This window comes from Cryobacterium lactosi (assembly GCF_004403945.1).
In the GTDB taxonomy this organism is placed as follows: Bacteria; Actinomycetota; Actinomycetes; order Actinomycetales; family Microbacteriaceae; genus Cryobacterium; species Cryobacterium lactosi.
Map to the genome: position 1 here is coordinate 111381 of NZ_SOHM01000034.1, position 57550 is coordinate 168930.

The 57550-nt window shown below is 68.9% G+C and carries 51 protein-coding genes (2 of these 51 only partly in view); 23 read left to right on the plus strand and 28 right to left on the minus strand.

The features are described from left to right. Both E3T61_RS16965 and E3T61_RS16970 read right to left on the minus strand, forming a co-directional pair. Positions 1-1112, minus strand: the 5' portion of a protein-coding gene (locus tag E3T61_RS16965) for an aspartate aminotransferase family protein (protein ID WP_134642031.1). It extends 316 nt beyond the left edge of the window; only the first 1112 of its 1428 coding nucleotides appear in the window; its start codon is at positions 1110-1112; the stop codon falls past the left edge of the window. A gap of 11 nt (positions 1113-1123) precedes the next feature. Continuing rightward, the gene (locus E3T61_RS16970) at positions 1124-1606 is read right to left on the minus strand and encodes an Lrp/AsnC family transcriptional regulator (RefSeq protein WP_134642032.1); all 483 of its coding nucleotides are present in this window, start codon (positions 1604-1606) and stop codon (positions 1124-1126) included. A 123-nt stretch (positions 1607-1729) separates the two neighbouring features. Here E3T61_RS16970 and E3T61_RS16975 point away from each other — a divergent pair, with 123 nt between their 5' ends. The 10 genes from E3T61_RS16975 to E3T61_RS17020 all read left to right on the plus strand — a co-directional run bounded on the left by E3T61_RS16975 (position 1730) and on the right by E3T61_RS17020 (position 20789). Further along, complete coding sequence (locus E3T61_RS16975; protein WP_134642033.1) at positions 1730-3157, plus strand: gamma-aminobutyraldehyde dehydrogenase; 1428 nt, start codon at positions 1730-1732, stop codon at positions 3155-3157. A 33-nt stretch (positions 3158-3190) separates the two neighbouring features. Continuing rightward, positions 3191-4207, plus strand: a complete 1017-nt coding sequence (locus E3T61_RS16980) for an FHA domain-containing protein (protein ID WP_134642034.1) — start codon at positions 3191-3193, stop codon at positions 4205-4207. A 46-nt stretch (positions 4208-4253) separates the two neighbouring features. Continuing rightward, entirely contained in the window at positions 4254-5069 is an 816-nt protein-coding gene (locus E3T61_RS16985; RefSeq protein WP_134642035.1) for a PP2C family protein-serine/threonine phosphatase, read from the plus strand. A 132-nt stretch (positions 5070-5201) separates the two neighbouring features. Further along, on the plus strand, positions 5202-6668 hold the full coding sequence (locus E3T61_RS16990) for a serine/threonine-protein kinase (protein WP_134642036.1): 1467 nt from the start codon (positions 5202-5204) through the stop codon (positions 6666-6668). Next, positions 6665-12586, plus strand: coding sequence for an Ig-like domain-containing protein (locus E3T61_RS16995; RefSeq protein WP_166793285.1), 5922 nt, complete (start codon positions 6665-6667; stop codon positions 12584-12586). Before E3T61_RS16990 ends, E3T61_RS16995 begins: the two co-directional genes overlap by 4 nt. Positions 12587-12645: 59 nt before the next feature. Beyond that, entirely contained in the window at positions 12646-13626 is a 981-nt protein-coding gene (locus tag E3T61_RS17000) for an AAA family ATPase (protein ID WP_134642093.1), read from the plus strand. Continuing rightward, positions 13616-14788: a DUF58 domain-containing protein gene (locus E3T61_RS17005; protein ID WP_134642037.1), complete on the plus strand. Its 1173-nt coding sequence runs from the start codon at positions 13616-13618 to the stop codon at positions 14786-14788. Before E3T61_RS17000 ends, E3T61_RS17005 begins: the two co-directional genes overlap by 11 nt. Then, positions 14785-17121: a transglutaminase-like domain-containing protein gene (locus E3T61_RS17010; protein ID WP_134642038.1), complete on the plus strand. Its 2337-nt coding sequence runs from the start codon at positions 14785-14787 to the stop codon at positions 17119-17121. Before E3T61_RS17005 ends, E3T61_RS17010 begins: the two co-directional genes overlap by 4 nt. Further along, on the plus strand, positions 17118-17741 hold the full coding sequence (locus E3T61_RS17015) for an FHA domain-containing protein (RefSeq protein WP_134642039.1): 624 nt from the start codon (positions 17118-17120) through the stop codon (positions 17739-17741). Before E3T61_RS17010 ends, E3T61_RS17015 begins: the two co-directional genes overlap by 4 nt. A gap of 96 nt (positions 17742-17837) precedes the next feature. After that, entirely contained in the window at positions 17838-20789 is a 2952-nt protein-coding gene (locus E3T61_RS17020; protein WP_134642040.1) for an FtsK/SpoIIIE domain-containing protein, read from the plus strand. A 17-nt stretch (positions 20790-20806) separates the two neighbouring features. Here E3T61_RS17020 and ald read toward each other — a convergent pair whose 3' ends face one another. Next, positions 20807-21922 carry an alanine dehydrogenase gene (gene ald, locus E3T61_RS17025; protein ID WP_134642041.1) on the minus strand — a complete coding sequence of 372 codons (1116 nt, stop codon included), beginning with the start codon at positions 21920-21922 and terminating at the stop codon, positions 20807-20809. A 257-nt stretch (positions 21923-22179) separates the two neighbouring features. On the opposite strand from ald, the gene E3T61_RS17030 reads away from it, so the two are divergent. From E3T61_RS17030 to E3T61_RS17045, 4 genes are read left to right on the plus strand one after another with little or no spacing between them, the layout of a single operon-like run. After that, a complete protein-coding gene (locus E3T61_RS17030) occupies positions 22180-23391 on the plus strand; it encodes an ABC transporter substrate-binding protein (protein WP_134642042.1) in 1212 nt (403 codons plus the stop codon). A 3-nt stretch (positions 23392-23394) separates the two neighbouring features. Next, positions 23395-24597, plus strand: coding sequence for an ABC transporter ATP-binding protein (locus tag E3T61_RS17035; protein WP_134642043.1), 1203 nt, complete (start codon positions 23395-23397; stop codon positions 24595-24597). Next, positions 24598-25515 carry an ABC transporter permease gene (locus tag E3T61_RS17040; protein WP_134642044.1) on the plus strand — a complete coding sequence of 306 codons (918 nt, stop codon included), beginning with the start codon at positions 24598-24600 and terminating at the stop codon, positions 25513-25515. It abuts the gene before it with no gap. Next, the gene (locus E3T61_RS17045) at positions 25512-26321 is read left to right on the plus strand and encodes an ABC transporter permease (protein WP_241992643.1); all 810 of its coding nucleotides are present in this window, start codon (positions 25512-25514) and stop codon (positions 26319-26321) included. Before E3T61_RS17040 ends, E3T61_RS17045 begins: the two co-directional genes overlap by 4 nt. On the opposite strand, the gene E3T61_RS17050 is transcribed toward E3T61_RS17045, so the two are convergent. After that, positions 26318-28027, minus strand: a complete 1710-nt coding sequence (locus E3T61_RS17050) for a BCCT family transporter (protein WP_134642045.1) — start codon at positions 28025-28027, stop codon at positions 26318-26320. The genes E3T61_RS17045 and E3T61_RS17050 overlap by 4 nt on opposite strands. Positions 28028-28160: 133 nt before the next feature. On the opposite strand from E3T61_RS17050, the gene E3T61_RS17055 reads away from it, so the two are divergent. Further along, complete coding sequence (locus E3T61_RS17055) at positions 28161-28808, plus strand: cob(I)yrinic acid a,c-diamide adenosyltransferase (protein WP_134642046.1); 648 nt, start codon at positions 28161-28163, stop codon at positions 28806-28808. Between the two features lie 91 nt (positions 28809-28899). On the opposite strand, the gene E3T61_RS17060 is transcribed toward E3T61_RS17055, so the two are convergent. Next, a complete protein-coding gene (locus tag E3T61_RS17060; protein ID WP_134642047.1) occupies positions 28900-29940 on the minus strand; it encodes an asparaginase in 1041 nt (346 codons plus the stop codon). Positions 29941-29942: 2 nt separating this feature from the next. After that, positions 29943-31325 carry a 4-aminobutyrate--2-oxoglutarate transaminase gene (gabT, locus tag E3T61_RS17065; RefSeq protein ID WP_134642048.1) on the minus strand — a complete coding sequence of 461 codons (1383 nt, stop codon included), beginning with the start codon at positions 31323-31325 and terminating at the stop codon, positions 29943-29945. An 89-nt stretch (positions 31326-31414) separates the two neighbouring features. Between gabT and E3T61_RS17070 the strand changes: the two genes are divergently transcribed. Beyond that, positions 31415-31903, plus strand: coding sequence for an OsmC family protein (locus E3T61_RS17070; protein WP_134642049.1), 489 nt, complete (start codon positions 31415-31417; stop codon positions 31901-31903). On the opposite strand, the gene E3T61_RS17075 is transcribed toward E3T61_RS17070, so the two are convergent. Then, entirely contained in the window at positions 31900-32436 is a 537-nt protein-coding gene (locus E3T61_RS17075) for a MarR family winged helix-turn-helix transcriptional regulator (protein ID WP_134642050.1), read from the minus strand. The two genes, E3T61_RS17070 and E3T61_RS17075, sit on opposite strands and share 4 nt — an antisense overlap. 86 nt (positions 32437-32522) lie before the next feature. Here E3T61_RS17075 and E3T61_RS17080 point away from each other — a divergent pair, with 86 nt between their 5' ends. Continuing rightward, entirely contained in the window at positions 32523-33113 is a 591-nt protein-coding gene (locus E3T61_RS17080) for an NAD(P)H-dependent oxidoreductase (RefSeq protein WP_166793286.1), read from the plus strand. 84 nt (positions 33114-33197) lie between these two features. Here E3T61_RS17080 and E3T61_RS17085 read toward each other — a convergent pair whose 3' ends face one another. Together E3T61_RS17085 and E3T61_RS17090 are read right to left on the minus strand one after the other, a co-directional pair. Continuing rightward, positions 33198-34541 carry an aminotransferase class III-fold pyridoxal phosphate-dependent enzyme gene (locus tag E3T61_RS17085; protein WP_134642052.1) on the minus strand — a complete coding sequence of 448 codons (1344 nt, stop codon included), beginning with the start codon at positions 34539-34541 and terminating at the stop codon, positions 33198-33200. Between the two features lie 47 nt (positions 34542-34588). After that, a complete protein-coding gene (locus E3T61_RS17090) occupies positions 34589-35038 on the minus strand; it encodes a GrpB family protein (RefSeq protein WP_338145540.1) in 450 nt (149 codons plus the stop codon). Here E3T61_RS17090 and E3T61_RS22600 point away from each other — a divergent pair. Beyond that, the gene (locus E3T61_RS22600; RefSeq protein ID WP_338145538.1) at positions 34979-35683 is read left to right on the plus strand and encodes an SRPBCC family protein; all 705 of its coding nucleotides are present in this window, start codon (positions 34979-34981) and stop codon (positions 35681-35683) included. The genes E3T61_RS17090 and E3T61_RS22600 overlap by 60 nt on opposite strands. A gap of 82 nt (positions 35684-35765) precedes the next feature. Here E3T61_RS22600 and E3T61_RS17100 read toward each other — a convergent pair whose 3' ends face one another. Beyond that, positions 35766-36704: a DMT family transporter gene (locus E3T61_RS17100; RefSeq protein WP_134642055.1), complete on the minus strand. Its 939-nt coding sequence runs from the start codon at positions 36702-36704 to the stop codon at positions 35766-35768. Positions 36705-36776: 72 nt separating this feature from the next. Here E3T61_RS17100 and E3T61_RS17105 point away from each other — a divergent pair, with 72 nt between their 5' ends. The 3 genes from E3T61_RS17105 to E3T61_RS17115 are packed head-to-tail and all read left to right on the plus strand — an operon-like array spanning position 36777 to position 38491. Beyond that, a complete protein-coding gene (locus E3T61_RS17105) occupies positions 36777-37679 on the plus strand; it encodes a LysR family transcriptional regulator (protein WP_134642056.1) in 903 nt (300 codons plus the stop codon). Between the two features lie 26 nt (positions 37680-37705). Then, positions 37706-38020: a GNAT family N-acetyltransferase gene (locus E3T61_RS17110; protein WP_338145541.1), complete on the plus strand. Its 315-nt coding sequence runs from the start codon at positions 37706-37708 to the stop codon at positions 38018-38020. 18 nt (positions 38021-38038) lie between these two features. Continuing rightward, positions 38039-38491: a hypothetical protein gene (locus E3T61_RS17115; RefSeq protein ID WP_134642058.1), complete on the plus strand. Its 453-nt coding sequence runs from the start codon at positions 38039-38041 to the stop codon at positions 38489-38491. A gap of 41 nt (positions 38492-38532) precedes the next feature. Here the strand turns inward: E3T61_RS17115 and E3T61_RS17120 are convergent, their stop codons facing one another. Beyond that, complete coding sequence (locus E3T61_RS17120) at positions 38533-39195, minus strand: Pr6Pr family membrane protein (RefSeq protein WP_134642059.1); 663 nt, start codon at positions 39193-39195, stop codon at positions 38533-38535. Positions 39196-39244: 49 nt separating this feature from the next. On the opposite strand from E3T61_RS17120, the gene E3T61_RS17125 reads away from it, so the two are divergent. After that, on the plus strand, positions 39245-39787 hold the full coding sequence (locus tag E3T61_RS17125) for a DUF7010 family protein (RefSeq protein WP_134642060.1): 543 nt from the start codon (positions 39245-39247) through the stop codon (positions 39785-39787). Positions 39788-39794: 7 nt separating this feature from the next. Here the strand turns inward: E3T61_RS17125 and E3T61_RS17130 are convergent, their stop codons facing one another. The 14 genes from E3T61_RS17130 to E3T61_RS17195 form a co-directional block, all read right to left on the minus strand. Next, positions 39795-40436 (minus strand): GNAT family N-acetyltransferase, encoded by a 642-nt coding sequence (locus tag E3T61_RS17130; protein WP_134642061.1) that lies wholly within the window; start codon positions 40434-40436, stop codon positions 39795-39797. Between the two features lie 3 nt (positions 40437-40439). Continuing rightward, positions 40440-41201 carry an SDR family oxidoreductase gene (locus E3T61_RS17135; RefSeq protein WP_134642062.1) on the minus strand — a complete coding sequence of 254 codons (762 nt, stop codon included), beginning with the start codon at positions 41199-41201 and terminating at the stop codon, positions 40440-40442. A gap of 56 nt (positions 41202-41257) precedes the next feature. After that, positions 41258-42385 carry a MinD/ParA family ATP-binding protein gene (locus E3T61_RS17140; RefSeq protein ID WP_134642063.1) on the minus strand — a complete coding sequence of 376 codons (1128 nt, stop codon included), beginning with the start codon at positions 42383-42385 and terminating at the stop codon, positions 41258-41260. Beyond that, positions 42378-46787, minus strand: a complete 4410-nt coding sequence (locus tag E3T61_RS17145) for an FtsK/SpoIIIE domain-containing protein (RefSeq protein ID WP_198418721.1) — start codon at positions 46785-46787, stop codon at positions 42378-42380. The genes E3T61_RS17140 and E3T61_RS17145 overlap by 8 nt, the downstream gene beginning before the upstream one ends. Positions 46788-46792: 5 nt before the next feature. Beyond that, on the minus strand, positions 46793-47629 hold the full coding sequence (locus E3T61_RS17150; RefSeq protein ID WP_134642064.1) for a hypothetical protein: 837 nt from the start codon (positions 47627-47629) through the stop codon (positions 46793-46795). A 56-nt stretch (positions 47630-47685) separates the two neighbouring features. Continuing rightward, on the minus strand, positions 47686-48384 hold the full coding sequence (locus E3T61_RS17155; protein ID WP_134642065.1) for a hypothetical protein: 699 nt from the start codon (positions 48382-48384) through the stop codon (positions 47686-47688). Beyond that, entirely contained in the window at positions 48381-48983 is a 603-nt protein-coding gene (locus tag E3T61_RS17160) for a hypothetical protein (RefSeq protein ID WP_134642066.1), read from the minus strand. Before E3T61_RS17160 ends, E3T61_RS17155 begins: the two co-directional genes overlap by 4 nt. After that, positions 48980-50410, minus strand: a complete 1431-nt coding sequence (locus tag E3T61_RS17165; RefSeq protein ID WP_134642067.1) for a hypothetical protein — start codon at positions 50408-50410, stop codon at positions 48980-48982. Before E3T61_RS17165 ends, E3T61_RS17160 begins: the two co-directional genes overlap by 4 nt. Before the next feature lie 49 nt (positions 50411-50459). After that, positions 50460-50750: a hypothetical protein gene (locus tag E3T61_RS17170; protein WP_134642068.1), complete on the minus strand. Its 291-nt coding sequence runs from the start codon at positions 50748-50750 to the stop codon at positions 50460-50462. Between the two features lie 94 nt (positions 50751-50844). Continuing rightward, positions 50845-51141: a WXG100 family type VII secretion target gene (locus tag E3T61_RS17175; RefSeq protein WP_134642069.1), complete on the minus strand. Its 297-nt coding sequence runs from the start codon at positions 51139-51141 to the stop codon at positions 50845-50847. Positions 51142-51309: 168 nt separating this feature from the next. Beyond that, positions 51310-51789, minus strand: a complete 480-nt coding sequence (locus E3T61_RS17180; protein ID WP_166793287.1) for a helix-turn-helix transcriptional regulator — start codon at positions 51787-51789, stop codon at positions 51310-51312. A 547-nt stretch (positions 51790-52336) separates the two neighbouring features. Further along, positions 52337-52816 (minus strand): SRPBCC family protein, encoded by a 480-nt coding sequence (locus tag E3T61_RS17185; RefSeq protein WP_134642071.1) that lies wholly within the window; start codon positions 52814-52816, stop codon positions 52337-52339. Next, positions 52813-53172 carry an ArsR/SmtB family transcription factor gene (locus tag E3T61_RS17190; RefSeq protein WP_134642072.1) on the minus strand — a complete coding sequence of 120 codons (360 nt, stop codon included), beginning with the start codon at positions 53170-53172 and terminating at the stop codon, positions 52813-52815. Before E3T61_RS17190 ends, E3T61_RS17185 begins: the two co-directional genes overlap by 4 nt. A gap of 66 nt (positions 53173-53238) precedes the next feature. After that, a complete protein-coding gene (locus E3T61_RS17195) occupies positions 53239-54069 on the minus strand; it encodes a lysophospholipid acyltransferase family protein (RefSeq protein WP_241992644.1) in 831 nt (276 codons plus the stop codon). 67 nt (positions 54070-54136) lie between these two features. Between E3T61_RS17195 and E3T61_RS17200 the strand changes: the two genes are divergently transcribed. Then, entirely contained in the window at positions 54137-55225 is a 1089-nt protein-coding gene (locus tag E3T61_RS17200) for a 1-deoxy-D-xylulose-5-phosphate reductoisomerase (protein ID WP_134642073.1), read from the plus strand. Positions 55226-55243: 18 nt separating this feature from the next. Here the strand turns inward: E3T61_RS17200 and E3T61_RS17205 are convergent, their stop codons facing one another. The 3 genes from E3T61_RS17205 to E3T61_RS17215 all read right to left on the minus strand — a co-directional run. Beyond that, entirely contained in the window at positions 55244-56158 is a 915-nt protein-coding gene (locus E3T61_RS17205; RefSeq protein WP_134642074.1) for an NAD-dependent epimerase/dehydratase family protein, read from the minus strand. A 62-nt stretch (positions 56159-56220) separates the two neighbouring features. Continuing rightward, positions 56221-56838, minus strand: coding sequence for a hypothetical protein (locus E3T61_RS17210; RefSeq protein WP_134642075.1), 618 nt, complete (start codon positions 56836-56838; stop codon positions 56221-56223). Next, on the minus strand, positions 56835-57550 hold the 3' portion of the coding sequence (locus E3T61_RS17215) for a serine/threonine-protein kinase (protein WP_255455702.1). 535 nt of this gene lie beyond the right edge of the window; the window shows 716 of its 1251 coding nt (coding positions 536-1251); its start codon lies beyond the right edge, outside the window; it ends in the stop codon at positions 56835-56837. The genes E3T61_RS17210 and E3T61_RS17215 overlap by 4 nt, the downstream gene beginning before the upstream one ends.

Consider the following 57550-nt stretch of genomic DNA (forward strand, 5'->3'; position numbering starts at 1 on the left):
GGCGAGTTCTCCCGCACGTTCTCGTTGAGCTTCTCCTCGTCGAAGATGTCGAGGTTGGCCAGCGCCACCGCGGCGGAGACCGGATGGCCGCCGAAGGTGTAGCCGTGGTAGAACGCCGTGTCGCCGTGTTTGAACGGCTCATAGATGCGGTCGCTGATGATGGTCGCGCCGATCGGTGAGTAGCCGCTGGTCATGCCCTTGGCGCAGGTGATCATGTCGGGCTCGATGCCGAACGTGGTCGACGCGAACATGTTGCCGATCCGGCCGAACGCGGTGATCACCTCGTCGGCCACCAACAGCACGTCGTACTGGTCGCAGATCTCGCGCACCCGCTTGAAGTAGCCGGGCGGCGGCGGGAAGCAGCCGCCGGAGTTCTGCACGGGCTCCAGGAACACCGCGGCCACGGTCTCCGGGCCCTCGAACTGGATCATCTCCTCGATGCGGTTCGCCGCCCACAGGCCGAACGCCTCGACATCGTCGCCGTGCCCGGAGCCCATCTCGTCGGCCCGGTAGAAGTTGGTGTTGGGCACCCGGAAGCCGCCGGGGGTGACCGGCTCGAACATCTCCTTGAGTGCGGGGATGCCCGTGATCGCCAGGGCGCCCTGGGTGGTGCCGTGATAGGCGACGGAGCGGGAGATCACCTTGTGCTTGGTGGGGCGGCCCTGCAGCTTCCAGTAGTACTTGGCCAGCTTGAACGCCGTCTCGACGGCCTCGCCGCCGCCGGTGGAGAAGAACACCCGGTTCAGGTCGCCCGGCGCGTGCTCGGCCAACCGGTCGGCGAGCTCGATGGCGCTGGGGTGCGCGTAGGACCAGAGCGGGAAGAACGCGAGCTCCTCCGCCTGCTTCGCGGCGGCCTGGGCGAGACGCTTGCGGCCGTGCCCGGCGTTCACCACGAACAGTCCGCTCAGGCCGTCGATGTACTTCTTGCCGGTGGAGTCCCAGATGTGGTGGCCGAGTCCCTTGGTGATCACCGGCACGCCGGTACCGGATTCCAGCACGGACTGACGGGCGAAGTGCATCCAGAGATGGTCCTTGGCCTTCTGCTGCAGGTCGGCGTTCTCGGCGTCGCTATAGACGCGCGGGCCGGTGGTGGATGCTGTTGGCTCTGTCATGGTCATCTCGGTTACCGTGTTCCCCAGTTGTACAACTGTTTGTGAAGCTTGAGATAGACGAACGTCTCGGTCGAGGCGACCCCCTCAAGCGCGCGGATCTGTGAATTGAGCAGTGCGATCAGTTCGTCGTCGTCCTCGCAGACGACTTCGGCCAGGATGTCGAAGGAACCCGCGGTGAGTACGACATAGTCGACCGCCGGGATCTCGGCGAGCTTGTCGGCCAGGATGCGGGTGTCGCCGGTGGCGCGGATGCCGATCATGGCCTGCCGGTAGAAACCCAGCTGCATCGGGTCGGTCACCGCGACGACCTGCATGACCCCGGCCTCGGTGAGCTTTTGCACCCGCTGGCGCACCGCGGCCTCGCTCAGGCCGACGGCTTTGCCGATCTCGGCATAGGACCGTCGACCGTCGACCTGCAGCTGCTCGATGATCTTCTTCGACACATCGTCCAGTTGGGCTGGTCGACCCGCGTTGCCGCGTCCGTTGCTACTCATCACCCGATTGTGACAGCGAAGGTGCCATGCGGCAAGCGAATCCGTCGTGAAACAAGAGTTTCACAACGAATTCCCATGGCTTCGCGGTGGTCTGACAGATTCCGGGCAGCTAGGCTGACGCGCATGAGCGCGCTACGCAACTTCATCAACGGCGACCACGTCGAGTCCACCTCAGAGACCACCATCGACCTCATCGACCCGGCCACGGAGCAGAGTTACGGCACCAGCCCGGTGTCGACCGCGGCCGATGTCGATTCCGCCTATCGAGCCGCCGTGGCCGCGTTCGAGGGCTGGGGCGAGTCCACCCCGTCCGAACGCCAGCTGGCCCTGTTCCGCATCGCCGACGCCGTCGAGGCGCGCGCTGAGGAATTCGCCGACGCGGAGTCCCGCGACACCGGCAAGCCGCGCAGCACGCTCGTCGACGACGAGATCCTGCTGTCGGTCGACCAGATCCGTTTCTTCGCCGGCGCCGCCAGGGTGCTCGAGGGCAGGAGCGGTGGCGAGTACCTGAAAGACCACACCTCCTTCATCCGTCGCGAACCCATCGGCGTCGTCGGACAGGTGACCCCGTGGAACTACCCCCTGAACATGGCCGTCTGGAAGTTCGCACCGGCGCTCGCGGCCGGCAACACCACTGTGCTCAAGCCCTCTGACACCACCCCGAGCGCGACCCTGCTGCTGGCGGAGGTGGCCGCGGAGTTCCTGCCGCCGGGGGTGCTCAACGTGGTGATGGGCGACCGCAGCACCGGGGCCGCGATGATCGACCACGCCACTCCGCAGCTGGTTTCGATCACAGGTTCGGTGCGCGCGGGCATGGAGGTGGCCAAGGCCGCAGCGACCGACCTCAAGCGGGTGCACCTCGAGCTCGGCGGCAAGGCGCCGGTGATCGTCTTCGACGACGCGGACATCGAGCAGGCCGTCGCGGGAATCAGCGCGGCGGGCTTCTTCAACGCCGGCCAGGACTGCACGGCCGCCACCCGGGTTCTCGTGCAGGAGGGCATCCACGATGAGTTCGTGGCGGCGCTCGCCGCATATGCTGCCCGGAACGCTCGAACCGGCCCGCCGAACGAGGAAGGCATCCTGTTCGGCCCGGTGAACAACCAGAACCAGCTCGCCCAGGTGACCGGTTTCATCGACCGGCTGCCCGACCATGCCGTACTCGAGCTCGGCGGACACCGGCAGGGCAGCACCGGCTACTTCCACGAGGCCACAGTGGTCAGCGGCCTGCGGCAGGCCGACGAGGCCGTGCAGCGGGAGATCTTCGGCCCTGTCATCACCGTGCAGCGCTTCGCCGACGAGGCCCAGGCCCTGACCTGGGCCAACGACGTGCAGTACGGGCTGGCCTCATCGGTGTGGACCACGAACCACGGGCGTGCCATGCGAATGGCCAAACGGCTTGACTTCGGCTGTGTGTGGATCAACACCCACATCCCGATCGTCGCCGAGATGCCGCACGGCGGGTTCAAGCACTCCGGTTACGGCAAAGACCTGTCGATGTACGGATTCGAGGATTACACCCGGATCAAGCACGTGATGAGCTACATCGGCTGAGCCAGGTCTAGCATCGAAGGAACAAGGAGGCAGATGCAACTGGGTCGGGTCGGCAGCGAGACCGCGCCGCTGGAGAACGCCGAATGGACGTTCGTGGTGGGCCGGGGGTTCCTGGCCGTGCTCCCGGCGACCACCGGGACCCCGGTCGTGGCGGCCCTGCACGCACTGGCCGCTGACACCGTCGTGGCGCTGGAGACTCTCGTGGCGCTGATCCCGCTTGGCGGGCCGGGCGACGCCGACTCGTTCGCGGTGATAGTGCCCGGCATCCCTCGTGACGGCGACGATGACGGCATCCCGCTGCACGCGGTCGTGCGCGGGGCCATCGCCGTCGACGTCTTCTCAATCGGGGGATCCCGCCGATTCACCGACCGCAACATCCGGCCCTGGCTGCTGGCCGAGTTCCAGGCCGTGACCGGGCTCGTCGTCGGGTCACCGCTGGCAGCCGTCGCGGGTGCCGACAGACTCGCGGACGGCCGCGTGCTCAGCACCGGGATCGACAGCGGTGACACCCTGTTCTGGTCGGTCACCGGGCAGCCGGCCGACGTCGCCGACACTGTGTTGCGCCCCAGGCGGATCGTGGACGACACCGTTGTGCTCGATCGGAGGAGGCTGCAGCGCCTGGACCCGGCCGCGCCGGCCACCGAGACTGCCGCGGAGCCTGCCGCGGAATCCGCCGCCGAGACCGTCGAGGACACCCTCGCCGCACCGATCCGGTACCGGTTCCGGCTGGCGACCGGAGAGGAGCTTCTGCTGGACAGGGTGTACCGGATCGGGCGCAGCCCCCGTCCACGGCGCGTCCAGGCCGGCGAGTTGGTGGAACTGGTCGAGGTGACGTCAGCGGCGTCGATCGTGTCTGCCAGCCACCTCGAAATCCGTCAGGACGGCGATGCCGTCGTCGTCACCGACCTCGGCTCCACGAACGGCACCATGGTCCATTTTGCGCTCGGCCGCAGCCAACGGTTGCGCTCCGACGCCTCCCTCACGGTGCTGCCCGGTACGACGGTGGACATCGGGGACGGTAACCTGATCGAGATCCTGCCAGCGGACTGACCGTCGTCTGCTGCTGCCGCACGTTCGTATTCGGAAGGCACCACCCGTGACCCAGATAGGTCAAGGCTCACCCAGCCACACGATCGCGCTCCCCTCGGTGAAGAAATCCGTCACCCTGGCCTGGGCCGCGCTCACCGATGTTGGTCACCGCCGCGAAGTCAATGAAGACAGCCTGGTAACCCAATCACCCGTGTTCGCGGTGGCGGACGGCATGGGCGGCCACTCCGCGGGTGACGTCGCCAGCAAGGCCGTGGTGACCCGGCTCGCCGAACTCGGCGACAACACACCGACAACAGCCGAGGCGATCAACGTCGCCCTCGCCCAGGCCGTGGACGACATGAAGGCCGGTGAAGGCGTCACCGATCTGGGCACCGGCACCACAGTCACCGGCGTGGCGGTGGCGATCGTCTCGGATGCGCCGCAATTCATCGCCTACAACATCGGCGACTCGCGGGTCTACCAGCTCACCTCCGGGGTGTTGGAACAGGTGACCATCGACCATTCCGTCGTACAGGAGCTTGTCGACGCCGGCCGGATCACTCGTGAGGAAGCCGATGTGCATCCGCACGGAAACGTGATCACCCGGGCCGTCGGATTCCACGAACCGCCCGTGCCCGACTACCGGGTCCTGCCGCTGACGCCGGGCCTGCGCATCCTGGTCTGCTCTGACGGGCTCACCAAAGAGCTGACGGCATACGGGATCCGGCACTTTCTGATGTCGAACCCCAAGGCTGACGACGCCGTAGCGGCGCTGGTGACCGCGGCGCTGGAGAACGGCGGCCGCGACAATGTGACCGCGATCGTGCTGGATGTGCTGAGCGTCGACGATCTTGACGTGGCCGAGGACGCTGCGGAGGACTGACGCTCAGCAGCCATAGAATTGGGCTGGATCGTCGATACCCGTGAAAGCGATCTCTACCTGCGGTTTGGCAGGCGTTCAGGCAGGCAATCCGGTGCCTTTTCCGACCGGGCGAGACGATACACGGGAGGCGCCATGGCGGTACGACTGCCGTCGACGCCGCCGGCCCTGCCGGGATTCTCCTACCTGAGGCCGTTGGGTTCCGGCGGTTTCGCCGACGTGTTCCTCTACGAACAGAACCTGCCGCGGCGTCAGGTGGCTATCAAGGTACTGCTCGCCGCGGTGGTGAGCGACCCGGTTCGGCGCCTGTTCCAGGCCGAAGCGAACCTGATGGCGCAGTTGTCCGCGCACCCGTCGGTGCTCACTGTCTTCCAGGCCGGGGTATCCGCCGACGGCCGCCCTTACCTCGTGATGGAGTACTGCTCAAACGCCCTCGACCAGCGTTACCGGTCCGGGCGCCTCCCGGTCTCCGAGTTGCTCCGGATCGGGGTGACAATCGCCAGTGCCGTGGAGACCGCCCATCGGGCCGGCGTCCTGCACCGTGATATCAAGCCGTCGAACATCCTGATCACCGCGTACGGACACCCGGTCCTGGCTGACTTCGGCATCGCCGCCACCCTCGGCGAGGCGGAGGAAACCGACCAGGTCGGACTTTCGATCCCGTGGTCGGCACCCGAGGTGCTGTTCGACGAGAGCCCCGGCTCCGTGGCCGCGGAGGTCTGGTCGCTCGGGGCGACCCTGTACACGCTGTTGGCCGGCCGGTCGCCGTTCGAACTGCCCGGCGACCGCAACAGCCCCGCCCAGCTGATGGCCCGCATCCAGAAAACGGCCCTGCCGGCCATCGGGCGGCCCGACGTACCGGAGCGGCTGGAGCTGCTGCTGGCCCGGGCCCTCTCCAAACGACCCGAGCGTCGCCAGGCCAGCGCGCTCGACCTGATCCGGGAGCTCCAGGCCGTCGAGGCCGAGCTCGGGCTCGCCCAGACCCCGGTCGAACTCGCGACGGCCGAGTGGGAGGCCCAAACGGCCGGGGATGCCGCCGACCGCACCCGGATCAACGGCGTGGTCACCGTGGCGGCCCAGCCGGCGCGCCGGCAGCGCCGGGAACCGGGCGCCGACCGTGCCCGCACGGCCCGCACGAGCACGGGCCGCACGAGCACGGGCCGCACCAGCACGGCCGGCACGAGCACGGCCCGGCCCGGCTGGGTCCTACGCCGCGGCACTCTGGCTGCTGTCGCGGCCGGCGGTCTGCTCATGGGCGGGCTCGGCGTCGCTGCCGGCGCCCTGCTGGTCGGTCTGGCGCTCTCCGGCGCTCCGGCGAGCATCGGGACCGCCGCGATCCCCAGAGTCAGCGACGTTGCCGGCCGCACCGGCGACGGCACCGTGGTGTTCAGCTGGGCCGACCCCGGCGTCGCTGTCGACGACAGCTACCTCGTCAGCCTGAGCAGCGGCGAAAGCAGCCTTCAGCGCGGCACCGAGTTCATCGTGCAGACCGGCAGCAGCACCGACACCCCGGTCTGCATCACGGTGAGCGTCAGCCGTGACGGTCGCACCGGCGCCGAGAGCACCGAGAAGTGCGTCGACCCGGCCCCGGGAATGCCGTGATCCGCCGCTGGCTGGCCACACACCGTTCGGTCGTCGCCTCCATCACCGGCGGAACCCTGGTCACCGCACTCGTGGTCACCGTCGCGGTGGTCTCCGGCGGCTACACCGCGCAGAAAGTCGATCTGGGCGACGCCGCCGTCTGGGTGGCCAGCGAAACCCGGCAGCTGGTGGGCCGGGTCAACACCGAGCTCGCCGAGCTGAACACCGTCGTCCCGGTCGAATCCGGGCGCACCTCGGTGGTACAGGACGGCAGCACGGTGCTCGTTGTCGACGGCGGCAACGGCACCCTCGACATCCTCGACCCCGCCACCGCGACGCTCACCGACAGCGTGGCGCTGCCGCCGGATGCCCCCGAGGTGAGATTGGCGGGCGGCCTCGCCGCGATCTCGGCCGACGGCGACCTCTGGACGGCGGACACCGCCGACCTGGCCGCCTTCGACAGCACCGTTGACCCCGCCCTCGCGCTGGGCGCCGGCACCCTGTTCAGCCTCGACGCCGCCGGCGTACTGTTCGCGTTCACCCCGGCCACGCAGGCCCTGACGCGCATCGACCCGGAGCGCCCCGGTACAGTGGAGGAGACGACGACGGTGCCGGCCGGAGAGCCTGCCGACGGCTACCAGCTCAGCCAGGTGAACGGCAGCTGGGCCCTGCTCAACACGACCACCGGCATCCTGCACCTGCCCGACAGGGCCGTCGACCTCTCGGCCGGCCCGATGGAGCTGCCCCGCCTGCAGGAACCGGCCGTGTCCGGCGACAGGGTCCTGATCGCCCACAGCACCGGCCTGCTCGGTGTGCCCCTGGGTGGCGGCGCACCCACCGAACTCGTCGACGCCGGCGCTGCCACCGGCGCCCCGGCCGCTCCCAGCCAGAACGGTCGCTGCGCCTACGCGGCATGGGCGGACGGCACCGCCTGGCAGGCCTGCGGCATCGGCTCGCCGGCCGGCAGCACCGCAACCCTCGTCGGGGTCGCGGGCGACGCCCGCCTGGAGTACCGGCAGAACGGCGCCCGGCTGCTGCTCAACGACGCCCACAACGGCACCGCCTGGAATGTGCAGCAGGGCAACGAACTCATCGACAACTGGGACGACCTCATCGACCCGGTCTCCGACCAGCAGGAAACGACGACCACCACCGACGACACCCCGCCGGACTACGAAGACACCCAGGTGCCTCCGGTCGCTGTCGACGACGAGTTCGGTGCCCGACCCGGTCGGACGGTCACCCTGCCGGTACTGCTGAACGACTACGACCTCAACGACGATGTCCTGGTGATCGACTCGGCCGACCCGCCGCCGGTCGGCCAGGGCCGGATCGACCTGGTCTCCGGCAACCAGCAGCTGCAGCTCACCCTCACCCCGGAGGCCGCCGGCAGCTTCAGCTTCGGCTATTCGATCAGCGACGGCCGCGGCGGCACCGCCGACGCCACTGTCACCGTGACCATCCGCAGTCCGGACGAGAACGCCGCCCCGGAACAGGTGCGCCAGACCCGCGCCACCGTCGCGGCAGGGGGCAGCGTGGCCAGTCAGGTGCTCGGCGACTGGATCGACCCGGACGGCGACCCGTTCTACCTCACCACCGCTACCGCCGCCGCACCGGACACCGCCACGTCCACCCCGGCCGGGGCCGTGCTGTTCACGGATGCCGGCGACGGCGGCGACACCGCCCAGGTGGGCCTCACCGTCTCGGACGGCAGCCTCGCCGGAACCGGCACCCTGGACATCACAGTGCGACCGGCCGGTAGCGTGCCCATCGTCGCCGACGGTTTCGCGGTGCGCACCACGGCGGGCAGCGAGGTCACCGTCGCGCCGCTGGAGCATGCCCGCGGCGGCACCGGGCCGCTCCGCCTCGGCGCTGTCCCTGACAAGCCCGGCGTGAGAATCGCGGCAGACTTCGCCGGCGGAACCTTCAGGTTCTCCAGCGACACCGTCGGTGTGCACTACCTGGACTATGCGGTGACCGACGGGGTGAGCACCGTGACCGGGCGGATCCGGGTCGACGTCGACCCGGCCCCAGACAGTCCGGGCCGCCCCATCACGGTGCCACACACGGCCTTCCTGCGTTCCCAGCAGCCCACCGTCATCGACGTGCTCGCCACCGACATCGATCCGGCCGGGGGAGTGCTTCTGGTCACCGGAAGCTCCAATGTGCCCGCCGGCAGCGGACTGACCGTCGAGATCCTCGACCAGCACCTCATCAGGGTCACCCTGACCCGGCCGTTGGAGTCGGGCACCACCAGCTTCGACTACACGGTGAGCAACGGGCTGGCCTCGGCCACCGGGACCGTCACCGTTATCGAGATCCCCGCGGCGACCACCAGGCAACCGCCCGTCGCGGCACCGGACTCGGTGTCGGTACGGGTCGGCGACACCATCGACATCCCGGTGCTCGCCAACGACGAACACCCGGACGGTGACCCGCTCACCCTGGACCCGGTGCTGTCGACCCCGCTGCCCGCCGGCGCCGGACTGCTCTTCGCCTCCGGCCGGGTGCTGCGTTACCTCGCGCCGGCCGGCACCGGCAACTTCACCGCCGTGTACAGGGTGAACGCCCCGGACGGCCAGTTCGCCAACGCCGAGGTGCGCATCTCGGTGCGGGAGACCGACGCCGCCACGAACAACCCGCCGCTGCCGCCGACGGTGACCGCCCGGGTGCTGGCGGGGGACACCGTGCGCATCCAGATCCCCCTCACCGGGATCGATCCTGACGGCGACTCCGTGCAGCTGCTCGGTCAGGAGACCAACCCCGACAAGGGCGCCGTCACCGCCGTCGACGCCGACTCGCTCAGCTACCGGGCCGGCGACTACTCAGCAGGCACCGACACCTTCACCTACGCCGTCATCGATGCCCTCGGCGCCCGCGCCACCGGCACTGTGCGAGTAGGTATCAGCCCCCGCCCCGACGGCGCCCGCAACCCCGTCGCCGTACCCGACGAAGTGACGGTGCGGCCCGACTCGAGGGTGTCGGTGCGGGTGCTCGGCAACGACTCCGACCCCGACGGCGGCACGCTGAGCCTCACCGCGGTCGAGGCGACCGGTGCCGGCGGTGCCGGCGACGGCGCATCCGGCACCGCCGTGATCGACGACAACATGATCGTCGTGCGCGCCCCGAACGCCGCCGGCCGGTACGGCTTCGTGTACGAGGTCCAGAACGACCGGGGCGGCACAGGTTCGGCCTTCCTCACCGTTGTCGTGGACGCCGACGCACCCCTGGCCCGCCCGGAGGCCGCCGACACCCGGCTGAGACTCTCGGATGTGCTCGGCCGGAAAACCGTCGACGTGGACGTCCTCGCCAGGGTGTTCTTCGCCGAAGGGTCGGCGCGGGCGTTGACCCCGGCCGTGCTGCCCGGTTACGACGGCACCGCGACCGTCACCGATTCCGCCCGCATCCGTGTCACCGTCACCAAGACCAGCCAGATCATCCCGTTCAGCGTCACCCACCCCCGCGACCCCGACATCGTCGGATACGCCTTCGTGTGGGTGCCGGGAACCGACGACGCCCTCCCGCAACTGCGGGCCGGCGCCGCCAAGCTCGTCGTGGCCAGTGAGGCCACCCTCGACATCGACATCAACGACTACGTCGTGGCTGTCGGCGACAAGACCGTGCAACTCACCGACCGCAACACCGTGCGCGCCACCCACGCCAACGGCGCCGAGCTCGTAACGGGAGCCAGAACCCTCGCCTTCACCAGCGCTGACCAATACTTCGGGCCCGCGTCGATCTCGTTCGAGGTGACCGACGGTGCGACCGCGACCGACCCAGCGGGACGCACCGCCACGATCGTGCTGCCGATCACCGTGACCCCGCGGGAGAATCAGCCGCCCGCCTTCGACGGAGCGGTGATCGACTTCGAACCCGGCCAGAGCAAGGTCATCGACCTGGCCAAGCTCACCTCGTACCCGTACCCTGAGGACCGCGACGAACTCGCCTTCACCGTGCTGGACCCGCAGCCGACCGGGTTCGGGCAGACGCTGAACGGCAGTCTGCTCACCGTGAACGCGCTCGAGGGCACACCGAAGGGCAGCACCAGCTCGCTGACCATCGGGGTGCGCGACGACCTCAGCACCGGCAAGGCCGGGCGCATCGAACTGCGCGTCGTGGCCTCCACCAGACCCCTCGCCCTGCCGGCGACGGATGCGGCCATCGCTCCCCGCGGGCGCAGCACTGTCATCGATGTGCTCGCCAACGACGGCGCCACCAACCCGTTCCCCGCCGTCGACCTGCGGGTGCTCGCGGTCCGCGGGCTCGACGCGGCAGGGCTGCCCGCCGGGGTGTCGATCACGCCCAGCGCTGACAACAGCCGGCTCACCGTGCGGGTGTCCGCCGACGCGCAGCCCACCGACACCACCCTGCAATACCAGGTGGCCGATGCCACCAACGACCCCGACCGGTACACCTGGGGCACCGTGCGGGTGTCGGTGCAGGACATTCCCGACGCCGTCACCGGGCTGCGCGCCACAGGCTTCGCCGACGGCCGCATCACCGTGGCCTTCAATCCCGGCGCCGCCAACAACTCGCCGATCACCGGCTACCAGCTGACCCTCACCGACGCCGCCTCCGGCCGCCAGCTCGGCAGCACGGTGTGCGAGGCCACCTCCTGCGCCCTCGCCACCGCGGGGAACGGCCAGGCCAACGCCGTGCGGGTGAGCGTCGCCGCGCAGAACGGCATCGGAGCGGCGACGGCCGCAACCCTCGCCGCGCCGGTCTGGTCCGACGTGATCCCCACGGCGCCGACCGGACTGACCGCCGTACCCGAAGACGGCGCCCTGCTGCTCGGCTGGAACGTCGTCCAACCGACGGGCGGCGGCACCGGCATCCGTGGATACCAGGTCAACGTGGGCGGGGTCGCCCAACGCGAAGTGAGCGCGACCGGTGCGGCCTGCGACGCCACCCGGTGCACCCTGCGGGTGGACGGCCTGGCCAACGGGTCCAGCGTGGGCTACACGGTCAGCGCCCGCAACGACGCCTACCCCGCCCTGTCGACCTGGAACTCCGCCGCCGCCGCCGGAACACCGTACGGCGCGGCGCAGGCCGGCGGGATCACGGCCACGGCGACCAACGCCAGCGGCGCCGTCACCGTGAGCTGGGACGGCTTCGCCGACCGCGGTGACACCATCGGGGGCTACTTCGTGCAGCGGATCAGCGGCGGCTCCGTACCCACCGGCGCGCAGGCCTGTTCGGTGTCGACGCCCGCACCCGGCACCCTCACCGCACCGGCCACCGGCGGGGTGGTCCTCGACCAGAAGACCGTTCCGGCCGGCGGTCGCAGCGCCGTCTTCGACGGTCTGCTCGCCGACGACGGCAGCTACTCCTTCGTGGTCTGGGGCTACAACCGGGCCGGCTGCGCGGCGACCGCCGTGACCACGGTCCTGGTGCGCCCGGCGCCCGGCGCGATCAGCCAGGTTCAGGGCGCGATGGAGCAGCAGGGTGAGACCTGGGACTACCACCTGACCGGTGTGAGCCCATCTGCCGGCGTCGACCACTACAACATCCGCGCCGCCGACGGCTCCGGTTCGGTGCAACGCTTCGGCAGCAGCGCCTGGCCGCGGGAGCTGCTCGGACTGCCGTTCGGTTCCGCCGTCGCGTTCCAATTGCAGGCGTGCACGGTCTGGGGTTCCTGCGGCCCCTGGTCGGGCACCACCACCGCGCCGGAGCCATCCGTCATTTTCACCGTGACCGGTCTGGCCTACGACGGTGCTGCCGGGCGGTTCTCCTGGACCGACGCACCCCGCAACGGGTCGCTCCCGGCGACCTTCGCGTGCTCGGTCGCCGGCCAGGCCGAGACCCCCGCCGACAGCGCGACCACCTGCACCCTGCCCGGCCCGCTGCCCGACTCCGGCACCGTGCTGCTCACCGTCACGGTGAACGAGCGCACCTTCGACTTCTCCCGCCCGATCCCGACGAAAGCGATCACCCCATGACACTGACCCCCGATCGCGTGAGCCCCGGTCAGCCCGGCGCGCGACGCGACGCCGACCTGATGAGCATCGAAGAGGCCGGCCAGTTCGCGACCCTGTTCGACCGGCTGGTGCGCGGCGTCGAGGAGGTCGTCCTCGGCAAACAGCACGTGATCAGGTTGGCGTTCACCGCCCTGTTCAGCCAGGGCCACCTGCTCCTGGAGGATGTGCCCGGCACCGGGAAGACCTCGCTGGCCCGCGCGATCGCACAGAGCGTGCGCGGCACCAACAACCGGGTGCAATTCACCCCGGACCTGCTGCCCGGCGACATCACCGGTGTGAGCATCTTCGACCAGCGCACCGCGACCTTCGAATTCCACCGCGGGCCGGTGTTCGCCAACATCGTGCTGGCCGATGAGATCAACCGCGCCAGCCCCAAGACTCAGGCGGCGCTGCTGGAGGTCATGGAGGAGGGCCAGGTCACCGCCGACGGCGTCACCCACAAGGTCGCCGGCCCGTTCATGGTGATCGCCACCCAGAACCCGATCGAGCAGGCCGGCACCTACAGGCTGCCGGAGGCCCAACTGGACAGGTTCCTGATGAAGACGTCGATCGGGTACCCGGACCAGGCCGCCACCGTGCGGATACTGGAGGGCGCCGGCCGGCGGGCCCACGACAGCACGGTGGCGGCGGTGCTCTCGGCCGAGTCCGTCGTCGAGGTAGCGGCGCTGGCCCGCACCGTGTTCGTCGACGCGACCATCAACGACTACGTCGCAAGGCTCGTGGATGCCACCCGCAACAGCCCCGAGGTGCGCCTGGGCGCCAGCGTGCGCGGCGCCCTCGCGCTCATCCGCACGGCCAAGACCTATGCGGCATCCCAGGGCCGTCACTACGTCACCCCCGACGACGTGAAGGCCCTCGCCGAGCCCGTGCTCGCGCACCGGCTGCTGCTGGACGCCGAAGCCGAATTCGACGGGGTCAGCGCCTCGAGCGTGATCGGCCGAATCCTGGTCGAGACGCCGCCGCCGCGGAGCGGACAGGACCAGCGGGCGGATGTCCTCTAGACGACCCCGGCTGCTCCAAGCGGTGACACCGCTGGGCTGGAGCGTGGCCGGATGCGCAGCGGCGTTGCTCGGCGCCGGCTACGGCCTGGGCTGGGCCGAACTCACGGCGATCGGCTGGGCCGCCGCCGTCCTGGTGCTCGGCGCGCTCGCGCACCTGTTCGGCCGGAGTGCCCATGACATCACGTTGAGCCTGCCCGTCGACAGGGTCGTCGCGGGGGAGCGGGTGCCCGGCCAGGTCGACGTAAGGAACCCGACCGGCCGACGCCTGGCCGCCGTGACCGTCCAGGTGCCGGTGGGCGCCGGGCTGGCCGAGTTCCCGATGCCGTCGCTCGCCGCGCACAGTGGAATCGACGAGGTGTTCGTGGTGCCCACCGAACGCCGAGGCATCATTCCGATCGGGCCGGTGCATACGGTACGGGCCGATCCGGTGGGGCTGGTGCGCCTGGAGACCGTGCTCACCCAGCAGGTCGAACTGTACGTGCACCCGCGCACCATCGCCATCCCGAGCATGAGCCAGGGCTTCGTGCGCGACCTCGAGGGGCAACCCACCCGCGACCTCACCGCCAGCGACGTGGCGTTCCACGCGCTGCGCGAGTATCAGAGCGGTGACGAGAGGCGCAGCATCCATTGGAAGAGCACCGCCAAAACCGGCCGGCTGATGGTGCGCCAGTTCGAGCAGACCCGGCGCAGCCACCTGCTTGTGGCCCTGAGCCTGGCCACCGGCGATTTCGCTGACGAGGAGGAATTCGAGCTCGCCGTCAGCGCGGCCGGCTCCCTGGGTGTCCGAGCGATCCGTGATGCGCGCACGGTGTCGGTGCTGACGAGCTCCGGGCCGCTCAGCACCCTCACCGGCACGCGGCTGTTGGATGGACTGAGCGGCGTGGACCTGGCAGCCGGCATGACGGACCTGCGCGGACTATCCAGGCAAGCCGCCGCCGGGGTCGCCGGGCTGTCCGTGGCATTCCTGCTCTGCGGGTCGTCAACACCGTTGGCCGCACTGCGCGCTTCGGCGGCGGGATTCCCGCTCGGGGTCGAGGTCGTCGCCGTCATCTGCGACCCGGGCGCCCGGCCGGGCCTGCGCCGGGCGGGCGGCCTGAGCCTGGTCACCATAGGCTTCCTCGACGATCTGCAGCAGAGCCTGGCGAGGGGGGCCGCGGCATGAGAATGCGCTTCGTCTTCGGCAACACCGTCGCGGTGCTGGCAGCCACCGGCGTGGCCGCCGCTGCCCTGTGGCCCGTCTACCAGACCGGCGCCTTCGTGCTGCTCGTCATCGTCGCCGCGGTGGTCGGCTGCGGGATCGCCATCCTCGGCGCCTGGCGCCGCTGGCCGGCCTGGCTGGTGGGCGTCTGCACGATCGTCGGTTACCTCCTCATCGGTGTACCGCTGGCCGTGCCCGGGCGGGCCCTGTACGGCGTTCTGCCGAGCCTGACCGGCTTGGCCGAGCTGGTCCCGGCCACCGCGCTCGGCTGGAAACAACTCGTGACCATCGTGTTGCCGGTCGGCTCCTACCAGGCCCTGTTGGTGCCCGCGCTGATCCTGGTGCTGCTCAGCACGGTCATCGGGCTGTCGGTGGCCCTCCGCTGCAAGGCGACGGAGCTGGCCCTGCTGGGGCCGGTGCTGCTCTTCGTGGCCGGCATCGCGCTCGGCCCCAGCCAGGCCAGGACGCCCACCCTGCTCGGCCTGGCGCTGTTCACCCTGCTGGTGATCTGGCTGCTGTGGCTGAACCTGGAGCGCCGCCGCGGCCGGCTGCTCGTGGCACCGACGTCGGCGCGGATGCCGGCAGCGGACCGTCGGATGGGCGCGGCCAGGTCGGTCGTCGTGGCAGCCCTGGCGCTCACGGTGGCGGTCCTGGCCGGCACCGTCGCTGCCGTCGCCCTGCCGCCGACCGCAAGCCGCGACGTGCTGCGCACCAGGGTGCAGGCACCGTTCGACGCCCGGGCCTATCCGAGCCCGCTCGCAGCGTTCCGCAACTATCTGCAGCCGGACCGTGCCGACGACGTTCTCTTCGAGGTCGAGGGCCTGCCGGCCGGCGGACGCATCCGGCTGGCGACCCTGGATGACTACAACGGGGTGGTCTACGCGGTCGGCAGCGCGGATGCCGCGGCGGCCGGACCGGACTCAGGCACCTTCACCCGGCTGCCCTACCGGCTCGATCAGAGCGCGGTGCGCGGCGACGAGGTCACCCTGACCGTCTCGATCCGGGAATACGACGACGTCTGGGTGCCCGGCATCGGCGCCCTGGAGCAGATCGAGTTCACCGGCGACAGCGCGGCCGCCCGCCAGGAGTCGTTCGTGTACAACGACCTCGGCGGCACCGCCGCGGTGCTGACCGGCCTCGAGAACGGCGACAGCTACACCAGCACCGCCGTCGTGCCGGCACTGGCCGGCGACCTGGCCGACGCCCTTCCCGGCCCTGCTCTGCTGCCCGCCGTCGCCGTTCTGCCGGACGGCCTCGCCGACGCCCTGGCCGGCATGGTCGTCCCCGGCGATTCGGCGGGACAGAACCTGCAGAACATGCTCGACTTCCTCACCGCGTCGGGGTACATCAGCCACGGCACCGCCGGGGAACCGGTCAGCCGGTCCGGGCACGGCGCCGACCGCCTCGACGAACTCCTCCACGATCTGCCGATGCTCGGCGATGCCGAACAGTACGCGGTCACGGCGGCCCTGATGGCCCGGCAGATCGGCTTTCCCGCCCGGGTGGTGATGGGTTTCCTGCCCGACGCCGAGAACGGTGCGGCCCGGGTGACCGGCGCGGACGTTTCGGCGTGGATCGAGGTGCAGACCCAGGCCGACGGCTGGGTGGCGCTGGATCCCAACCCGCCGGTCCGGGACATCCCGGTCAGCCAACCCGACGACCCAGCCCCTATCGCCCGCCCGCAGACCGTGCTGCCCCCTCCGGCGCCGGACGCCGCCGAACAGCCCGAGCCCAGCCAACCGGAGAGCCAGACCGTCGACCCGCCGGCCGCCGCCGACCCGTTCTGGGCGACCGTGCGCCTGGTGGTGACCATCACGGCCTGGTCGTTGCTCGGCCTCGGCCTCCTGGCGGCACCGCTTTTAGGCATCGTTGCCGCCAAGTGGCGGCGCCGGCGCCGGCGCCGGCTGGCAGCACGGCCGATTGACCGCATCGTCGGCGGCTGGCGGGAATTCGCCGACAGCGTGACCGACCACGGCCTACCCGTGCCACCCCTGGCGACCCGCACCGAGCTGGCGCGGTCCGTCGGCGGGGTGCGCGCCCTGTGGCTGGCCGGGGAGGTGGACCGGGCCGACTTCGCCCCCACCGGGGAGGCCGGAATCGACCCCGACGGTATCTGGGTGTCGGTGCGGGAGCTGCAGAACAGCCTGCGCTCCGGGCTCAGCCGTCGCGACCGCCTGCGCGCGCTCATCTCGGTGCGGTCGTTCGGTCGCTACGCTAAGAGAACGGCCTGGCGGGATGGCCGCAGGAGGCGCACGCTCTGGAGAGCTGGCGAGAGGACGAAGGGACCGGGTCAGTGAACTGCCAGATTTGCGGAGCACACCTTCCGGCGGGCGCGATGTTCTGCGGTGGCTGCGGAAGCTCGACCACCGCGACCCCGCTGACCCGCAAGCGCGCGGATCCCCGCCCCAGCGACACCACCATCATTCAGCCGCTCGCGCCCCGCTCAACGGTGATCTCGGTGCCGTTGTGGCCGGATGGCGGCAGTCACTCCGACGGGCCGGCTAGCGCCGCTCAGCCGGTCACCGGTCTCCCGGCCGAGGCGTCGGCCCCTTCCGGGGGCGCCCACGCTTCGGCGCCCGCCACGGTGGAGCCGACCCGGTACACCCTGCAGTTCAGCACCGGAGAGACGGTCTCGGTGCGCGGCACCGGCCTCATCGGCCGACGCCCGCTGCCCCAGCCGTCCGAACGGTTCGACCACCTGATCCAGATCACCGATCTGGGCATGTCGGTCTCCAAGAGCCACCTCGAATTCGGCCAACACGACGGCGAATTCTGGGTCAACGACCGCTTCTCGGGCAACGGCACGGTCGTGCGGCGCCCGCCGGCCCCGGCGTTGCGCTGCGAACCCGGCCGCCGGTATCTCGTCGCCCGCGGCGCCAGGGTCGAAATCGGCGACCAGTTCTTCGTGGTGCTCTAGCCGCAGGGCCTCCTCCACAGCCCGGTCGCGGCCGCGTTTGTGCACCGGCGAATCCGACCGGCCGTGCCGGGCGACGTTGTGCGGTCTGCTGGAGGCATGACCGTCGCCCCTGACCCGATCCGGCTGCCGAGCCGGCCCACGGCACCGGCACGTCCCGGTTTCCCGCTCATCGCCTGCGTGGCACCGCTGGTCGCCGCCGCGCTCATCTGGGGGATCACCGGATCGGCGCTGGTCCTCGTGTTCGCTGTGCTCAGCCCGGTCATCGCTGTGGCCGGGCTCGTAGACGGGCGTCGGTCCAACTCCCGGCAGCGTCGCAGGGACGCCGCCGGGTACGCGGCCCAGATGATCGAGGCCGAAGCCGCCGTCGATCAGGCCCTCGGACGGTTGCGGCGGGAAGCCTGGAACGCCGCACCATCAGTGCACCGGATGCTCGGGGATGCCCATGATCCGACCCACTGGGCCGACCCGGCGACGGTCTCGGTCGTGCTGGGTGCCGGAGACCTCCCCAGCGGCCTGCGCTTGGAGGGAGGTGACACCGAGCAGCGCGAGTTGCGGGCCAGGGCCGCGGTGCTCACCGGTGCCCCCATCACGGTGGACCCGGCCGGCGGGATCGGCATCGTCGGTCCCGGACTGGTCATCCGTGCCCTCGCCCGCAGCGTGGTGGTGCAATTGGTGGGACAGCTCAGTCCCCGGGCCTTGGGCATCCGGACTCCGGCCGGCGACGACTGGGCCTGGATGGCCGGACTCCCGCACCTGACCGCGGTGTCCCCGGTCGGCTGGCTGACCGTCACTCGCCCCGGGCGGCCCAATCTGCCCAGCCCGCCTGCGCAGCCGGGCGACCCGGGCAGTGACGTGCGGATCACCCTCGTCGAAGCGGAGGCATCGCTCCCGCCCGGCTGCGCGACGATCGTGCGGGTGCACGGGGCGAGCGACGCTGAACTCGTTCGTGTGGGTGGGCATCCGGCCGGTCTGCGCTTCGTGCCGCAGCTGCTGGCAGAACAGCAGACCGCCGGTTTCGGTGCGATGCTCCACCGTGAGGCCGAGGTGGCCGGTCTGGCCGGAGCGGACGCCGCCCTGCCGGAAACGGTCAGTTTCACTTCGCTGGGCTCGGGCCGGGCGCAAGACCCCGACGGGCCGCCTGGCCGGCTGTCCTGCGTGATGGGGGTGGGGGAGCACGGACCGCTGACCGTGGACCTGGTGAGCGATGGCCCACACGCCCTCGTCGGCGGCACCACGGGCAGCGGCAAGAGCGAACTCCTGGTGACCTGGGTGAGCGCCCTGGCCGCGCGATACCCGCCGAGCCAGGTCACCTTTCTGCTCGTCGACTTCAAGGGCGGGGCGGCCTTCGACGTCGTGCGCGCACTCCCGCACTGCGTGGGGCTGATCACCGACCTCGACGAACGCGAGGCACTCCGGGCCCTCGCCAGCCTTGCCGCCGAGCTGCGCCACCGGGAGCGGGTGCTCCGCGACACCGGTGGCCGCGACATCACCGACCCGCGAAGCGCCGGACGGCTGCCGCGGCTGGTCATCGTCGTCGACGAGTTCGCCACCATGCTCGGCGCGTTTCCCACCCTGCACGCGCTCTTCGTGGACATCGCCGCCCGCGGCCGGTCCCTGGGGGTGCACCTGGTGCTGTGCACGCAACGGCCCGCCGGGGTGATGCGGGACGCCCTGCTGGCGAACTGCAGCCTGCGGCTGTCGTTGCGGGTGAACAACGCCGCCGACAGCCAGGCCGTGATCGGCACCGATGCAGCCGCCCGGATAGATGCCGGCCGGCCGGGCCGGTGTGTGCTGCGCCGGGGCTCGTCTCCGCTCGAGTCCTGGCAGGTGGCGACCACGAACGACGACGACATCCGGGCCATCCTGGCCGATCAGCCGGAGTCAGCGACCCCGGTGCGGCGGCCATGGCTCGACCCGCTCCCGCGGTTGGTGACCGCCGAGCGGGTGACCGCGCTCGCCGGGGGCCTGGCCCCGCCGACGACCGTGCTGGGCCTGATCGATGAGCCCGACCTGCAGCGCTACAGCGTGGCCCGGTATGACCCCCGGGCCGACGGGCACCTGCTGGTGGTGGGCGGCGCCGGCACGGGCAAATCGACGCTTCTCGCGGCGATCGCCGCCCAGCCCACCGCCCAGTCCACCGCGCAGTCCACCGCGCCGGCCGCGTACCGGGCCGAGCTCATCCCGGCCGATGTCGAGTCCAGCTGGGATGCCCTGGTGCGGGCCAGGGCGGCCTTGGATGCCCCGGCCGGCCGGGCACCTGTCGGCGCACGGCGGCACGACGCCGGCGAGGAATGCCGGGCGCTGCTCTTCGACGACATCGACGCCGTGCTCGCCCGCTGGGGCGAGGAACACCGAGCCGCCGCTCTGGACCTGTTGACCGGTCTGCTGCGCGACAGCGGCCGGAGCGGGTTGCGGCTGGTGCTGACGGTGCAACGGCTCACCGGTGCCCTGGCGGCCCTGCCCGCCCTCTGCCAGAGTCGCCTCGTGCTGCGGCTGCCCAGTGTCTACGAACATCAGGCGGCGGGAGAGCCCGCGGCCAGCTACGACGACACCCTGCCGCCAGGAGGCGGCCACTGGCGCGGCGCCCGCATCCAGCTTCTGGCAGCCCCGGCGGTGCAGCAGAGCGGCGAGGCAGCAGCCGTGCCGTCCGTGCTGCTCGCGGCACCCACCGACGCGCGGGTGTTGCTCGTGATCGCCGCATCCACCGCCCGCTCCGCGGCGGCCATCCGGGCGGCCGGCTCGCCGGACTTCCCGCATGTCGTCGAGCTCGGCGCGCACTCGGTGGCCGGCGGCCGGGCCGACCGCCTGCAGGTCTCGGACGTCGGCGCGGGCACGGTGTTGGTGGGCGACGTCGATACCTGGCAGGCGCACTGGTCACTGCTGACCGGGCTGCGCGCCGTGGCGCCGCTGGTCTTCGACGGGTGCAGCCTGGCCGACTACCGCCTGGTGACTCGCCGGCGGGATCTGCCGCCACCGCTGGCCCCGGCCGCCTCGCGAGGCTGGCTGGTGCGGCCGGACGGCACAGTGCAGCGGGTGAGGGTGCCGTGACCGATGCCTGCCAGCGGCTAGGCGAGTACCTCGGCGAGCGGCCGGAATGGCAACGTGTTGGCGGTGGCCACCGGCAGGTTGGTCAGGGAGCCGGCGTAGGTGTTCAGCCCCAGGGCCAGCGCGGCGTCGGCGCGCAGAGCCGCCGTCCAGCCGAGGTTCGCGATGGCGCGCACGTAGGGGAGGGTGGCGTTGGTGAGGGCATAGGTCGAGGTGCTGGGCACGGCGCCGGGCATATTGGCCACGCAGTAGAACAAGGACCCGTGCACGGTGAAGGTGGGGTCGGTGTGCGTCGTTGCGTGGGTGTCGGCGAAGCAGCCGCCCTGGTCGACCGCGATGTCCACGAGAACGCTGCCCGGCTTCATCCGCGACACCAGGTCGTTGCTCACCAGCTTGGGTGCCTTGGCGCCCGGGATCAGCACGGAGCCGATCACCAGGTCGGACTGCACGAGCGCCGCGTCGATTTCGAAGGCGTTGGACGCGATGGTTTTCACCCGGCCGTAGTACTGGGCATCCAGTTCGCGCAGCCGGAAGAGATTGGTGTCCAGCACGGTCACCTCGGCGCCCAGCCCGACAGCCACCTGCATCGCGGCGGTGCCCGCGACGCCGCCGCCGAGGATCGTGACCCTGGCGGGATGGGTGCCGGGTACACCCGGCACCAGCAGGCCGGGCCCGCCGTTGGGCTTGAGCATGGCGTTCGCGCCGACGATCGGCGCCAGACGCCCGGCGACTTCGCTCATCGGCGCGAGCAGGGGCAACGCCCGGTTGGGCAGCTGAACGGTCTCATACGCGATGCCGGTCACGCCGGCCGCCAGCAGCGCCTTGGTGAGACCCGCCTCCGCGGCGAGGTGCAGGTAGGTGAACAGCACCAGGTCGTCCCGGAAGTAGCCGTACTCGCTTGGCACAGGCTCTTTCACCTTGAGCAACAGCTCGGCCGCCGCCCAGGTGGCCGCGGCATCCGGCAGGATCGTGGCGCCGGCCGCACGATACTGCTCGTCCGAGATGGACGAGCCGACCCCCGCGCCGGTTTCGACGAGCACGTCGTGGCCGTGCAACACCAGGTCGTGCACGCCGGCCGGGGTGATCGCCACCCGGAACTCGTTGTTCTTGATCTCTCGCGGGACTGCAACTCGCATGACGCTCCTGAGCCTGGTGGGGACAGCCTGGTGGGGGCCAGCCTGGGTGCACAGCCTACTGCGCGTGCCTCGCCGATCGCCGGAACAGCGGTCGAGAGCCCACGACGAAATCGGTTGAAAATTGCAGGAATGTTAACGTTTTGATCATTTTGTGGCGGGTTTGGTTCCGACTGTGCCAGTATCGGTCCACTCGTCACGCAGCGGGCCGGGTCGTCATAACGCTTCCGAAGCCGCTGAAGAAATGCAAGGAGACCGACATGTCGTCCAGGCCCATGCCCGCAGACCCGATGATCCAGCAGCTCATCCGCCAGGCCAGGCAGGCACAGTTCGGTCGTCGTGCCCTGCTTACCGGCGGGGCCGGAGCAGCGGCGCTTGCGCTCGCCGCCTGTGCGACGGGGAGCGCGGCCAAGCCGACCGCGGCGGCGGACGTGTCCGGCAACGACAAGACCCTGCGTTGGGACAACTGGGCCCTCTACATCGACGTGGACGACGCCGGGAACTACCCGACCCTTGAGGCGTTCACTGCCGAGACCGGCATCACCGTGAACTACACCGAGGCCGTCGACGACAACAACACCTACTACGGCAAGGTGAAGGACCAGCTCGCGCTGGGCAAGGACATCGGCGCCGACACCGTGTGCCTCACCGACTGGATGGTGGGCCGGCTCGCCCGGTTCGGCTACCTGCAGGAACTCGACCACGCCAACATCCCCAACTTGACCAACCTGCTACCCAGCCTGAAGGATGTCGACTTCGACCCTGGCCGGGAGCTGTCGGTGCCGTGGCAGGGCGGCTTCGCCGGCATCTGCTGGAACAAGGAGAAGTTCCCCGACGGCATCACGTCAGTCGAACAGCTGTGGAACACCCCCGAGCTCAAGGGCCGCGTCGGTGTGCTCTCCGAGATGCGCGACACCATGGGCCTGATCATGCTCGACGCGGGCATCGACATTTCCGGTGACTGGGGCGACGAGGAGTTCACCGCCGCGATCGATGTACTCAAGAAACAGGTCAGCGACGGCCAGGTGCGCAACATCAAGGGCAACTCCTACAAGGAGGACCTGGTCAACGGCGACAGCCTCGCCGCCATCGTCTGGTCGGGCGACATCGTGCAGCTCAACGCCGAGAACGGCGACAAGTGGGGCTTCGTGGTCCCGGACAAGGGCGGCACCATCTGGAACGACAACTTCGTCGTGCCGATCGGCTCCGCACACAAGGCCAACGCCGAAGCGCTGATCAACTACTACTACGACCCGGCCGTCGCAGCGGAGGTCGCCGCCTACGTGAACTTCATCACCCCGGTCGCCGGCGCCAAGGAGGCGGCCATGGAGATCGACCCTGAGCTGGCCGAGAACCCGCTGATCTTCCCCGACGATGCCACCCTCGCCAAGGCCAAGGTGTTCCGCACCCTGAGCGGCGCCGAAGAACAGACCTACGGTGCCCAGTTCCAGAGCATTCTGCTGGGAGCCTGAGCCGTGTCCAGCGGAGCCTTCGCCGACCGGGGTGCCGACCTGGAGCTGGTCGGCATCCAGAAACGGTTCCCCGGCTTCACCGCCATCGAACACCTGGACCTGGTCATTCCCGCCGGCTCGTTCTTCGCTCTGCTCGGCCCGTCCGGCTGCGGGAAGACCACCACCCTGCGCCTGGTGGCCGGGCTGGAGGACCCCACCGATGGCCGCATCCTGATCGGCGGCCAGGACGTCACTACCCAGAAGGCCTATCAACGGCCAGTGAACACGGTGTTTCAGAGTTACGCGCTCTTCCCGCACATGACGGTGCTCGAGAACGTGGCCTTCGGGCTGCGCCGCCGCAAAATCGCGGATGCGCTCGGCAAAGCCCACGAGGCGCTCCGGCTGGTCGAACTCGACCACCTGGCCGCCCGCAAGCCCGTGCAGCTTTCCGGTGGACAGCAGCAACGGGTTGCGCTGGCCAGGGCGATCGTGAACCGGCCGGCCCTGCTGCTGCTCGACGAGCCACTCGGCGCGCTCGACCTCAAGCTGCGCCGGCAGATGCAACTCGAGCTCAAGACCATCCAGGAGGAGGTCGGCCTCACCTTCCTGCACGTCACCCACGACCAGGAGGAGGCCATGACCATGGCCGACACCATCGCGGTGATGAACAAGGGCCGGATCGAGCAGATGGGCGCGCCGGAGCAGCTCTATGAATTGCCCAAGACCACTTTCGTGGCCAACTTTCTCGGCCAGTCCAACCTGTTCACCGGACCGGTGGTGGGGGAGACCAGCGCGGCCATCGCCGTCGACATCGCCGGGCGCAGCATCGTGGTGCCCAAAACCCGCTCCCACCGGCACGCCGGTGGCGTCACCATCGGCGTGCGCCCGGAAAAGCTCACCCTGCACCGTGACAAACCGACACTCGACGCCGGAAGCAACGTGATGGGCCCCGGCCGGGTGACGGATGTCTCGTTCACCGGGGTCAGCACCCAGTACCTGGTGACCGTACCCGGCGTCGGCGTACTCATCGTGTTCGAACAGAACCGCTCGTTCGGGCCGGTCGAGGGCGAAGGGGACGAGGTCTGGGTGACCTGGAACGTGGAACACGGCTTCGGCCTCGACGACGACCCGGTCGCGCCTGACCCCAAGTTCGTGGCCGACACCACCACCAAGAGCATCGCGGCGCAGCGTCGCGCCGCACTCGTCACGGAGCTCGAGGAGGCCTAGATGGCGTTCGCCGCGTTCGCCAGCACGGCCGCACCGCCCACCGATGCGCCGCCGCGCCGCCGCAGCAAGGTGGCGTTGCTCCTGCTGCTGCCCGGCATCCTCTACCTGGTGCTGTTCTTCCTCGCCCCGCTGGTATCGCTGATCCTCACCTCGCTGCAGGCGCCGAGCGAGTTCGGCGACATCGGAATGTACAGCTACGCGTTCCGCTGGGAGAACTACGTGGCGGTAATCGAGCAGTACTGGCCGCACATCCTGCGCTCCTTCGGCTACGCCCTCATCGCGACGGTGCTGGCGCTGGCGTTCAGCTACCCGTTGGCCTACTTCATCGGGGTCACCGCCCGGCGCTGGCCGCTGCTGCAGAGCCTGATGCTGGTGCTCGTGATCGCGCCCTTCTTCATCAGCTTCCTGCTGCGCACCCTGGCCTGGAAGCAGATCCTCTCCGACGAGTCGTTCCTGGTGACCTCGCTCAAGGCGGTGTCGCTGCTGGCTCCGGATGCGCACCTCACCGGAACCGCGTTCTCGGTGATCTTCGGCCTCACCTACAACTTCATCCCGTTCATGACGCTGCCGCTGTACACGACGCTTGAGCGTCTTGACCTGCGCTACCTCGAGGCCGGCAACGACCTCTATGCCAGCGGGTTCCACACCTTCCGCACCGTCACCATCCCGCTGTCGATGCCGGGCATCGTGGCGGGCACCCTGCTCACGTTCATCCCCGCCGCCGGCGACTACATCAACGCGAGCCGCGACTTTCTCGGCGGAGCAGACACCCAGATGATCGGCAACGTGATCGAGGCGAACTTCCTGGTACTGCTGAACTACCCGGCGGCGGCCGCGCTGTCGATCATCCTGATGACGGTGATTCTCGTGATGGTGGGCGTCTACGTGAAGAGAAGCGGAACCGAGGAGCTGCTGTGACCCGTCTATCCCTGGGCAAATGGTTGCTGCCGCTGTACACGGCGCTGGCCCTGATCTTCCTGATGGTGCCGATCGTGTACACCTTTGTGTTCTCGTTCAACGATTCGCTGAAGTCGAACATCACCTGGCGCGGCTTCACCCTGGACAAGTGGCTCAACGTCTGCGCGGTGCAGAACGGGGCCGTCTGTGAGGCCTTCGGCAACAGCCTGATCATCGGACTGGCCGCGACCGTGATCGCTACGACCCTGGGGACCATGATCGCGATCGCCCTGGTGCGCTACCGGTTCAAGTTCCGGGCCGGCACCAGCCTGCTCCTGTTCCTGCCGATGGCCACTCCGGAGGTCGTGCTCGGCGCCGGGCTGGCCGCGCAGTTCCTCTCGCTCGGTGTGCCCAAGGACATGCTCACGATCATCCTGGCGCACACGATGTTCTGCATCAGCTTTGTGGTGGTGACGGTGAAGGCCCGCGTCGCCGGTCTGGATCCGGCGCTCGAGGAAGCCGGACGGGACCTCTACGGTTCGCCCGGCCAGGTGTTCGCGCGGATCACCTTCCCGCTGCTGCTGCCCGGCATCCTGGCGGCCGCGTTGCTGTCGTTCGCGCTGAGCTTCGATGACTTCATCATCACCAACTTCAACTCCGGCGCGGTGACGACGTTCCCGAAGTACATCTACATCTCGGCGTCGCGCGGCATCCCCGCCGAGGCCAACGTGATCGCCTCGGCCGTGTTCATCCTCGCCCTGGTGATCGTGGTCACCGCGCAGGTCTCCGCGGCCGCCCGCGCCAAACGCCAGGCCCGCCTCGCCTAGTGCCCGTTGTCATCGGTGGCCGGGGATGCGGCATCCGCGGGCCCCCCGTCGTCGTCACCGTCGGTGGCCGGCCTGGTGAACGGCACAGTGCCGAGAACCTCGGAAGAGGTGCGTACCGGCCCGACCGTGCGTTTGCGCAACGGGTCGCGGCGCAGGTCGACGTACAGGGACACGCACAGGCCGATAATGATCACCACGAACGGGGTCGCCGCCAGGATCGTAAAGGTCTGCAGGGCCCCCAAGCCGCCCACGAACAGGAGCACCGCGGCGACAGCGCCGGTGAGCACTGCCCAGAAGATCACCAGCGGCTTCCACGGTTCCTTGCGGCCGCGGCTCGAGAGTGTGCCGAGGACGAGGGCGCCGGCATCAGCGCCACTGACAAAGAACACCGCCGTGAGCACCATCACCACCAGGGCAGAGCCGATGAAGAACGGGTACTGCTGCAAGGCGGCGAAGAACCCGGCTGCCTCGCTACCGGTGCCGGCGATGTCGATGCCGCCCAGCTGCAGGTGCAGGCCGGCGCCGCCGAATACGACGAACCAGAGGATGCTGACCGCTGTCGGCACCAGCAGCACGCCGAGGACGAATTCGCGGATAGTGCGGCCGCGGGAGATCCTGGCGATGAAAGTGCCGACGAACGGGGTCCAGGAGATCCACCACGCCCAGTAGAAGATCGTCCAGCTGGCCAGCCAGTCGCTGCCGCCGAACACGGCGGAGTGGAAACTCATCGGGACGAGATCGGCCAGGTACGCGCCGATGGCCGACGGCAGCAGGTTCAGGATGAACACGGTCGGGCCGACCACGAAGACGAACACCACGAGCACGGCGGACAACACCATGTTCGTGTTGCTGAGCCACTTGATCCCCTTGGCGAGGCCGCTTGCGGCGGAGAAGACCACGCCGACCGTGAGCACGCAGATGATGATGATGGGCAGGGCGGTGCCCGGGTCGTCGGCGAACTCGCCGGTGGTCAGCAGCGAGAAGCCGGCCGCGATCTGCAGCGCACCCAGCCCGAGGGACGTCGCCGAGCCGAACTTGGTGCAGATGATCGCCAGGATGTCGATCGGCTTGCCCCAGCCCTTGTTGACGATGCGGTCCCTGCCGAAGATGGCCTGGAACGGGGAGCTCATCAGGTTGCCGCGTCCCATCCGATAGGTCGAGTACGCCAGCGCCAGGCCGACCACCGCGTAGATCGCCCACGGATGCAGACCCCAGTGGAAGAAGGTGTACGCCATGGCCGCGTTGGCGGCTTCGGGGCTGTTCGGCTCAGCATCGACGAACGGCGGGGGCGAGGCCAGGTGGGTGACGGGTTCGAAGACGCCGTAGAACATCAAGCCGATACCCATGCCTGCGCTGAACATCATCGATACCCAGGACAGCGTTGAGAACTCGGTTTTCTGCCCTTCGCGCGAGAGCGGGATGCTGCCGTACCGGCCGAACGCCAGCACCAGAGCGAAGACCACGAAGCCGGAGGCCCCCAGGATGAACAGCCAGCCCAGGTTGCTGGTGACCCAGCCCAGGGCTGCCGACGCCCCGGCGCCCACGGCATCGGTGAAGAACACACCGAGCAGGCAGACCACCAGGATGATGCCGGCGGAGACGCCGAAGACCGTTTTGTCTACAGTGGCCCAGCCTGTGCGGGCGGGTTCGTCAACCGCGTCCCCGAGCGCGGATTCGATGTCGTCGTCGGAAATGCCTCTGGACATGGTGCTCCTTGCCGACCGAACAGGCTCCGACTAATTCGCATTGTGCACAATCAGCGATGGTGTGGCGTCAGTGGTGGCCCGTGGTCTGCATCAACGGTACGTGGATTCAGGGGACATTACTATAGTGGCCGCTATGGCTGAACTTGATGAATCCGGAACCGCTGGGCCCTCTTTGTATACCGGACGAGGCGATTCCGGTCGCACCACCTTCGGTCGGCACGGCGACGTGGCCAAGACCGATGTGCGTGTCGCCGCCTACGAGGAATGTGACGAGGCCAACGCGCAGGTGAGTGTGGTGATGGCCGTCGGCAACCTGCCGATCGGGATCACGTCCACCCTGGCGAGCGTGCAGAACGACCTGTTCGATCTGGTCGCCGACCTGGCCGTGCCGCTGGACGCTGCCGAGCCCGCGACCGCGCGCATCCAAGAATCCCACCTGACCCGCCTGGAGCGGGCGGTCGACCATTTCGAGCCGGATGCCGCCGACCTCAGCGGCCGCGTGCTCCCCGGCGGCACCGTCGCCGCCTCACTGCTCTACCAGGCGCGTGCCGTGGTGCGGCGAGCTGAGCGGGCGGTCTGGGTCGCCGTTGAGGCGCATCCTGCCGTGGTCAATCCGTTGTGTGCACGCTATCTGAACCGGCTGTCGACGCTGCTGTTCGTGCTCGCCCGGGGCGCGAATGCAGAGCACGGCGACGTGCAGTGGGTGCCGGAGGCGTCGGCGCTAGCCATGGCGCAGGAAGACGGCGCAGCCGCACAGCCTGCCGACACGGACCCCGCCTAGTCAGCGCCAGTAGCGCGAGAGGGGTTGTGTAGCCGGCTCAGCGTAGCTGGCTCAGCGCGCTGAGGCGGCCGCACCGCTCTCGTGAACGGGATCAGACGTAGCTGGCGCGGATCTGGCCGATCGGCTGGCCACCGCCGTGCACGGCGAGCTTGAGCTCGGGCACGATCGCGTCGATGTCGGCACGGCGTACCGCGCCGGCATCCGCCAACAGGCTCAGGGCCACGATGGTGGCCGCGCGCAGGTTGCCGTCGAGGATCTTCAACGCCACCGTGGTGCCATTGTCGGCGGAGGCCACCATGATGCCCTCCGCACCGCCCTTGACGAACAGGCCCAGCCGTTCGATCGCGATCGAGTCCGGCAGGCCGGGCCCGGCGATGACCCAGCCGTTCTCCCGCACCGCCTCGGCCAGGAACCCGGCCTCGCGGTAGATGGCGAACGGTGAGCTCGACTTGGACGTGGCGATGCGGGCGATGCCTCGGGCCAGGGCGGTCAGGGACAGCGCGTGCACCGGGGCGCCGCAACCGTCGACGCCGCTCGCCCCCGGTCGCTCGCCCGTGAAACGCTCGACGACGTCGAGAATGCGCTTCTGCAGCGGATGCTCCGGGTCGAGGTATCCGGCGACCGGCCAGTGATTCTGCACACACGCCACGAGCATCGCCGCGTGTTTGCCCGAGCAGTCCGAGTAGATCGGGGCCGGGCCGGCGCCCTGGCGCACCAGGGAATCGCGGGTGCCGGAGTCGCCCGGCCACGTGGGCGTGCAGCCCAGGTCGGCCTCGGAGAGCCCGGCGCGGGCCAGTAGCCCCCGCACCAGGTCGGTGTGCTTCTGGGTGCCGGAGTGGCTGGATGTCGCGATCGCGGCGTCCTCCCCGCGCAGCACCACACCGCTGGCCATGACCGCGATGGCCTGGAAGGGCTTCATCGACGAGCGGGGGAACACCGGCGCGGTGACGTCGCCGAGGGCGCGGAGCACTGCGCCGTCACTGCCGAGCACCACGGCCGCGCCGGCATGGCGGGACTCGATGAAACCGGAGCGTTCCACGACGGCCAACTCGACGGCGTCGATCACTTCGATGGTTCCGGCGGTGGCGGGCGTTGCCGCGCCGAACGCGGCAGGCGTCGTCGACGTCGTCACGGTTAGAGCGTCGCCATCGCGTCGTCGATAACCGAGAGAGCGTCGGCAAGCAGGGCATCCGTCACGGCCAGGCTGGGCAGGAACCGCAGCACATTGCCGTAGGTGCCCGCGGTGAGCAGCAGCACGCCGTGCTGGGCAGCGTAGGCGGCGATCGCGGTGACCGCGGCCGCGTTGGGCGCCTTGGTCGTCGTCTGGGTGCCCGGCTGCACGAGCTCGATGGCGATCATGGCGCCGCGGCCGCGGATGTCGCCGATGATGTTGTGCTTGTCGGCCAGTGCGGTCAGGCCGGCGCGGAGGGTCTTCTCGATGCGCTGGCCCTCGGCGAGGAGGTTGTTACGCTCGATCGCGTCGAACACGGCGATCGCAGCAGCGCAGGCGACCGGGTTGCCGCCGAAGGTGCCGCCGAGCCCACCGGGCTGCGACGCGTCAAGGATCTCGGCGCGGCCGGTCACGGCGGCCAGCGGCATCCCGCCGGCGATGCCCTTGGCCACGAGCACGAGGTCGGGCTCCCAGCCGAAGTGCTCGCTGGCGAAGTAGGCGCCGGTGCGGGCCATTCCGCTCTGGATCTCGTCGGCGATCATCACGACGCCGTTCGCGGTGCACCACTCCTGCAGCAGCACCAAGTAGCCCTCGGCGGGCACCATGAAGCCGCCCTCGCCCTGGATGGGTTCGACCACGAGGCACGCCAGGTCGCTGGCGCCGATGACCTTCTCCAGGTATGCGATGGTGCGGGCCGCGGCCTCCGGGCCGGTGAGGCCGTCGTGATACGGGTACGAGTTCGGGGCGTGGTAGACGTCGCTGGCCAGCGGGCCGTAGCCGGTGGCGTACGGGGCGGCCTTGTAGTTCATCGCCATGGTCAGCACGGTGCGGCCGTGGTACGCGTGGTCGAGAACGGCCACCGCGCGGCGACCGGTGTACTTGCGGGCGATCTTCACGCCGTTCTCCACAGCCTCGGCGCCGGAGTTGATCAGCACGGTCTTCTTCGCGAAGCTGCCGGGCGTGTGGGCGGCGAGCAGCTCGGCGACGCGCACGTACTCCTCGTAGGGGGTGATCGTGAAGAGGGTGTGCACGAAGTCGTTCAGCTGGTCGGTCGCGGCCGCGACGACGCTGGTCTCCGAGTGCCCGACCGTGGTCACGCCGATGCCGGCGCCGAGGTCGATGAACTGGTTGTCGTCGAGGTCGACGACGATCGCGCCGCTGGCCTTCTTGATGTACACCGGCAGGGCGGAGCTGACGCCGGTGGACACCGCGGCCAGGCGTCGCTGATGCATCTCCGTCGATCGCGGGCCGGGGATGGCCGTCACGATCTTGCGTTCCTGGGTCACCGTGTAAACCGGGGACGAGGGAGTGGAAGCGGCAGCGGAATCAGTCAACGTGTCAGTCATGATCGGGCCAGTTTACCGCCAGGGCGGCCAGGCGTCCGGGCTATTCCCTGCGAGAATTATCAGTAAGCCTGAAACCCGAAGGAGACGCCATGATCGGTGCACATCACTATGCAGTGCAGATCCATTGGACGGGCAACCGGGGCACCGGCACGAGCAGCTATCGGGCCTATGGTCGTGACCACGTTCTGACCTCCTCGGGCAAGGAGCAGATCGCCGGATCGGCCGATCGCACCTTCCACGGCGACGCCGATCGGTGGAACCCCGAGGAGCTGCTGCTGGGGGCGCTGAGTCAGTGCCATCTGCTCTCCTACTTGCACGTCGCCGCCAAACACGGGGTCGTCGTCGTCGGGTATTCCGACGACGCGATCGGCACGATGGCGCAGACCGCGGATGGCGGTGGCCACTTCACGGCCGCCACCCTGCGTCCCCGAGTCACCATCGCCGATCCCGACCAGGCCGAGCTGGCCCAGTCCCTGCACGCTGAAGCGTCCAAGGCCTGCTTCATCGCCGCGTCGGTCAACTTCCCGGTCGGTCACGAACCGGTGACCATCATCGCCGAGCCGGCCTCACTGCTCTAGGCGGAGGTCTTCGGGGCAAGTGTCGCGCCGGTGGTGGCGAGCACCTCAGCCAGCTTCCTCGTCGCCGTCACCGTCCGGTCCAGCTCGGTGCGCGTGAACTGGGCGGCCGCCTGCAGCTGCACGGCGCAGATCGCATCGTCGGCCGCACGAACGCTCGAGCGGCCCGCATCGGTCAGCCGGATGCGTCGCTCCCGCCGGGAATGCGGTGCAGGGTCCGGCTCCACCAACCGCTCCGCCAGGGCGGCATCGACCAGTCGGCTGATGGTGGACTTCGTCAGGCTGAGCAACGTGGCGATGTCCTGCTGCTTCAGGCAGTCGTTCTCGGTGTCGAGGGTGCGCAGCACGGCGAACAGGCTGAGATTCAGCCCGGTGGCCTGCCTGACGGCTTCTTCGGCCTGGCGGTCCAACAGGGCGGCGGTGTGCCTCATGGCCAACCACCACTCCACGAACGGTTCGCTGTTCGTCGACGCGGCAGGCTCTGTCGACGGGGCGATGGGCCCTGGGTCCGAAGGTTCGGCTGCGCTGTTCGTCACCAGGCCAGTCTATGCCGCCATCGGCTCAAAACGGTTGCACATCGAATGGTTGCGTGTCGAACGGTTGCGAGTGTAACGTTTGCCGTATGCGAACACTCTTCATCATCGACCATCCCTATCAGGGCAGTTTCTCCCGGGCGCTGTTGGCGGCCGCAATGGCCGGCGCGGAGCAAGCCGGGCACGACGTCGAGCTCATCGACCTTGCCGCCGATGCGTTCAACCCGGCGATGTCGGCGCAGGAATTGAATGCCTGGCGATCGGGACGGTCGCTGGATCCGCTCGTTCTCGACTATCAGGCCAAGCTCGGTCGGGCCGACCATGTGGCCTTCGTCTTCCCGATCTGGTGGATGAACATGCCGGCGCGCACCAAGGGGTTCCTCGACAAGGTGCTGCTGCCGGGCATCTCGTACGACGAGCCCAAGCCGGGCGGCAGGCTGATGGGACGCTACGGATCGCTCACGTCGGTGACCCTGCTGACCACCAGCACCACGCCCACGCTCTGGTATCAGCTGTTGTTCGGTCGACCCGCGGTGCGCGCACTCTTCACCGGCACCTTCGGCCTGATCGGCGTGCGGAGGCACCGGTGGCTCAGCCACGGCAACATCTCCCGCTCCGACGCCGGCACGCGCACGGCCTGGCTGCGCCGCGCGTCTCGTCGCTTCGCCCGGCTGGCCTGAGCGCCCGAACCTCCACGCTCGAAAAAAACGCGCCCACCCCGCTGGTCGAGACCGAACGGGATGGGCGCGCTGTTGGGCTGACGTCTACTTCTGGCTGGCCTGGAACAGCGTGAAGGCCTCTTCGAGCACCGAGGCGGCGTCGTCGATGAGGGCTTCGGAGATGACCACAGACGGCATGATCCGCAGCACGGAGTCCCAGCTGCCGGCATCCAGAGCGATGACGCCATTGGTGGTGGCGTGCTTGAGCACGAACGCGAGCGCCTCGGGGAACGGCTTCTTGGTGCCGGGGTGCACAAGCTCCACGCCGAACATGGCACCCTTGCCGCGCACGTCGCCGACGATGCCGAAGGTGTCGGCCCAGTCGCCGATGCGAGCCCAGAGGGCCTTCTCCACGCGCTTGGCTTCGTCCAGCAGGTTGTCGCGCTCGATGATGTCGAACACCGCCAGGGCCGCCGCGGTCGAAACCGGGTTACCGCCGAAGGTGCCGCCGATGCCACCGGGCTGCACGGCATCCATGATCTCGGCCCGGCCGGTGACGGCGGCAAGCGGGAACCCGCCGGCGATGCCCTTGGCCGTGGTGACCAGGTCGGGAACCACGCCGTGGTGCTCGATGGCGTACCAGGCGCCGGTGCGGGCGATGCCGGCCTGGATCTCGTCGGAGACGAAGACGATGCCGTTTTCGGTGCAGAACTCGCTCAGGCGCTTGAAGTATCCCGGGGCTGGGATGACGATGCCGCCGTCGCCCTGGATCGGCTCCACGAAGAAGGCCGCGATCTCGGACGCGCCGATGTGCGTCTGGATGTAGTCGATGGTCTTCTCGGCCGCTTCCTCGCCGGTCAGGCCGTCCTGGTAGGGATAGCTGGTGGGCACGCTGTAGATCTCACCGGGGAACGGGCCCATGCCCACTCGCTCCGGCCACGGGCGGTAGGTCATCGCCATGGTGAGGTTGGTGCGGCCGTGGAACGCGTGGTCCAGGCTGACGATGGCGCGGCGGCCGGTGTACTTGCGGGCGATCTTGACCGCGTTCTCCACGGCCTCTGCTCCGGTGTTCACCAGGATCGAGTGCTTCTCGAAGTCACCAGGGGTGATCTCGGCGAGCTTCTCTGCGACGCGCACGTAGTTCTCGTATGGGGTCACGGTGAACAGGGTGTGGGTGAGCTTGCCGGCCTGCATGGCGGCAGCGGCGGCGACCTCGGGGTGGGCGTGGCCGATGGTGGTCACGCCGATGCCGCAGCCCAGGTCGATGATCTGGTTGCCGTCCACGTCCACCAGGATCGCTCCCGCGCCGTGGTCCATGTAGATGTTGGCAAGGGTGCCGGCACCGGCAGACACGGCGCGAACGCGTCGTTCCTGCAGCGCGATTGACCGTGGGCCCGGGAGGGCGGTGACGAGCTTGCGCTCCTGGCTGACCGAGAAGGAAGAAGACATGCCCCCAGCTTACGGACGTCGGCTGGGTCGCAGCCCCGCACGCCCGGTCACTGCACGCGATATGCTCTCGCTCGCGCTTTGATCGCGAGAATGACGTCGGTCTTGGCGTCCGCGTAGGCGTTCATGTCGTCCCATCGGCTTCGGAGCAACGATCGCTTGGTGCTCTCGTAGAGAGCGCGATCGGCCGCGTTGGAGCGCAGCCAATCTCGGAGCAGCAGGTACTCGATGACGGCGGGATCGCCCTGTTCATAGATGTGCACATGAACGTCGCGGGCCGGTGTCCGCACGAGACGGTGCCCTGGCTCGCGGGTGCGTAATTCGTATCCGGCGACCAGCAGCGGGTCGAGGTAGTCCTCTTCTGCCGTGATGTCATCGACGGTGACCACGATGTCGATAATCGGTTTTGCTGCCAGCCCGGGGACGGACGTGGAACCAATGTGCTCGACGCCGACGTTGGCGGCGACGAGAGCGTTCAGGATCTGGCGCCTGTGATCCAGGTAGAGGCCGACCCACCGCTCCTCATAGTTGTGGAGCGTGAGCTCGAGTGGTTCGGTGCCGCCCACCAGCTCTACCGTCGTGACGTCTGGCCGGCGTGCGCCGTTCTTTTCCTTCACTCGAACATCCTCGCATCGGCCGCCACGCTAGTCAGATCACGGGATGGAGGCCCAACCGCTGCTGGTAGATTGTTCGCCATGTCGGTCTCGTTCGAATGCGCCACCGAGTCGGTGCTTCCTCCGGAGCGACTCTTCGATCTCGCACGGGACATCAGCGCTCATACGGATTCCATGTCGGGGTTCCGCGAGACGGCGGTCAGCGGTGTCCGAAGTGGGTTGATCGGCCTCAACGAGGAGGTCACCTGGCGCGCGTGGCACTTTGGGCTCCCTCTGCGAATGACGAGTCGAATCACCACGATGAGTCCGCCGGAGCGTTTCTCAGATGAGCAGACCCGCGGGCCGTTCCGCTTTTTCACCCACGAGCACGAGTTCCGACCGCACGGTGACGGCACTCTCATGATTGACCGGGTGTCGTTTGCGGCACCGCTCGGGTTCCTCGGCAGGCTCGTTGAGCGACTGGTGCTCGCCAGCTACATGCGCAGACTGATCGAGCAGCGAAACTCGTATCTTCAGGGCATCGTCCGCTAGGAGTCTCGACCGGTGTCGTCGAGAGCGGCCGGAATGCGGTTGAGTTGACGTTCGACAAAGGTGCGGCAGGGAATCGTCGAGCTCATTCAGGGCGCCTGAGAAGCGCGAGTGTCCTGTGCTCTGTCGGGGTGAGACGGTGCCGCTGCTCGATGGACCGGCCCCACGCGGTTCCGGCGAGGATCAGGGCGATACCGACGTAGCCGGCGAGGGCCGCACTGTCGCGAGCGATCGTCACTCCGACGACGGCTGCCCAGATCGGCTCGGTTCCAAGCAGCAGGCTCACCCTCGATGGCGAGGTGCGCCGCACCGCCCAGGTCTGCACCAGGAACGCGAAGACCGTGCACGCGAGAACGAGGTAGAGGAACAGGACCGTGCGGCCCGGGTCGAGGTGGACAAGGAAATGCGGGATCGAGTCACCGTAGAACAGCGAGACCGTGGAGAAGAATATCGCGCAGGTGGCCAGCTGCACCGTGGTGAGGTGAAGCGAATTCATCGGCTTGTTGCCGGTGAGCGCGAACATCGAGGTGACGTGGATGGCGCGGATGATCGCGGCCACGAGGATGAGCAGGTCGCCGAGGCTCGGTGGGCGGAACACGCCGTTGCTGGCGAGCAAGGCGACGCCACCGATCGCGATCACGGCGGCAAGGAAGAACCTGCCGGGCAGCCGGCGGCCGGACACCGCGGAATCGAGAATCGGGGTGAACACGATCGTCAGGCTGATGATCAGTCCGGCATTCGTGGCCGACGTATTGGCGATCCCGAAGGTCTCGAACGCGAACACGGCGGCCAGAACCATGCCGAGCAGCACGCCCGCGCGCCATTCCGCTGGGGTGATCCGGTTCCGTCGAGCGGCCACGATCGCCGCCATGACGGCCGCGGCGAGCAGCATCCGCAGCGCAAGGAGCGCCACCACGGACTCCGGCCTCACGAGTTCCTTGGCCACGAGGTAGGTCGATCCCCACGAGGCCGCGACCAGGAGGAGGAGCAGGTCGACGTGGAATCGGCGGAGGAGAGCAGGCATGCCACCATCGTCCGGTTCCACTTCACGTAAGACAAGAGACGCGTTTGGTGTCGAATGCTTTAGTTTGAACTTATGGAACTGGGTCAGCTTCGCGCATTGAGAGAGTTGGGCGACCGGGGCAGCATCGCCGCCGTCGCAGCGGCGCTGTATGTCACGCCATCGTCGATCTCGCAACAGATCAGCGCCTTGCAACGCCACTCCACCGCCCCGTTGACGTTCAGAGACGGGCGGCGGACCGCGCTTACCGAGGCAGGGTGCGCCCTGGCGCTGGCGGCAATCGACGTGGAAGTTGCGCTTGAGCGCGCCCGGCAGGCGGTGGAGGCTTTCCAAGGTGATCCATTGGGAACCGTCTCGGTGGTGGCCTTCCACAGTGCAGGCCTGGCCATCTTCGGTCCGCTGTTAGCCGCCTGCGCGAGTCCCGACCGGCCCGATGTCCGGCTGAGCGATTTTGACGTGGCTCAAGAAGCTTTCCCCGTCCTCACGGCCGATCATGATCTGGTCCTTGCGCACCGATTGGTGGGCAGTCCGCCGTGGCAGGGGTCGGTGCGTGTGGAACCCCTGTTGTTCGAGCCCCTGGATATCGCTGTCCGACGCGATCACCCACTCGCGGCCAAGGCTGCGATCGAACCGGCGGATCTGCTCGACGAGGCATGGGTCGCAGTACATGAAGGCTTCCCGCTCGGGCAGGCCCTCTCCGTGATCGCGGGAATCGGGGGAAGTGAGGCGCGCATCCGGCATCGGATCAACGAGTTCTCAGTTGCGGCCGCCGTCGTCGAAGCGAGCGGTTGCATCGCCCTGATGCCCCGGTACACCACCGACTTGCGGGACCACCCGGAGCTGGAGCTCCGTCCGCTCGCCCACCCGGGCCTTGGGCGCCATATCGACTGCCTGGCTCGACCGGAGACTCTGGAGCGCTCCAACGTGCAGGTGGTCCTGTCGCAGATCCGGACCATAACCCGAACCCTCGTTCGGTGACCGCCTATCGGTAGGGGAACGCTCCTATCGGTATGGCCACGGGTATCCCGGCCACGGACCAATCCGATCGCGCCGAGCTCATTTCACTGTGGGTCGACCCCGCCGTCCGCAGCCGTGGTGTGGCTACTGCGCTCATCACCGCGATCGCGCGCTGGGCGGCGGGGACCGGTGCGGCGACGCTTGGCCTGTCGGTGATGGCGGGCAACGTCCCGGCGCGACGAACGTACGAACGAAACGGCTTCACGGTGTCCGATGAACCGGGCGGTCTGCTGTCGGGCCGCCAACGCGAGCTCGTCATGCTCCACGACCTCGGGATCGGATACTGTGACGGCTACGTGTGATTCCTGAGGGGGGACCGAATGATTCGTCGGCAAATGAGTCTTGTTTCATTGGCGTTGGCTGGAGTGCTGGCGCTGTCCGGGTGCGTGGCGGGCGCCGAACCGGCTCCAGCCGAGACGCCGGCAGATGCGGAGTCTGCGACCGACACGGCTACGTGCACCGGCTTCAATGACGTTGCGACGATCACCGCGAACGCCGATGCCGGCCTTCGCGACGGGCGGATGGCGACGCAGGAGCAGCAGGGCTGGTACCGACTGGCTACGCGTGTATTGGATGGTGTGCCGACCCGTGGCGAGGGTGAGGTCAGCGACGCAACTGCCGCGCTGAAGCGCGTTGCGCCGGCGGTCGACCTCGGTGCCATGGGAACGACCGCCATCGGTTCCGCCGAATGGGACAGTGCCGTGCAGGAGCTGTCCGATGTCTGCGCTGCGGCGGGCGTCGAGATGGCCATTGAGATGTACACCGGCGGATGATCTGACTCCGGCGATCGTCGCCGTTGGCGAAAAGTAGCGCCTTACGCCCGGTGGGGTGGTCGTTCCGCGGCCCGGACGTAGAAAACGCCACGTGATCGGCTGGCAGTCCAGACGAGTGCGCCGGCGGCGATGATCGCCGCGAGCAGCCCGACGATGTGGACGATGAGCGAGGCGATCCCGCGTTCGGGGAGCAGGAACCCGTACGGGACCCAGCCGTCGGTCACGGCGCGGATCAGCACCGTGGTCAGCCACAGGACCGGGTAGGGGAGCAGCATCCAGAGCCGTCGCCAGGGTAAGCGCGGACGGTCGCCGACGAGCAGCCAGTCGAGTGCGACGAGGAGCGGGAAGATGATGTGCAGGATCGCACTGACCCAGGGCGGTGCGGTCCCGGTTCCCGGGACCAGGAGGTTGTAGATCACTGCGACGACGAGAAGATAGGCCGTGGCGATTCCCCGCACAAAGGTGAGCGAGGCCGGGACGGGTCGGTCGAGAACGGCCAGTGTCCCGGTCGCGATCAGTATCAGGCTCGTCAGCAGACTCGTCTGATTGGTGAAGTATCCGAAGTAGTCGAATGGATTGCCGTCTCCGACGGCGATGCGCACGGCGTAGACGTAGACAAGTACCGCCGTGATCACCAGGCCGCTGCCTGCCCGGCCGATCCCCACCAGAATCGCCCTCGGGTGAAGCGCTGCGTCGGAGATCACAAGCGACAGCTTAACGAGGCCGTCCGCGCAATGGTGCTACCACTAGGGTATGACCATTGCCGAGGCTCAAGCAGACGTGCGCCGGATCTATCGAGGCGGGTACAGCGGCCCTCTCGTCTCTGCAATCGTTTGGGCGGTGGCGAACACTGCCTACTTTCTGGTGTCGCCCGGTGCGGCGATGGTCGCTCTGTTCTTCGGAGGCATGCTGATCTTCCCGCTTTCCACCCTGATCTTGAGGGTCACGACAGGTGGAGGAGCCTTGCCGAAGGGGCATCCGTCAACGGCCCTGGCGATGCAATCAGCATTCACGGTTCCCCTCGGGCTCCTCGTCGCGATTGCACTCGGGTCCTTCGCGCCGGAGCTCTTCTTCCCGGCCTCCCTGATCATTGTCGGAGCCCACTACCTGGTCTTCATGAGCCTGTACGGGATGAAGGTGTTCGCGGTGTTGGGTGGTGCTTTGGTCGTCCTGGGAACAGCCACCATTTTCTGGATGCCCGGGATCGGTGCGGTGAGCGGCTGGCTCGGCGCGATCATCTTTGCGGTGTTCGTCCCTGTTCTCTACCGCACCGGGGCGGCCCGACAGGCTCCGTGACAACCGGTCAGAGCCCGAACGAGGGCAGGCATGGTGCCAAGCCGGTGATGTCCACCCGCATGCGGTCCGTGGCGAACCAGTCGTCCCGGTTGAGGCGGAGACGATCTGAGATGAGGAACTGACCGTCTCTGACATCGCGAGAGATGCCGTCGTGACGGTAGCCGAGCCGCCGGGAGACGCCCTGCATTCCCGCGTTGTCCTGGAACACCTCGGTGAGGGCGCTGTGGGCGCCCAGCCCTGCAAATGCCAGATGCAGGAGCGCGCTCCGGGCCTCGGTGCCCAGCCCCTGCCGGTGGTGGGCCAGGCCCAGCCAGGATTCAGTCTTGACCTCGCGCCGGATGGGAAACTCGCGCCCGCGAAGGGCGACCATGCCCACCGGCCGGTCGTCGCAGAAGAGACCCAGATCCAGCGCCCACGAGTCTGGGGACCAGTCGCCCCGCCGGCTCCTGTGCTGTTGCACCACATGCACAGCCGTTTGTTGCGGGGTCCCCTCTGTCCACGGTGTGAGGTAGGGCCGCTCGCCCGGGTTGTGCACACCGGCCGCGGCCAGGTCGGCGAGGGCAGCGAGCTCGTCGTCGGTGGGACAGCGAAGAACGAGTCGGCTTGTGGTCAGGCGCAGATCCAGAAGCGGCCAGAGGTCAGCGGGCATGATCTAGCGGCCTCCCGCTATGTCCAGGATGCTTCCCGTGCAGTAGCCGGCCTCGTCGCCGAGCAGCCAGATGATCGCGGCGGCGACTTCAGCGGGGTGGCCGGCTCGCTGCATCGGGATGGTGTGGGCCAGGTCCTTCGCGCGGTCCGGGCGACCGTTTCGGCCGTGCAATTCCGTGTCGATGATCCCGGGCCGCACGACATTGACCCGAATGCCCTCGTTGGCCACCTCACGCGACAAGCCGAGGCCGAGTGTGTCGATGGCTCCTTTGGATGCGGCGTAGTCCACGTACTCAGCCGGGGCCCCGAGCCGGCTTGCTGCTGAGGAGACCAGGACGATACCTCCGCCGGCACCGCCGTGGAGTGTCGACATCCGCCGTACCGCCTGGCCACAGGCCAGTAATGGGCCTGCCACGTTGACGGCGAGTACCTCCGCTATGCGCGTGGCGGTGAGCTCATCGACTCTCGATTGTGCTGCTGCGATTCCTGCGTTGGCGACGAACGCTGTGACCGTGCCGAGATTGTCTGCGGAGTCGAACATCGCCGCGATGTCGGTCTCCTCGGCCATGTCTGCGCGGACGAAGGACGCAAGACCGCCTGCGTCGTGAATCGTCTGGACCACGTCGATGGCTGCTTGTTCGTCGTGTTGATAGGTGAGGAGCACCGACCAGCCGGCGTGGGCGGCGGCAATCGCGGTGGCGGCTCCGATTCCTCGGCTTCCGCCGGTGATGACCGCTACGCCGCGTGCTCCTGGTTCTGTGTTCATCCCGCCAGTGTTCATCCCGCCAGTATGCGCGCTCGCCGGATGCTCACAGCGCGGAGTCATCTCTCGGGCGGACCCGGTGACCCGGCCGGGACCTTGACCGAGCACACGATAGCCGCGGCTGTCGCCGCAAACACCCGGTATGTCGCCGGATCGAGCTTGCCCAGGGTCAGTTGCCCGCGTTCGGCGATGTGGGAGTCGTACGGCACCTCGAACACGTGGGAGGAGCCCGCCCCGGCGATGATGCGGTTGATCCGCTCCATGACCTGCGGATGCTGCGGCCGGCCGTCGTTGAGGCGCAGGATGACAGCGCGGTCGGCGAGCTCGGCCTGCCGCCCGCCCTGGCGCCGGAGCCGGTCCAGCAGCGCCAGCGCCTCGAGGACCGCGTCGCCGGAGTTCAGCACGGGAATGACGAGGGCATCGGCCGACTCGATCGCGCCGTCGAATGCCGAGGAACTGGACTGGTTGCCGCTGTCCATGACCCGGATGCTGTAGTACTCGTCGATCACGGCTGCGACCGCTGCGACGTGGTCACGAGTGAGAGGTGGTCGGTCGCCGACCGAACCGATGACGGAGGCGAACGAGGTCTGCGGGGCGGTGTACCCGGCGAGCTGGCCGGCGCTCGAAATGCTCCCGACGTCGGCCATGAGCTCGCCGAGACCGAGGTGGGGGCTGCCTTCGGCGCGGAAGGTGAGAGAACCCGGATCGTCCGAGACCTCGACGACGCAGACCGATCCTCCGCGGATCGAGGCGAGGGTGCCTGCGAGCAGAAGCGACACGGGCGTCTTGCCCACGCCGCCCTTCCGGTTGGCGACCAGCACGCCCACGGCGCGCGTCCAGGTGGCCTGACGGATGAGCTCCTCGTCGCGGCGCAGGCGGGCGTCGGAATCCCGGTTGGCCTGCTCGACAGGTCCAGGCGCCACACGGATGCCGATCCCGCTGAGCAGGCCGCGCAGGCCCGTGCGTGCGGGCGCCGGACGGTCCGATGTGGTCATGAAATGGGGTTCCTCCGCGGGGTCGGCCGACGGAACCGGGAATGCGGTGATCCTGGCGTCTGCCGGGTGCGCCGAGACCGGCGGAGAGATCGGGACCGCGTGCATCGGTGTCTCGCCGGGCGGCCGGGGCGGCACTATGCGGCCCAGCCTGGAATCGATCGAGTAGCCGTCGGGTTCGGGGGACTCAGGCATTGTTGTTCTCCATCTTGTTGGTGGTGCCGAGGCCGGCCAGTGGCCGTGCCGTCGACGCGGTTCGAGTGGGCACTTGCAGGGTGAGCAACTCGCCGGATCCGAAGTGCACGAGTGCGCGCCCCGGGGTGATCGTCGTCGACACCAGCGATCGCGCGACTCGGGCTCCGAGCAGGTCGCCGTCGATGGTGTTCTGCGGCGACAGCAGTGCGCCCCGACGGTTCTTCTTCACGTCGACCTGCCAGCCCGAGAACCCGGCGCACAGCTCGGCTGAGTTTCCGCCGAGGATGAGTCCGCGCCGGTTCTCCCTGGCCACACGAAGATAGCCGCGCAGCCAGAGCTTGGCGGGCACATCCGTGAGCATCTCGCCGTCGTCGACGATGAGCACCACGGGAGTGCCGTCCGGATCGAGGTGAGGGGCTAGGTCCGCTTCGGTCAGTTCGGAGTGGGTGAGGACGGCCCGGACGCCGGGCAGGTCGGCGTAGTCGCGCAGTGGGCTGGAGCGTGGGCAGGCGAGCACGAGCTGGGTGCCGGATCGGAGAAGCGAATCGGCCATCACCGCCAGCAGGGTGCTGCGGCCCGAACGGGCGGGGCCGGCGACGACGAACGTGGGTGCATCGTGTTCCAGGTCCATCCCGTGCGCCAGGAGCTGGTTGCCGCCCACCCCCAGCAGAGCCCACATCGGGCCGGTCGATTCGCCGTCGGCGAGGGCCAGCGCGTCGGCGAGCCTGAGCGTGGAGGGCAGGTCGTCGACCCGGAACGGGCGGGCAGCTGCCGGGGTCGCCGCGTGCCGCTGGGTGAGCTCCCGGCCGAGCGCCCGCACGGCCTCACTCTGCGCCTGCCCTGACGGGTCGTCGCCGAGGAGAGCGATTTGGAGCTCGCGTCCGTTGTCCCCGCGGAACCCACGACCCGGAGCGATGTCGGTGGGAATGATCCGGTGATTGAGGCCCGCCAGGCTGTAGTCGACGCGGTCTGTGAGCCGGAGGAGCAGCTTGTCGTCGCTCAGGGTGCTCATCCGGCTGGTGAGAAGGCTACGATCGCCGGCGATCACCAGGTGGATGCCGGCGCTCGCACCCTCCCGCAGCAACGAGTAGACGATGTCCAGGAGTGCTCCGCTGTCGGCCTCACCGAGAGTGGTCACGAAGTTCTCCCACCGGTCGATGAACACGAGCACATGCGGCAGTCGACTCGATACGTCTGCGGCGCCGCGCTGCTCGGCGATGTTCGCGTGGTTGCCGGCAGCGAGGACCTCGTGCCGCCTGAGAAGGTCGGCTTCCAGCCGGTGCACGAGTCGGGTCGCCCGCTCCGTCTGGTTGCGTTGCACGACGGCCCCGCAATGCGGCACCTCGCTGAGCGAGGACAGCGCGCCGTTGCCGCAGTCGATGGCGTAGAGGTGAAGGTCTGTCGGGGGCAGCGTCGCCGCCGAGCTCGCGGCGATGGTGCGCAAAGCCTGGGACCGACCGGATCCGGGGGCGCCGACGATATAGAGGTGGCCGAAATCGGCCAGGTCGAGTACGGCATCCTGCTGGGTCTGGCGGGCCGGGAGGTCTTCGAGGGCCCATCGCACGCGGCCGTCTCCGGCCGGGTCCCGGCCTGCCGGCGCCGTCGGTTCGACTCCCAGGGTGTCCAGCCGCACCAGGGCGGGCAGGGCGGGGAGCCACGGACTGTGCTGCTCGGGGATGCCCAGCGACTCGGTCGCCGCCCGGATCGCGCTCACGAGCACAGACAGTTCGGTCACGTCGCCTTCCCTGGACGACACGATCTGGGGTCGGGGGGCCGCTCGGGAGAATCGCTCCGGAGGCAGTCGCGTCACGCTGGGCGCCCGACGTGTGGTGTCGCCGCCGACCTTCACCTGGCCGCCGACGCGTGCAGTCTGGAACGGGATGACCGAGGCGTGGCCGAGCCGGGCGAACGCACGACCAGGGGTCACCTTCTGGATGCGCGCGGCATCCGGAACATCGATGACATCGGAGCTCTCGCCGGCGTCGGTCATCCTCAGGGCGACGCGAAGGTTGGTGTTCGCCCGGATCTCCGGTGAGATCACGCCGGACGGCCTCTGGGTGGCCATGACGAGGTGCACACCGAGCGAGCGTCCCCGCTGGGCGACGTCGATGAGGCCGGACACGAAGTCGGGGAGTTCCTTCGCCATCGCCGCGAACTCGTCGATCACGATGGCCAGGCGCGGCAGGTTCTCACCCCCGGCGGCGGCATGAAGCCTGTAGTACGCCTCGAGGTCCTTCGCGCCGGCGTCTCCCAGCAGCCCCTCCCGCCGGATGAGTTCGGCCCGCAACGAGTTCAGGGCACGCGAGACGAGGTGGGTGTCGAGGTCGGTCACCATGCCGACGGTGTGCGGCAGATGCGCACACTCGCTGAAGGCGGCGCCGCCCTTGTAATCGATCAACACGAAGGTCATCGCATCGGGCCGGTTGGCCACGGCGAGGGACGCGACCAGGGTCTGCAGGAATTCCGATTTGCCCGACCCGGTCGTTCCGGCGACGAGGCCGTGCGGGCCGTCGCGCACGAGGTCGATCGAGAACGGGCCATCGAGCGAGAGCCCGATCACGGCCTCTGTCGAGCGGGCTCGCGCCGACCAGCGCGCCGCCACTGCCGTCCCCGTGGGCGACTCGAGTCCCAGCACCGAGAGCAGGTTCGCCGACGCCGGGAGCAGGCTGTCGCTGTCGGAGAAGCTCACGTCCCTGACGGCTGCCAGGCTTCGCGCCATCCGCTCGTACCACCCCTCGACGATGGTGTCCAGCGAAACACCGTCGATGGGATCGGCGTTCTGCCGCGTGACCAGAAGGGTGCCGGCCGGGCGTTCGAGGACTACCGCCGTGCATTCCTCGGGCAGCCTGGACTCTTCGGCGTCGAGGCAGAGCACGTAGACCCCAACCGCGGGACCGTCTCGCAGGAGGCTGACGATCCCCGGTAGGGCTCGCAGCCGGCGTGCCCCGTCGAGTACGACGAGGATGTCGGGGGTGAACCGCGTGGAGCGTGAGCCGGCGGCGCTCGCCACCCGTTCAGCCACCAACTGCCCGAGCTCGGCCACCCGCCGGCCGACCGATTCGGAGTCGAAACCCGTGAGGGTCAGAGTGTCTTGGCCGAGTGCCGGCCGAAGGTGCGGCAGCCACCGGGCCCAGTGCCACTGACGCGCATCGTCGGGGGAGCCCAGGACGTACAGCTGGAGATCGCGGGGGCTCTGGAGAACAGCGATCTGCCCGATCATCCAGCTCCCCAGGTGGCGGGCCCAGTCGCCTCCGCCGGCTACTCCGACAACCCCCGCCTCCGTCAGCGAGAGAGTCACCGGCACGCTGTGGCTGATCTCGGTCGATAGGCGGCGGTGCTCGAGTTCCGCCAGGTCCTCGAGGACGACCTCGCTTGCCAGGTCGGTGGTACCGACCCTGACGAGCAGGTGATCGGGATCGGTGCTGCGGCGCTCCCAGAGTCGTCGGGTCGGGGCCGTCGCGGCGAGCAGCAGCGCGGCTGCATCCGGGGTTGTGGCGCGGCGGGACCGCTGTTCGGCAAGCACGGCCCGCGAGATCTCCGCGGTGATGCTGGCCATGGTGGTCCGATGCTCGGCCATCAGCCTGCGGTGGCTCTTCTTGCCGTTGGAGCGGGCGGTGAAGTACGTTCCGAGCATCATCAGGGGCGACATCAGCGCGAAAAGCAGGTAGAACGGTTGCTTCATCATCACAGCCATCGTCACCCCGAGAATCGCAGGGATACACGCGGTGATCCAGGGGAGCGAGTTGCGCTCGGGCACTTTCGGCGGTGGCGGTAGGCGGAACGTGTTCACCGCCACCGGGGGAAGCAGTCTGGGCGGTCGGTTGTAGTCGAGCCAGCCATGCTCGGGCGCCGGAATCAATTCGGCGTCACCGCTTGTGAGCGGATGCACGGTGAGCACGCTCAGGCCCACCCTGAGTTGACCGCCCACGGGCCAGGCAACCCGGTCGCCGGGTACCTCCGCCTGCTCGAGCAGAGGGGTGGGTCCGTCTGTAGCCACCGAGCGCACCCAGACGTCACCATCGATGTCGAGGAGTACCGACACCAGCCCGCCGCCTGGCGCCACAGCGCCACCGGAGACGGTCCGGTCGTTCTCGTCGACCCCCCACAGGGTCTCACCGACGGCGAGCGGCTGAATCCGCCCGCTGTCGGGGCCGGCCACGAAGTGGACCTCGGCGAGACCTGGTCGCCCAGCCGTCGGCGTCGGCGCCGAGCCCAGGGTGAGGATGGCGCCGTCAATCAGGCCGCTGTCGCCGAAAGTCAGGTCGTCGTCACGCACCGCGATAGGTTCGGCGCCGACGGCGGACCGGATGACAGCCATGACCTCGGCTACCGGGGTCTCCGGCTCGGCGTCGATGAAGACATCGGTGCTTTCCTCGGTGCCCGCGCCCTGTACCGTGACCACGGCTCTCATAGCGCTCGCGCCGAGCCGTCATGCAGCGCGGTCGGTTGGTCGGCCGGGAATACCTCGCTGGTCATCGACCCATCCGCCTGCACGGTGAATCGCCAGCGCGCACCCTCGGCTCCGGCAATGGAGACGACCGCCCACCGACAGTCCGGGGACTCGAGAGCACGGCGGAGTCCGACGCTCACCTGGCCCGTCAGGGGTTCGTCGACGACGGCCAGGCCGGCGCCACCGCGGGTCACGGTCTCCAGGAGTTCGGCCGCAGTGGTGGCCGAAACCGGTCCACCTGACGGGCCCTCGTCTCGGCCGACGAGGAGGACCGGCAGGCCGTATGACCAGGGATTCCGGATGAAGTCGTCCACCCAGCCCTCGGCGAGGCGGACGAGGTCAGGGCGGTCACCCTCGAGGAAGACCAGGCCGCGGGCTTCCGAGAGGTCCAGCAGGGTCACCACGCCGTTGGCGTTGCTCACGGTCACCATCCCGGTGATGCCGTGGCTGCCCGGCGTTGCCGGTGGAGACGGCCGGATGCCGGCGGCAGGTCGGCTCCAGATCGTGTCGTTCGCCGTCGCGCACCACGGTGCCGGCGGATTCGGGCAGGGCGTCGAGAGGCGCAGCCGAATCGACTCTGTATCGATCGTCACCAGGACGATCCCCGGACGTGTTCGTCCCGACCTGCCCAGTAGGAGGGTGAGGCCATCGAGTGCGCCGTCCAGGGTGCGACTTGCCAGTGGGTCACGCGCCACACCAACGCCCGACCGGGGAATCCGCAGGCGCGTCCGGTGCTTTGCGAACGCGACGATTCCGGTGACCACGGCGGCGAGGGCGACGGCGAGGCCCAACATCCTGAGGAGAGTTTCGATGGCGGTGCCCTTTCGATTCGGAGTGCGACACCGTGCCGTCACCGGGATTGGATCTCGTGCAATCGGGTGGCAAGGGCGCTGGGGTCCTCCCCGGGAACGTCACTCCACCGAAACGTCGTCATCAGCGCGTCGAAGAGGTACACGAGCGCATCGCAGAGCGCGCCATCAGCGGCGTCGTGAGCGACAACCGAGAACGACAGCACCAACCACCGGCCCTCGCGGTGAGGGACACCGATCGTGTAGACGATCTGCCGGGTCGTCACCTCCGGCCAGTCGCCGTCGATCTGAACCCGGCGTTCGCTGCGATCGGTGCGCGCCGCCACCGCCCCGTCGACGGTTCGCCGGCTGGCCGCCCACCCGGCGTCTCCGACGATGGCGGCGATGACCGACTCCGGTGAGTCCTCACCGTCGAGGTCGATTTCGGACTCGATGAATGAGGCCGGCACAACCACGCCGTTGACGGCGCGTACAGGCAGATAGACGGCGCTCGCGCCGGCATCTCCGGCGTCGACGACCGCGTGGGTGAGTCGCTTGCGGAGTTCACCCCGCCACGGTTCGGCGCTGCCACGGGGCAGTGAGGCCGGGATCGTTTCGGCGACGATCTCCTCGATCGCCGACCGGAGCTGCCGCTCGGCGGCGGGCCTGGCCGGGAGCCTGACCCAGCCGGGTGGGAGAGCGATGACGAACGACGCCTGGGGTTCGTCCTGCTCAGGCCGGTTCGGTTCGGGCACGCTCATTCGCTCTCACCGATCCTTACCGCAGCCAGGAGGCGTTCCAGCCAGGGGGTGAACTGAGTGACCACGTCGAGGTCCGACGTGCGCCACGTCACGACGGTGTCGGCGCCGCTGTCACGGCGGATGCAGCTGACGGTGGCGATGATGTCGCCGGCGTCGTCCAGGTCGAATCGGGTGCTCCGAATGCTGTCACCGAGGTCCTCGTCGACGTCGGCCGGCCGGCCGGCCGCGGCGATCACCCCTTTACCGCCGGTGAGTTCGAGAAGGCTCAGGGGAGGGTCATGGACCGGGGTGACGGTGATGATCACCGGGAGGGGCCACCGCCAGGGGACCGAGAGGCCGGCGACCAATCGCGCCCCAGGGGGCAGGGCCGCGCCGAAGTCGAGAAGGGTATCGAGGGCTCCGTCGATGTCGAGCGGTACAGCCGGGCGAAGATGCTCCGAATCCGAACTCAGCCGCTCGTCGACGTCGACCATGGCCGAGAAGACCCGGGTGACGTCTTCTCGCCACAACGGCGGGCTGACAGGTCCGACGGGGATCAGGAGCCAATCGGGTAGGCCCACATCCAGCGACCACGGGGTCGTCGTCGTCGTCGCCGTCATGGCTTGGGCGTCGTGAGCGTGGCCTGGCCGGCCGTGTAGGCGCTCCACCGGCTGGTATCGCCGCCCTGAGCCGTGGGGGTGACCCCGATTTTCAGGACGTTGGCGCCCCAGCTGTAGGCCACCCGACCGCCGTTGGCGAAGTGCCACGCAGGGGGCACCTTGCTCTGGATCCCGAATGACGTGCTGGCAACCTCTCTCAGGTCTCGGTACTTCAGCGCCCTGTCCACCGAGACCAGCCTGTCCACCCTGTAGTTGCCCGTGAGCACGTCCTTGATCTTGTTGACCTCGGTACCGCGATAAGCGGGGTCGCGGGGCCTCCACCATTGCGGCTGCACCTTGAAGTCGTCGAGGATTTTGGTGTTCGTGGCCGCCTTCGCGTTCACGTTGACGACCTGGCGGTCCAACCTGGCGATGCGGTCCATGGCTTTTTGCAAGGGGATGTCCCCCTTCAACGCCGCGTTGTACTGGGCGGCACGCTTCACGGCGATCCTCGGTCCGAGCTTGGCCGCGTATTCTGCCTGCTTGGTGGTCCTCGTGGTGACCTGAGCGAGCAGTTTGATATGCGAGGCCTGCACCAATTTTGCGACGATGGCGCCGGCCCCGATCAGGAGTACGGTGACCGCGGCAAGGATCACGTCGAGCCAGGAACCTTCCCCCATTGCCGCGAGAGCCGTCGAAGCGGCCAGCGCCACGACGGCGACGGCCGCTCCGGCGATGGCGAGGGCGCCGAGCCCGGGGATGAAGAAGGCGAGCACCGCCAGCGCGACTCCGATCCACATGAACACTTTCACCAGCATCTTGAGGAACTTGATGAAGTCCTGCTTGATCTTGTATGCACGAGTGTCGGTGAGTCCATCATCCCAGGCGGCTGTGATGACTTTCGAGGCGGTCTCTCCGGCATGCTGCAGTGCAGTGAGGGCCTTGCTCAGGCGCACGCGGGCGTCGGCCGCCGCGTTCTGCGCATCACCGATGGCCACTGTGCGTTGATCGGTGGCGAGGGTCTCCTTCTCGGTCAGAGGCGGTGCCGACTCGGAGCGGTTGGCGCTCGGATCGACGAGGGCTTGGGAGCTGATCCTCGAGGCTTCAGCAGCGTCGGCGTCCGCCAGGGCGAGTCCGGAATCTCGGATGGCCAGGTCCAGTTCGGGCGCATAGGCCGTCAAGGCGACTCTGACGGCCTCGTAGCGTCCCGATGCGACGCTGAGTGATTCGGCGACTTTACGACTGCTCGAGCGCAGCGCGTCGGCTGCTTCCCCTTTCAACTCGGTGGAGTCCCCGTCGCCGATCCTCGTGAGCATAGCGGCTTCGCTGGTGATGGTCTCTGCCATCTCGCGGTAATACTTGATCGTCGCGGTGAGCCGGATGGGGTCGCCTCCGACGGGGTCGACCGAGTGGTCGAGAAGGTGCCAGTTGCCATGGCGAGCGGACATTGTGTGGCCTTTCAGGTGGTGAGGGGAAGCGGCCCGGACAATCGACCGGTCAGACGCTTTCGGTGGTCAGGCTGTCGGACAGGCCCTGTTCGGTGTTGTTCCACGCGGTGCTCATGTCCTCCAGCTTCTTGTGGAGGTCGCCGATCGCCGTTGAGATGTGGCCGCGGTGGATGCTCCAGTCCGTGCCGAACTTCTCCATGGCAGCCTCGACGGGGGAGGCGCCCCACACATCCGCGTCGGTTGTTGCTCGACGGTCGGCCCCGTCGAATTCGGTTTTGATCGAGCTCAGCTTCTCGGCCGAATCGTCGAGCGCGGCGCTGGTCACGATGAGGTTTGCCATGGCGTTCACTTTCGTCGGGTGCGGGACTGGAGGACGCAGCAGGCGCCGGGGCTCGTACAGGAGCCTCCGGCGCCTCAGCTGCGGTGGGGCTGGATTACCGGGCGAGCGCCTTGGCGAGTTCGGTGTCGGTGTTCTCCAGAGCGTCGGCGGCGGCGGTGAGGTACTGGCTCATCCCTTCGAGACCGTGGATGGTCTTGGTGGCACCGTCGGTGAACTCCTGGTACGAGGCGCCGAAGGCGACCGAGGACTTGTCAGTGACGTAGCCGCCGCCGATCAGGCCGTCGACGAGGGTTTTCAGCTCGCGCAGCTTGGACTCGATCTCCTGCTCGCCGTTGATGAGCCGGGTGCCGGCGTCACGCATATCACCGTAAGTGACGTTCAAGTTGGCCATGATTGACTCCAATTCATTGAGGGGGTTCTTCCGATTGCGTCGGAAGGCACTCGCAACCCTACGAAGGGACCAGCCTCCGAGCGTGGGGATGGCGGGCACGTTAGCCGATCGGTCCACACCACCCGCAACGGTCCACCTGGCGTGGTAGAGGTGTCGTCGAAGGTCGGGTCAGGAGAGCGAAGCGGGCCGGTCAGGGCGGACGACGAGCACCCCGCGCACGAGGGCAACGGCCACGAGTGTCGCGCGGTTGTCCACCTTCCACTGACGCATCATCCGGGCCAGATGCCACTTCACGGCTTGCGGACTGTAGTCGGTGGCCAGGGCGATCTGATCGTTCGAACGGCCGGACGCCACGAGCGCGAGCATTTCGAGGCCCGGACTCTGCGCGGTGCCCGGCACCCCCACCAGATCGAGGGAGTCGCCGTCCGCGAGGTGATCGCCGGGGTCGCCCGAGGTGCGGGCCTGGGCCCACGCCTCCGCCCAACACGCACCGAGTTCACCGGCGATGAGCGCAGCGCGACCCATGAGGATCGTGACATCCCGCGGTGCGAGACCGGTCTCCCGTGCGTGGATGAAGGAACTGAACACCCGCAGGGCGGGGATACTGCCGCGCAGCACCACCGACAGGGGCACCTGAGTGTCGCTCATGGCGATCGCGGACCCCCGGATGACCTCGACGCTGGTCGCATTGATCCTGTGGCCCGTCTCCAACGCGTCCAAGGCGTCGGGAAGTACGACCGGAAGGATCTCCCGATAGCGCTCGCGAAGCCAGGGGCCGTGAGGGCCACTGGCCTCGAAAAGTCTCGGCGCGAGCATCGCCGGTGCGAGTTCACCGATCCGACCCCTGAGCCCGAGACTGAGGACTTTTCGTACGGGGGTCTGACGACGGGTCTCGGGCATGCGGAGGTCATCCGTTCGCAGTCGATGAGCAGTGATTGCCGCGGCTCTTCACCCGGCAGGGAAGACTCCCGCCGCCGCTCGCAGCCTGGGCGCACGATCGTTCACTGCCCACTATGACCCCAGGATGGGTGGGTGGGTCACCTCGCGACCATCAACCCGCGTGGTTGTGCGGCTCGGCCGCGCAGTGTTCGTACGCCGTTCATATGTAAGACCGATGCCAGGGTGTCAGGTGTTTGCCGCCGGTTGACCTGTGCCGCGTCCCGGAATCGGTCCGATTCTGCCCACTAGGACCTTCTCAACGTGCGTCGTGCTCGACGAGTTCGGCGAGTTGGCGGATGACGGTGCCCCAGCCGTCGTGGAAGCCGAGCTCCTCGTGCTGGTTGCGGTCGGCTCGGTTGCGGTGCATCGCCGTTGCGGTGTATTCGGTGCCGTCGGGGTGGTCGGTCATGGTCATCACGGCGGTCACGAATGCGGCCTCGGCGGGGCGCCAACCCGCGACCAGCGCATCCGTGAACACGATGCGCTCGAGCTCGTCGACGGCGAGGAAGCACCCGGTGATGTGCGGACCGAATTCGATTCCGTCGTCGCTGATCTCGGTGCGGAAGGAGCCGCCGGGGCGCAGGTCCATCTCGCGCACCCGGCAGATCGTCGGCGCCGGAACCCACCAGCGTTCGAAGCTGGCCGGGTCGGCCCACGCGTTCCAGACGGTGGCGCGCGGCGCGCGGATGATGCGGGACACGGTGAGGTCGAGTTCGGGGTGGGCGGATGCGCTCATGCGGGGGTCTCCTTGTCACGGCGTGGATCGGGGTCGGGGGAGGTGGCGAACTGCTCGAGCCGATCGGTACGGCCCTCCCAAATGGTGCGCTGCTCGCTGAGCCAGCCGTCGATCAGGCTGAACGTGCCGCGCTCGATCGTGCAGATACGCACCCGCCCAGACTTGCGGGTGCGGATCAGCCCCGTCTTTTCGAGGTAGCCGATGTGCTTCATGAACGACGGCAGCGCCATGTCGAACGGCGCCGCCAGCTCGCCGATGCTGGCGGGTCCGGAGCCCAGCCGGCTCAGGACGGCACGGCGGGTGGGGTCGGCGACGGCCTGGAAGAGACCGTCGAGGGTCGAGGAATACTGAGCCATGGGGCTAAGTTAGCCGATGCGCATCACTAAGCGCAAGGGCTAAGTGTTGGGTCGGCCCGACTGCGGTTAGCGCAGCTCGCGCCACCAGATGGCACGTTTGACCCGCTGAACCACGGTGGTGGGCGGTGATTCGTTGTAGCTGTGCGCCAGGTCCTGACCGGTGAGCTCGTGAATCGCGGCCATGATCTCGTCGGTGGCCTTGCGCCGGGCGCGGCCCGAGTCGGCGGTGCCGTGCACGCTCACGTCGATCGGTTCACCGAATTTCACGCTGATGCGGCGGATGCGCGGCATCTTCGACCCCACCGGCATGATCTCCTGGGTGCCGATCAGGCCCACCGGCACCACCACGGCACCGGTGGTGAGGGCGAGCCAGGCCACGCCGGTGCGGCCGCGGTAGAGCCGGCCGTCGAGCGAGCGGGTGCCCTCGGGGTAGATCGCGAAGGCGCCGTCCACGTCGAGAACCTCTTTGCCGGCGTCAAGGGCCACCTGAGCGGCCTGGCCTGCGCCGCGTTCCACGCCGATGGCGCCGATCGAGGTGAAGAACTGGCGGGATACCCAACCTTTGAAGCCGGTGCCGGTGAAATAGGTGGACTTGGCCAGGAACTGCACCCTCCGCGGCGCGGTGAGCGGGATGACGATGCTGTCGATGAACGACAGGTGGTTGCTGGCCAGGATCACCCGGCCCTCTCGCGGGATGTTCTCCTTGCCGGTGATGCGAGGCCGGAAGACCAGGCGTGCGATGGGCGCCATGATGCCGTAACCGAGGAAGTAGACGAACCCGGGCCGCTTGGGCTTCGCGGAGATCTCGACGATCTCGTCGGCAGCCGGCACCTGTTCGACGGGGGATTCCGGCGCGGTTTCGGGCTCGCCTGCTGGGTCGTGCTTTGCTCCGGTCACTCAACGACCCTACAGCGCGGGTCAGTCGCAGCCCGGCATATATCCGCGGTGCGCCTAGCATGGGCTCGTGCAGCGAATCATCATTCTCGGGTCCACGGGCTCGATCGGTACCCAGGCGCTCGACGTCATCAAAGCCAACCCCACCCGGTTCGAGGTGGTCGGCCTCTCCGCCGGCAGCAACCGCGAACTCCTGGCCGAACAGGCCGCCGCTTTCAACGTCGACGACACCGCCGTCGGCGCCGTGGAGGCGGAGCAGCTGGTGCGGGATGTCGATGCCGACGTCGTGCTCAACGGCATCACCGGTTCCGTGGGGCTGGGCCCGACCCTGGCCGCGCTCAAGGCCGGCCGCACCCTGGCGCTGGCCAACAAGGAATCCCTGATCGTCGGCGGCGACCTGGTCAAGGCGCTCGCCGCGCCCGGCCAGATCGTGCCGGTCGATTCCGAGCACTCCGCCATCGCGCAGGCGTTGCGCTCCGGTACCGCCGACGAGGTGCGCCGACTGGTGCTCACCGCATCCGGCGGCCCGTTCCGCGGCCGTAGCCGCGCCGAGATGGCCGATGTGACTCCCCGGGAGGCGCTCGCGCACCCCACCTGGGACATGGGCCTTGTCATCACCACCAACTCCGCAACCCTGGTGAACAAGGGGCTCGAGATCATCGAGGCGCACCTGCTCTTCGACGTGCCCTACGAGAGCATCGACGTTGTCGTGCACCCGCAGTCGCTCATCCACTCGATGGTCGAGTTCATCGACGGGTCCACCATCGCCCAGGCATCGCCGCCGAACATGCGCCTGCCCATCTCGCTGGGCCTGGACTGGCCGAACCGGGTCGCCGCCGTCGGCGTGCCGATCGACTGGACCACCCCGCACACCTGGACCTTCGAACCGCTCGACGACGAGGCGTTCCCGGCCGTGGAGCTGGCCAAGCAGGTCGGCAGGGCCGGTGCCACCTACCCGGCGGTGTTCAACGCCTCCAACGAACAGGCGGTCCTGGCCTTCCACGCCGGCCGGATCGGGTACCTCGACATCGTCGACACCGTGCAGCGGGTGGTGGACGCCCACGAGACGCAGGGCGAGCTGACCCTCGAGTCGCTCGCCGAGGCCGAGCGCTGGGCTCGCGCCGCCGCCGACACCATCATCGACTCGATCGCACGCTGAACGGCGCCGCCCGGTCCGCTACGGGCGGTAGCTGTCGGCCGTGGTGATCAGCGCCTGGTCCCACGGGGTCGCAGCCACGCCCAATTCCCGCTCGGTTTCGGTGGAGTCGATCACATACGGCACCTGGAACTGGTAGCTGGACTTGTAGACCTCGCGCATCAGCGGGCTGACCGCGCCGAGGGAGCGCAGCATCCACTCGGGGTAGCCGGCCACCGTGCCGTGACTGCCGTAGTGGGCGTTCAACTGGCCGGCGATGTCGGTACGGCTGTGAGCGCCGCTCGGCACGTGCCAGAGGCGCCCCCAGGGGCCGGTGTGCCCGGCGGCGGCGATCATCGTCGCGGCGATGTCCGGGATGTAACTCCAGCTGTGCACCAGCTCAGGCCGGCCGACGGCCCTGGCGGTCTTGGAGGCCAGCACCGCGCCGAAGAACGCCTTGCCCAGGTGCGCGGTGCCGCTGACACCGGGCCCGAAGTAGTCGCTCGCCCGCACTTCGACGGCACGGATCTCGCCCCGCTCGTGCGCCTGGAGCACCCGGTGCCAACCGTCGCGGCGAATCACGCCCTTCGATTCGGTCGTGGTCTCGGGGGAGTGCTCTGTCATCGGCCCGGTCGGCGAGCCGTACGGGTAGAGGTTGCCCATCACGACCAGGTTGGCGCCCGAGACGGATGCCGCGGCGATCGCCGCGGCGAACACCGGCGGCCACCGGCGGGCCCAGTCGGGGTATGGCGGATTGGTGCACAGGAAGATGGTCTGCATGCGCTCCGCCGCGAGGCAGAAGGCGACAGGGTCCGACGCGTCGAGCACCCGGGCGATGGTGCCGGCCACCGGGGTGCCGGAGCGGGTGGCGACCGTGACGTCGTCGCCGCGGGCGACCAGCTGACGGGCCAGTTCTCCGCCGATCCAGCCGGCGCCGACGATGAGGTGCTGGGGCATGAGATCCTCCGGGAGAGTGGGCCGACGGGGACAGGCTACCGGGTCGGGCGCTGCAGGGCGCCTCAGCCTGCAGCCGGCGCGTCGACGCCGGAACCGCCGGTGTTCTGGTCGGGCGTGATGGGCTCTTCCGTCGGTGGGGGGTCGGGCGTCGTCTCGGGGGCGGGTGTTTCCGGGGGCGGCGTGGGCTCGGTGGTCGGCTGGGGCTCAGGCGGCACCGGGGTGGGGCTGCTCGATGGTGTCGGGGTGGGCACCTGGGTGACCGGGGCCTCCGGCTCGGTGGTGCGCTCCGGCGGGCTGTCCGGTGTGTTGGTGGGAGCCGGGGTGCTGGGCTTGGTCGGCGTGGCGGGCGTCGCCGCTGTGAGCGCCGCGGCCAGGTCGGCGTCGACCAGGGCGATGGCGGCCAGGATCTGGGCCGCCTGGGCCTCGGTGAGGTTGCCGTCCTCGACGGCGGCCGCCAGCGCGGCCTTGAGCCCGGCGACCGCGGACTGCGCGCCCGCATAGTCGCCCGCGGCGGCGGCGGCGGTCACCGAGAGCACGGCGGCCTGCAGCTGGGCCGTAGTTTGGGTTGGCACTCCGGGCGTGCTGCTGGTGCAACCGGCCAATGAGCCCGCCACCAGGAGTGCGGCCACTGCGCCGGTGCGGATGCGGTGACCCAGGCCGGTCGGCGAACGGCGGGTCATGGGTCGACGCTTTCTTGCAGCTGCTTGAGGTGTTCCCCGAGCTGGCCGCCGACCGCGGGATACGCGGGCGGCTCCGGCGGCGGCTCCGCGCCGGGAACCACGAACAGCACGGCGCCGACGGTGAACACCGCCACCAGGAGCCCGCTGAGCAGCAGCGGCCACCGGCGCGAGCGGTTCGCCGCCCTCGATTTGCGCGGTCGCTTCACCTCGGGGCGGCCGGCCGTGCGGCGGGAAGGAGCCGTGTGGTGCTCCGTCGGCTCCACGGGTAGCACGGGTGGCACTTCGCGGTGCAGAGTCGTCGGCACCTCGAGCGCCCGGGTGACGGTGAGGTCCGGCAGCAGGTCCTCCTGCACGGTGCTCAGCTGAACCGTCTCCTGGGGCACCAGGTCTTCGTGTGCCGGGTCGGCTGCGGGCATCCGGCCGGCCGAGGGCGTCAGGGCGAGCAGCCGGCCGGCGGCCTCAGCGGGCCGCAGCCGGTCTTCGGGCCGCCTCGCCGTCATCCCGGTCAGCAGTCGGCGCCAGTCCGGCCCGAGCCACTCGGGGATCTCCGGCTGCCGCTGCAACCGGGCCAGCGCCGACTCCACGGCCGTGCCCGGGTAACTGTGTTCACCGGTGAGGCACTCCAGGAGCACCAAACCCAGGGAATACACGTCGGTGGTCGGGCCCACCGGCAGTCCGCTGGCCTGCTCGGGGCTGAGATAGCCGGCCGTGC

Bases quoted from the DNA above. Each gene is read 5' to 3' on its own strand.
- E3T61_RS17005 (WP_134642037.1), top strand. From the start codon at position 13,616: ATGTCCTCTAGACGACCCCGGCTGCTCCAAGCGGTGACACCGCTGGGC.
- E3T61_RS17155 (WP_134642065.1), bottom strand. From the start codon at position 48,384: ATGAGCGTGCCCGAACCGAACCGGCCTGAGCAGGACGAACCCCAGGCG.
- E3T61_RS17135 (WP_134642062.1), bottom strand. From the start codon at position 41,201: ATGAACACAGAACCAGGAGCACGCGGCGTAGCGGTCATCACCGGCGGA.
- E3T61_RS17140 (WP_134642063.1), bottom strand. From the start codon at position 42,385: ATGCCTGAGTCCCCCGAACCCGACGGCTACTCGATCGATTCCAGGCTG.
- E3T61_RS17010 (WP_134642038.1), top strand. From the start codon at position 14,785: ATGAGAATGCGCTTCGTCTTCGGCAACACCGTCGCGGTGCTGGCAGCC.
- E3T61_RS17050 (WP_134642045.1), bottom strand. From the start codon at position 28,027: ATGTCCAGAGGCATTTCCGACGACGACATCGAATCCGCGCTCGGGGAC.
- E3T61_RS17160 (WP_134642066.1), bottom strand. From the start codon at position 48,983: ATGACGGCGACGACGACGACGACCCCGTGGTCGCTGGATGTGGGCCTA.
- E3T61_RS17040 (WP_134642044.1), top strand. From the start codon at position 24,598: ATGGCGTTCGCCGCGTTCGCCAGCACGGCCGCACCGCCCACCGATGCG.
- E3T61_RS17125 (WP_134642060.1), top strand. From the start codon at position 39,245: ATGACCATTGCCGAGGCTCAAGCAGACGTGCGCCGGATCTATCGAGGC.
- ald (WP_134642041.1), bottom strand. From the start codon at position 21,922: ATGCGAGTTGCAGTCCCGCGAGAGATCAAGAACAACGAGTTCCGGGTG.
- E3T61_RS17105 (WP_134642056.1), top strand. From the start codon at position 36,777: ATGGAACTGGGTCAGCTTCGCGCATTGAGAGAGTTGGGCGACCGGGGC.
- E3T61_RS17165 (WP_134642067.1), bottom strand. From the start codon at position 50,410: ATGTCCGCTCGCCATGGCAACTGGCACCTTCTCGACCACTCGGTCGAC.
- E3T61_RS17210 (WP_134642075.1), bottom strand. From the start codon at position 56,838: ATGACCCGCCGTTCGCCGACCGGCCTGGGTCACCGCATCCGCACCGGC.
- E3T61_RS16975 (WP_134642033.1), top strand. From the start codon at position 1,730: ATGAGCGCGCTACGCAACTTCATCAACGGCGACCACGTCGAGTCCACC.
- E3T61_RS17180 (WP_166793287.1), bottom strand. From the start codon at position 51,789: ATGAGCGACACTCAGGTGCCCCTGTCGGTGGTGCTGCGCGGCAGTATC.
- E3T61_RS17170 (WP_134642068.1), bottom strand. From the start codon at position 50,750: ATGGCAAACCTCATCGTGACCAGCGCCGCGCTCGACGATTCGGCCGAG.
- E3T61_RS17080 (WP_166793286.1), top strand. From the start codon at position 32,523: ATGCGAACACTCTTCATCATCGACCATCCCTATCAGGGCAGTTTCTCC.
- E3T61_RS16970 (WP_134642032.1), bottom strand. From the start codon at position 1,606: ATGAGTAGCAACGGACGCGGCAACGCGGGTCGACCAGCCCAACTGGAC.
- E3T61_RS16980 (WP_134642034.1), top strand. From the start codon at position 3,191: ATGCAACTGGGTCGGGTCGGCAGCGAGACCGCGCCGCTGGAGAACGCC.
- E3T61_RS17070 (WP_134642049.1), top strand. From the start codon at position 31,415: ATGATCGGTGCACATCACTATGCAGTGCAGATCCATTGGACGGGCAAC.
- gabT (WP_134642048.1), bottom strand. From the start codon at position 31,325: ATGACTGACACGTTGACTGATTCCGCTGCCGCTTCCACTCCCTCGTCC.
- E3T61_RS17185 (WP_134642071.1), bottom strand. From the start codon at position 52,816: ATGAGCGCATCCGCCCACCCCGAACTCGACCTCACCGTGTCCCGCATC.
- E3T61_RS17205 (WP_134642074.1), bottom strand. From the start codon at position 56,158: ATGCCCCAGCACCTCATCGTCGGCGCCGGCTGGATCGGCGGAGAACTG.
- E3T61_RS17055 (WP_134642046.1), top strand. From the start codon at position 28,161: ATGGCTGAACTTGATGAATCCGGAACCGCTGGGCCCTCTTTGTATACC.
- E3T61_RS17030 (WP_134642042.1), top strand. From the start codon at position 22,180: ATGTCGTCCAGGCCCATGCCCGCAGACCCGATGATCCAGCAGCTCATC.
- E3T61_RS17150 (WP_134642064.1), bottom strand. From the start codon at position 47,629: ATGTTGGGCCTCGCCGTCGCCCTCGCCGCCGTGGTCACCGGAATCGTC.
- E3T61_RS17085 (WP_134642052.1), bottom strand. From the start codon at position 34,541: ATGTCTTCTTCCTTCTCGGTCAGCCAGGAGCGCAAGCTCGTCACCGCC.
- E3T61_RS17190 (WP_134642072.1), bottom strand. From the start codon at position 53,172: ATGGCTCAGTATTCCTCGACCCTCGACGGTCTCTTCCAGGCCGTCGCC.
- E3T61_RS17000 (WP_134642093.1), top strand. From the start codon at position 12,646: ATGAGCATCGAAGAGGCCGGCCAGTTCGCGACCCTGTTCGACCGGCTG.
- E3T61_RS17175 (WP_134642069.1), bottom strand. From the start codon at position 51,141: ATGGCCAACTTGAACGTCACTTACGGTGATATGCGTGACGCCGGCACC.
- E3T61_RS16990 (WP_134642036.1), top strand. From the start codon at position 5,202: ATGGCGGTACGACTGCCGTCGACGCCGCCGGCCCTGCCGGGATTCTCC.
- E3T61_RS17115 (WP_134642058.1), top strand. From the start codon at position 38,039: ATGATTCGTCGGCAAATGAGTCTTGTTTCATTGGCGTTGGCTGGAGTG.
- E3T61_RS17100 (WP_134642055.1), bottom strand. From the start codon at position 36,704: ATGCCTGCTCTCCTCCGCCGATTCCACGTCGACCTGCTCCTCCTCCTG.
- E3T61_RS17130 (WP_134642061.1), bottom strand. From the start codon at position 40,436: ATGCCCGCTGACCTCTGGCCGCTTCTGGATCTGCGCCTGACCACAAGC.
- E3T61_RS17020 (WP_134642040.1), top strand. From the start codon at position 17,838: ATGACCGTCGCCCCTGACCCGATCCGGCTGCCGAGCCGGCCCACGGCA.